Here is a 53,719-nt window from a genome sequence, read left to right on the forward strand (position 1 = left end):
AACATCCTCAACCATCTTGTAGATAAAACCGTAAGCCAGCTCACCGATGGACTGACCACGGCTCGGCACGATTGCGCGGCGACGTGTGCCAACCACCATCAGAGCCACAACAGCGACAACCGCCAGCGCCATCCAGAGGGTTGCGTTGGTGATGGTGAAAAGGCCGATGTGATCGCCACCAAACAAAGGTTTGATGATGAACTGGTCCATCGGGTGGAATACCAGACCGCCTTCTTCCGCGCCGTGTGCTTCGCTTGCCACGTTCAATCCCTCTCGTCTCTCTCGGCAGCCTTAGCTGCCTTATCTAGCTTTGCGGCCTCAGCCGCTTGTTTCTCTTCGATCTCTTTGGCGCTGCGCAGCATCACATTGATGCCAGCGGCCAGACCGAACAATGTAAACAGCACCATGAAGATCGGGAGTGTCCCAAACAGGCTGTCCAGCCCATATCCGATGCCAAAGCCGATCCCAAGACCGGCCACCATTTCAATCACCATGCGCCAGGCCTGATTGGCCGCCGAATAGTGCTCATCAGCGCGGGGTTTTGGGTCCTGGGCCGACTTGGCCGCTGCGATCCGTTCCTCAAGACGCTGCATTTGGTCTTTGTGGTCGGTCTCGCGCACGCGCAATTTACCCCTTGCTAACGATGCGGCATTGCTACGGTGGCGGGGCCCATGAGTCAACAGAATTGGCACAGCCAGTGACATCGGCGCAAACCTCTGTTTTCAAATATTATTTTTTAGTGAGCCACACGCATTGGCAGCCAACATCCGATGCAGTCCACGTGCATTTGCGCCAAATCCTATATTCAACCTTTTGGTTGATTTTGGCTTTTGGCCTGCTCAGCCCTGAGCCCTGCGGAACGGTTCGGTCTCCTTGAGCAGCCACTCCTGAAAAGCGCGCACGGCCGCGCGCCGTATACCACGGCTGCCATGGACGAGAAAAAACGCGCCGTCTCGCAACCCGCGATCATTGCACTTCACCAGCAGACCTCGCGCCACATCAGCAGACGTCACCTCCTCAGAGCACAGAAGAACCCCCAACCCATTGAGCGTCGCCTCGTAGGCCATAGTCTTTTGCAGACGCCAATCTTTGTCCGGAACACCAACCGGCGCCACATCGACTGCTTCAAACCAAGCCCGCCACAGATCATCTCGCCGATCCCTGAAACGCCTCACCGTCAACAAATCCTCGGGCCCTTTAAAGGCGCGCGCCACCTCAGGGGTTGCAAAAGGATAGACCATGGCGTCCGACAACAGATCACAGGGCACGCTCAACGCACCAGAATGCGCAAATCGCACTGCGAGATCCGCCTCATAGCGCTCCACATCCGCTAAGTGGTCAGAAGTCTCCAACCGAAGATCGATTTCAGGATACGCCGCATAGAACCGCGCCAGCCGGGGCACAATAAAGCGCTCAGCAAAGAACGCCTCACAATTCACCACCACTTTTCCAACCGGGGCGTCCGTCAAATCCTCGGTTGCCTCGGCAATCAGATCCAGTGCCAGAACCATCCTCTCCAAATAGCTCTTCCCTTCAGGGGTCAGAGCCACACCACGCGGCAGATCGCGAAACAGCTTCACTCCAAGACGCGCCTCCAAGCCGCGCACGTGACGGCTCACGGCGGAATGCGCCACATTCAACTCGTCTGCGGCCTTGCTAAAGCTTTCGTGCCGCCCAGCCGCTTCAAAAGCGCGCAAGGCATTTAACGGAGGTAAGTTTCTCGACATGACGGCACTTGTGCCTTTTCGGCACATAATATGTCAAGAAACGCCAATTGTACCGCGCATACGTCTCTGAAACAGTCACAACATAGCATTTTTCAGGAGTATTCTGATGTCTTACTCAAAAACCGCGCTTCGGCGCGCATGGTTCTCCTTTGCCCTCGCCTCCCCGACGACTTTGGCGCGCGCGCTGCGAAAAATAAGGGAGCGCCTGAAATACCTTAACCACCCAAAACCGCCGCTGTCTGACCATCTCGCACGCGACATTGGCCTCTCCCCGACGGAACTCGAGCTGGTCAAACTGCACCTGCCGTCGCAGCATACACACCACCCTTATGGCTAAGCCTCTTTCCCAAACGGCGCTGCACCGCTACATACAACTGTATGACACCCTCACTTGATACGGTTTTCTCCGCGCTCGCCGACCCAACACGGCGTACGATCCTGACCATGCTATTAGAAGACGACATGGCAGTGACCGATGTGGCGGAACCATTTGAGATGTCCCTCGCCGCCATTTCCAAACACCTGATGATCCTCACCAAAGCCGGGCTGATCTCACAGGAAAAACGCGGCCGGGTGAAATGGTGCAAGCTGGAGCCAGACGCCCTGCGTGGCGCCTCTGTCTGGATGCAGGGGTTTGGTCAGTTCGAACCGATCCATCTGGATGCTTTTGAACGCTTCCTTGAGGTCGAACTCACAGATCCCCCAGCCAGTAAAGACGCGCCTTAAGTATCCCCTTCCAGCAGCATCAGAAGCGCAATACAGGTCAAACCGATCCCAACGAGCACCAGACCAGTTGGCGCCCCATTGCCCAGAGCAATCTCCCAACAGATCACCCAGCTCGGCACCAAGTAGGTATAGGCCATCACCTTGGCACTCGGCAGGTTGAGCGATGCAAACTGCACCAGCACAAAGGTCACCGCGCTGGCAAACACGGCCAGATACACGATGGCTGCCCAAACCACACGGTCCAATGCAAACCAATCTGTCGGAAGGATGTCACGCGCACCGAACACGGACAGGATCAAAAACCCCGCCACCAGCGTGCCAAAAGTGAACACAATCGGCGCCTCGCCTCGGTTCAACTTGCGCACCATCGGCGTATAGAGCGCATGCAGCATGCAGCCCCAGAAGTAATAGATTTCCCCCTGCCCGATCTCAAACCGCCGAAACGCCGCCCAATCAGCTCGAAAGATCACCCAAAGCGCCCCAACTGCGCCAATCGCCAGCGCCAACAGCATCCGACGTGTTGTGATCTGACCTAGCAATCCCCAGCCAAACACCGCTGACATCACTGGGGTTAACGTAAAAACAGCCGCCGTGCTCACCGGATGCGCTGTCTTCAGCCCCTCAAACATCAGCACAAAGTACCCGGCAAACAAGCCGCCAAGGATCAGATAACGCCACGGCGCACGCCAGGCTGTACGCGGCAGCCCCTTGGTGGCGAGCGCAGCCATACCTATCACCGCCGCCGCGATCAGAAACCGCACCGCATTCAGCGCAGCCGGCTCCACTGCATTTGCACTCAGCGCCCCCAGCGAAAAAGACCCTGCCACCAATGCCGAAAACAACAGCATCGCCAGATGCCCGCGCAAAGGCAGGCCCAGCTTGGGTTTGGCGGATAGCTTTGCGACATCACTCATGTGCCAGACGCCCATGTCGCAGCGCGCGCTTTGAGGAACGTCAGGAAGGTCTGCACCTTCGTTGTGCGATGCAAATCCACATGGGTGATGATCCGCACAGGCGCATCCCACTCACGACGCGCTGGCAGCACCTCAACAACATCATCAAACATATCTGCCACCCAAGTCGGCAAAAAGCCAAGTCCTGCGCCGGACTGCACCGCAGCTTCTAACGCGCGATCAGATGTGGAGCGAAACACCACGTTTTCACGCGGAACATGCGTCTTCATCCAGCGATTGAAAGGCGCCCGACTGTCCGGGTTGTCTGGCCCAACAAAGCGGTGGCTCGCCAAATCCGCCTCATTTTCCGGCACACCGAACCGATCGATATAGGACTGTGCAGCGTAGAGCGCAGAAGGCATTTGCGCGAGGGGCTGCACCACATTGTCCGGCTGCACCTCCCCATCCCCTGCGCGAATTGCTACATGCGCCTCACCATATTCCAACCGAAACACCCGATCACCGGTCAAAAACCGCACCAATAGATCAGGGTGTTCTGCCTGAAAGTCCGACAGAATAGGCGACAGCAAAGGCGCAAATCCCCCAAGAGAAGTGACAACCAGCTCACCCGCCACATCTGCGCCGCGCCCCTTGATGCGCCCCTCTAGCTGACCAAATTGATCATCGGTGGCTTGCGCCACGCGCATCAAATCCTCACCGGCTTCGGTTGCGGTATAGCCGCGCGCATGGCGCTGAAACAACTTCACGCCCAGTTGGCCTTCCAATGCATCAATATGCCTGATCACAGTCGCATGATGCACCCCAAGCGCTTCAGCCGCGCCACTCACAGTGCCCAGCCGCGCCACTTGAAAGGCTGTGCGCACTTCATCCCAGTTCTTCATGCCACTCTCCCTGCGTTGCGCCGCCTAATGTGCATATTCAAACAATTCATGCGCAATATCTGCGATTGCGTGCACAGCCGCAATAACCAAATCTAGCAAACAAGACAGACAGCACGCAAAGAGGAACCCTCAATGACCAATACTGTATTGCACATCGACAGCTCCGCCCGCTTTTCCGACTCCCTCTCCCGGCAGGCTTCAGCAAAACTGGTTGCAAACCAAAACGCCACCAAAGTCATCCGCCGCGATCTGGCACTGACAGATCTGCCATTTCTGGACGAAGCCTTCACCCAAGCCACTTTCACCCCACCAGAAGCACGCACCGAAGCGCAAAACGCCGCGCTCGCCACATCTGATGCGCTGGTCGCAGAACTTCAGGAAGCTGACACGCTGGTGATTGGCGTCGCCATCTACAACTTCTCGATCCCCGCCAAACTCAAAGCCTGGATTGACCAAATCGCCCGCGCCGGTGTCACTTTTGCCTACACGGAAGAAGGCCCCAAAGGCCTGCTTGAGGGCAAAAAAGCCATCATCACCTTCGCCTCCGGCGGCACGGAAATCGGCTCAGATATCGACTTTGCCTCGCACTACCTGCGGTTTGTGCTCGGTTTCGTCGGCATCACCGACGTCACAATCTTGAACAAAGACGGTATCGAAGTGGCCCCAAAGGCCGCGTAAGCCACAAGCAAATGGCGACACCAGACAGGAGTGTCGCCATTCTTGCAGTGGCAAATTTGCAGCGTCAAAGCTCCCCCTACCCCAGCTTCATCACCTCTGGGGTCACTTCAAGACGCTCAAAATATGTCCAAAGGTCTGCCACATCCATCGCCAGCGTACGATCATTGACCAATGGGTGCATGTAGATTCGATCTGCGTTTTTGACGTCTGCATCGATAAAGAACCGAACGCCTTTCGCAGCCCCATTGATCATCGCCAACGGCGTCACCGCGCCGGGCCGGACGCCAAGATTTTCAAGCAACCGATCTGCCGCGCCAAACGACAGGTTCCCAACACCAAGCTTCGCGCCCAACGCCTTCAAATCAATCTCGCGATCCTGCTCCAGTGTCACAAGATAGTTCCGCTTCTTCTTGTCACGCAAATACAGGTTCTTGATGCGAAAAGCGCACTCACCTTCCACCATCATGGCCGCCTCTACCGATTTTGCGTCTTCCACCGTGCGCAGCGGCACATGCGCATGCAATGTGTAAGCCAGCCCCCATTCATCCAGCTTGGCCAAAAGCGCGTCGGAACTCACAGGCAGGCTATCCTGAAACTCTGATGATGCGTCCATGGCTGTCTCCTCTATCCCCGCCAACTTCGTCCGTGCAGGAATGCCGCAGGAACCCAGCCAGTGAAAGCCCAAATACGGCAACGCCTGTTGACTCAACGCCCCCACAGGCGTAAACGCGCAGCAATTCCGGGAGTCCGTCAAACTTCCGGTCCCTAGGCCTATGTGCCGGGATCGCCCCCCGTCAGCGAGTTTCGCCCACGGGGGACATTGGCGTTTGGGCGGTTCGCACATATGTTCGGGCCAGATATGAAACGGTGAAAAGGAGCCGGTAGCGATGTTTGAAAATTTAAGCGAACGCCTCTCTGGTGTCTTTGATCGCCTCACCAAACAAGGTGCGCTTTCCGAGGACGACGTCAAAACCGCCCTACGCGAAGTGCGCGTGGCCCTGCTTGAAGCCGACGTCTCGCTGCCCGTCGCCCGTGACTTTGTCAAAGCAGTCCAGGAAAAAGCCACCGGACAAGCCGTCACCAAGTCCGTGACACCGGGCCAGCAGGTTGTGAAAATCGTTCATGACGAGCTGAAAAACGTGCTCGCAGGCAACGATGGCGAAGATCTCGGCGCCCTGAAAGTGGACAACCCGCCTGCCCCGATCCTAATGGTGGGTCTGCAGGGCTCCGGTAAAACCACCACCACCGGTAAGCTTGCCAAACGCCTGACCGAAAAAGACGGCAAGCGCGTGCTGATGGCCTCGCTCGACATCTACCGCCCCGCCGCGATGCAACAGCTCGCCGTGCTTGGCACACAGATCGGCGTGGACACGCTGCCGATTGTACAGGGCGAAAGCGCTGTTCAGATCGCCAAACGCGCCAAACAGCAGGCGACGCTCGGCGGTTATGACGTTTACATGCTCGACACCGCAGGCCGCTTGCAGATCGACGAGACCCTGATGAAAGAGGTCGAGGATGTGCGCGATGTGGTGAACCCGCGCGAGACCCTCCTCGTTGTTGACGGCCTCACCGGTCAGGTGGCTGTGGAAGTGGCCGAAGAGTTTGACGGCAAAATCGGCATCTCCGGCGTGGTTCTGACCCGTATGGACGGTGACGGCCGTGGCGGTGCAGCACTGTCGATGCGCGCCGTGACCGGCAAACCCATCAAATACGTTGGCCTCGGCGAAAAGATGGACGCGCTGGAAACCTTCGAGCCAGACCGGATCGCAGGCCGCATTCTGGGCATGGGCGACATCGTTGCCCTTGTTGAAAAGGCGCAGGAAACCATTGAGGCCGAACAGGCCGAACGCATGATGAAGCGCTTCCAGAAGGGTCGCTTCAACATGAACGACCTGAAGATGCAGCTCGAGCAGATGCAAAAAATGGGCGGCATGGAAGGCATGATGGGCATGCTTCCCGGCATGGGCAAAATGGCCAAACAGGTGCAGGACGCAGGCTTTGACGACCGCATGATCAAGCGCCAGATCGCCATGATCCAATCCATGACCAAAATGGAACGCGCCAACCCGCAGCTCCTTCAGGCCTCACGCAAAAAGCGGATCGCCAAAGGCTCCGGTATGGAGGTTTCTGACCTCAACAAGCTGCTCAAGATGCAGCGCCAGATGTCTGACATGATGAAAAAAATGGGGAAAATGGGCAAAGGCGGCATGCTCAAGCAAGCCATGAAAGGCATGATGGGCGGTAAAGGCGCACCAGACATGGCTGGCATGGACCCGTCGCAGATGGACCCAAAAGCGCTGGAAGCTGCGGCAAAAGCCATGGGCGGCAAAGGCGGCCTGCCCGGAGGTCTGCCAGGCCTTGGCGGCGGCATGGGTCTGCCCTCCGGCCTGTCCGGCTTTGGCAAAAAGAAATGATGCAAGGATCAAGGACGCTGACCGTGAAGACCTTCCTCCCTCTCGCGCTCTTCGCAGCGCTCGCTGCTTGTGGTGACGTGATCACCGTCGATCTCGACACAGCGCCTGACGGCGCAGTGCGCGGTGACTATCGCACCGTGCTCAACGGGATCCCAACCACCGTGACCGCCCGCGCCCATGAGGCAGAGGTGAACTTCACCGAAACCGGCAACACCATCGGCTTTGGCAAACTCTCCGCACTGGCTGATTCCGAACTGCGCCGCCAGACTGGCTGTCGCGAAGTGCTGCCGCTCGACCACGACATCCAGAAACTCCAATCTGGCGTCAGCACCAGCCTGATCTTCGAACTGAACGAGTGCCCACCGGTATAAGCCCAAATCAACTCACATGACCTTTGCGCCCGCCATATCCACTCAGCGCCTGACGCTGCGCCATCACGTGCTCGATGATTTCGAGCCGATGGCCGCGCATTTCGCAACGGACTGGGCGCAGTATATGGACGGGCCTGTCTCCAAAGACAAACTCTGGGCGTGGCTCGGTGCTGAAATCACAAGCTGGCAATGGCTGGGGTTTGGCAGCTGGGCCGTTGAGCTAACAGAAACCGGCGCCCTGATCGGTCAGGTCGGCATCAACAAGCCGCCACGCTTTCCCGAAACCGAAATTGGCTGGTGTTTCTTCCCGGAAGCCCAGGGCAAAGGCTACGCTTTTGAGGCCGCCACAGCAGCACGTGACTGGGCCTTTGACACCAAAGGCATGACCACGCTGGTAAGCTATATTGATCCGCCAAACGCCCCGTCCATTCGCTTGGCACAACGTCTTGGTGCCAAACGAGATGACGCGGCCCTGCGACCAAGCGAAGGTGATCTGGTCTATCGTCACACACCGGAGGCCCGCCTCTGATGCGTTACGAAGTCCCTCAGCTTGAAACCGAGCGCCTGATCCTGCGCGCCCATCGCGAGAGCGATATTGACGCGGAAAAAGCATTCTTTGCCAGCGACTCCTCGCAATTTGTTGGCGGGCCACTGCCCCCGCACCGCGCATGGCGCACCGTTGCGATGATGATGGGCCATTGGGCGCTGCGCGGCTTTGGGTTCTGGGCGCTTGAGGAAAAAGCCACGGGCGTTTACGTGGGCCGCGCGGGCCTTTGGTTCCCCGACGGCTGGATGGAGCGTGAAATCGGCTGGACGCTGATGAACAACGCCACCGGCAAAGGTTACGCAACAGAGGCCGCGATGGCCGCGCGCAGCTACGCCTATGACGTTCTGGGCTGGGACACAGCGATTTCGCAAATCGACCCGAAAAACGACGCCTCCAAAGCTGTCGCCAAACGCCTTGGCGCGCGCTTTGAAAAGCACTTTGAAGATCCAGAATATGGGCAGATCGAGATCTGGCGCCATCCGGCCCCCGCTGATCTGGTCAACGGTGGTATGGAGGCCTACGCCTGATGTCGATGCAAACCATCCCCGTTCTGGAAACCAAACGTCTGATTCTGCGCGGGCCGGAGCCTGAAGATTACCCGAACTTCAAGGCCACCTTTGCCTCCTACCGCTCCCGCTTCATGGGCGGGCCGCTCAATGCCTATGAAACATGGATGCTCTACGCCGCTGAAATCGGCCACTGGAACATTCGTGGCTATGGCATGTGGATGATCCACGATCGTGCAACCGATGAAACCCTCGGCATGGCCGGCGGCTGGTTCCCGGCCAAATGGCCAGAGCAGGAACTCGCATGGATCATCTGGCCTGAAAAAGCTGGCCATGGCTATGCGCTGGAGGCCACCCATGCCGCGCGGCGCTACTTTTATGATGAGCTCGGCTGGGACGGCGCGGTCAGCTACATCGACCCCAAAAATCTCGACAGCATCAGGCTGGCCGAGCGGCTCGGCGCGGTGAAAGACAAATCTGCGGCCTCCGTGGATGGTCATGATGTGGTCTATCGCCACCCCAGCCCAGACACCCTGCGCTCCTCTCAGATTGCCGACGCGATCGAGATGGAAATCAGCCACTATGCCGATCCGATGTTCAAACCGAAAGGCCACGCCCTTGACTGACACAGTGACCAACACTGCGACTGACGCTGCCGCACGCGCGGCCGAGGTGCTCAAAGAGCATCGCGAAAGCATCGACCGGCTTGATGCGATCCTCGTCTATACGCTGGGCGAGCGGTTCAAACACACACAGGCGGTTGGCAAACTGAAAGCCACCCACGACCTTCCACCGTCCGATCCGGCTCGCGAAGCGAAACAGATCGCACGTCTTGAAGATCTTGCGAAGCGGGCCGATCTGGATCCCGAGTTCGCCAAGAATTTCCTGAATTTCATCATCGCTGAGGTCATTCAGCACCACAAGAAACATCAGGAATAACAAACCGTTGGGCAGGCACTCATCTGTCCTTCGACCCAACCCGCACCAAAACGGTGCACCCAAATATGCACGCAAGTGCAAACGCCATTATAGGAGATACACCCATGGCTATGAAAATTCGTCTCGCCCGCGGCGGTTCCAAAAAGCGCCCTTTCTACCGCGTTGTTGCAGCGGACTCCCGCATGCCACGTGACGGCCGCTTCATCGAGAAGCTCGGCACCTACAATCCACTGCTGCCAAAAGACAGCGAAGAGCGCGTAAAGCTCGACATGGAGCGCGTTCAGTACTGGCTGGACCAGGGCGCACAGCCATCTGACCGTGTGGCACGCTTCCTCGAAGCAGCAGGCACTCTGGCAAAAACAGAGCGCAACAACCCGAAAAAAGCGGAACCAGGCAAGAAAGCCAAAGACCGCGCAGAAGAAAAAGCCGCAAAGGCAGCTGAAGCTGCTGAAGCAGCCGCAGAAGAGTAAGACGGACCAGCCCCGGAATGACCGAATTCACATCAGAGTTCCGGGACGATCTGACACGGCTCATGCAGTGGCGGCGCGATGTGCGCCGCTTCCGCACCGATCCAGTGGACGAGGCACTCCTTCAGGCGTGCCTCGACACGTTTTTACTGGCCCCTTCCGTGGGGCTGTCAGAGCCTTGGCGTGTGCTGCATGTCAAAAGCCCTGAAGCGCGCGCCGCCGCGCTCAAAAATTACCAAGCCGCCAATGCTGAGGCCCTCGCAGGCTACAGCGGTGACCGGGCGGCGCTCTATGCAAGTCTCAAACTCTCCGGCATGAAGGAATCGCCTGTCCAGCTGGCGATCTATTGCGACGACGGCACCGACAAAGGTCAGGGCCTTGGCGCGCAAACCATGCCCGAAATGCGCCGCTATTCCGTTGTGGGTGCAATCACCCAATTCTGGCTGATCGCCCGCACTTATGGGCTGGGCGTTGGCTGGGTGTCTATCCTCGACCCCGAACAACTCAACCGCGATCTTGATGCGCCTTCCGACTGGTCTCTGGTGGCCTATCTCTGCGTCGGCTGGCCCGAAGAGCTGTCTGACACCCCAGAACTCGCGAAAGCCGGCTGGGAAGACCGCGACACGTCTTTGTCGATACAGACACGCTGATTTTGAGATGCCTTACCTTCGATACTCAGGCTACATTTTCATCCTCAGCCAAGAAATCCCTGTTTGATTGCGCTTGCGGCGGATTTCTTTGGCAGGGTCAATCGCTCACCCCGAGGGAATACTCACAAAACTGCGTATATTGTAACGTGACATTCCCAGCAGTTATCTCCAGCACGCCATATTGAGGGGCTTCTTTTGGTGGGGTGAAACTTTCCCAACTCCAAGAAGGGCGCGGTGCAGGCGCTTGAAAGGACAGCGCCCCAAGAGTCGCGAATGAGATCCCTCGCATTGTGCCGCACACTGGCCGATGCACATGGCCCATAAAAAGGTGTTTCACATTTGAATGGCGACCGATGAGCTCCCAAAACCCTTCATCATCCTCCAGCATGATTTCATCCTGACTGGGCAAGCCAAGAGCCATCGGCGGATGATGCATAAATAGATACACCGGCTTGCCAGCCTTGGCTCTAAGAACAGCTTCCAACCAGTTTTGGCGCGCGAGACAAAACTCACCCGCGTGCGACCCGATTTTATGCGTATCCAGACACACGATTGTCCCGTCTTCGGTTTCGAGGGTGAACTGGATGAAATCCGTCGCTACGCTTTCAGGCAAAAAAAGATGCGAGCGGAATCCTTCTCTCGCGTCGTTGTTCCCCATCATCGGATAGATTTGTAAGTCCGACCGAGAGAGGTACTCCGCCAACGCAGCATAGTCCTCTTCAACATCGTCTCCAACCAAGTCTCCTGACAATATGGCAAAATCAGCATCCGCATGGTGGGTGTTTGCATGAGAAATGGCAGCGGCCAGTCGCATGCGGGGATCCAAGCCGTCAATTGTACCCGTACTTTGAAAATGCGGATCAGACATCCAGATGATCTTAGTCAATCTTACTCCTCCGAGATTGGTCAGACGAAAGTTTCTCACTGAGAGCAAGCTAACGAGAAAGCCCCCACGCTGCACGACATTGATGCCGTCCGGTGGCACGGGGCATCTTCCACAACATACAGGCTCACCTTCCAACTGCCCCCTCCCTTGCGTCCCGCGTCACAATCATGGAAAACAAACGCCAAGCAAAGCAAAGGCCACGCCATGAGCGACACCCCTTCTGATCTGATCTGCGTTGGCGCCATTGGCGGCGCTTACGGTGTGCGCGGCGAAGTCCGCCTCAAGAGTTTCACCGCCGAGGCTGAGGCTCTCGAAGACTACGCGCCATTGCTGACAGAGGACGGCGCGTTTGAGTTTACCATCACCATCACCCGCCCGATCAAAAACGGGCTGGCGGCGCGGCTTTCGGGCATTGCCAACAAGGAACAGGCCGACGCCCTCAAAGGCGTGAAACTCTTTGTCCCACGTGACCGGCTGCCGGAAACCGATGAGGATGAATATTACTACACCGATCTGGTTGGCCTTGAGGTGCGCGACACCGGCGGCGCTGTGCTTGGCACCGTGAAAACCGTGGTCAACCACGGTTCCGCCGATCTGCTGGAGATACAGCGCCCGGGCCATTCGGAAACTGTGCTCCTGCCTTTCACGATGGCGGCGGTGCCCACCGTCGATATCGCCTCCGGTCGCATCATCGCCGACCCGCCTGAGGGGCTGATTGACTGATGAATGACAACACCAAGAAGCCAAAGTCCCACGGCCGCCTGTCGATTTCCGCTTCGCTCAAGCCGCGTGAGCTGATCACCCATAATCCCCGCCTCGCAGGGGTCTGGACTGCGCGTATCATCACCCTCTTTCCCGATGCCTTCCCCGGCGTTCTGGGCGAAAGCCTGACTGGAAAGGCCCTCAAAGACGGCAAATGGCAGATTGAAACCACCAATCTGCGCGATTTTGGCCTGACCAAACACCGCAACGTGGATGACACCCCAGCCGGCGGTGGTGCGGGCATGGTGCTGCGCCCCGATGTGCTTGGCAACGCCATTGAACACACAATGCACGGCGCGCGCGGCAACTGGCCGCTGGTCTATCTCTCCCCACGTGGTCGCCGCTTTGATCAACGCATGGCCCGCGCCTGGTCTGAGGCCGATGGCGTCACCATGCTTTGTGGCCGCTTTGAGGGTGTGGATCAGCGGGTGCTCGATCACTACAATATCATGGAAGTCAGCCTTGGCGATTTTGTCCTGACCGGCGGCGAAATCGCCGCGCAGGCGATGATTGACGCCACCGTGCGACTGCTGCCCTCTGTGCTGGGCAATGCCGAAAGCATTGAAGAAGAAAGCCACTCCAACGGCCTTCTCGAACATCCACAATACACCCGCCCTGCCGACTGGAAAGGCCGCACCATCCCGGATGTTCTGATGTCGGGCCACCACGGCAATGTAGAAAAATGGCGCCGCGAGATGGCAGAGCAGATCACCAAGGAGCGCCGCCCGGATATGTGGGCCGCTTTTGAGCAACAAAAGAAGTGAGGGCACAAAACCTGCCGCGTCGTCTGGTGAGGGTAGCAATACCTTGCGCAAATACCCTTCGCCGTGTTTTGCTCCCCGTATAGAAATTTCATACAGGGACCAATGATATGGCCGCCAAATTTGAGCTCTACACCGACAAGTCCGGTGAATTTCGCTTCCGCCTGAAAGCCGGCAACGGCGAAAACATTCTCGCCTCCGAAGGTTATAAACAAAAAGCCAGCTGCGAAAACGGCATTGAAAGCGTCAAGAAAAACGCAGGCGACGATGCGCGTTATGAGCGCAAAGAAACCGCTGCGGGAAAATTCATGTTCAACCTCAAGGCCAGCAACGGTCAGGTGATCGGCACCTCTCAAAGCTACACAAGCGCCTCCGGCCGCGACAACGGCATCGACAGCGTCATGCGCAACGCACCCGATGCTGCAGTTGTAGAAGTCGAGTAAATCGGCCAGAAGCAAACCTTCAAAAGCGCGCAAGGCTTTGCCACGCCAGCCAGAACAGACACCTCCTTGAACAGAGCATGCTTTGTTCAAGGACTACGACGGACTGGCCATGACGTTTCTTCGCGCCCTTTTCCTGAACACTGCCGCCCTTTTCGCCCTAACCAGTACGGGTTGGGCAGAGACCATTTCAATTCCCGGCCCCGATGGCCCTCTTGAAGGCGAGTTGATCACTGTCGACAGTGCCGACAATATCATCGTCGTGATACCGGGATCCGGCCCAATCGACCGCGATGGCAACATGCCTGCGTTCCAATCAAAAACCAATCTTTACAAACAAATCACCGAAGCGCTGGCGGCAGAAGGCATTGCTGCCCTGCGCGTGGACAAGCGTGGCTTCTTTGGCAGCGAAAAGGCCATTGCAGATCCAAACGACGTGACCATCGCAGCCTATGCAGAAGACATGGTCAAATGGGTTGGCCGCGCGCACCAAGAAGCCACCTGCGTCTGGCTGGCGGGCCACTCAGAAGGCGGGCTGGTTGCGCTTTATGCCGCCCAATCCGCACCCGAGGGACTGTGTGGTGTGATCCTCATGGCGGCAGCTGGGCGCCCCATTGGAGAGCTTCTGATAGAGCAGATGGAGCGCAATCCCGCCAATGGCGCCATTCTAGAAGATGCCAAAGCAATCGTTACCGATCTGGAACAGGGTCAATCCAGACCGCTGTCTGACATCCCTCCTGCCTTGCATGGCCTCTTCAACCCGAGCCTTCAAAGATACATGATGGATCTGTTCTCGCATGACCCGCTCGCACTCGCGCACAACTGGTCCGGCCCAGCGCTCGTGCTACAGGGAGACCGCGACATTCAAGTGCAACCGCACGACGCGGACCTGCTGACAGAGGCATTGCCAACGGCAACGCGCGTCGATTTGTCAGGCGGAACCCATATCCTGAAACAAGACGTCGCTGGCAATCCTTTTGCCACCTACACCAATCCGGAACTGCCACTGCATGAAGATCTCGTGCCAACGATTGTCGACTTCCTGAACCCCCAGGACTGAGCGCCTACAATCGGCGCGCAAGGCCTAAGCAAACCAAAAAGCAGCAAAAAGTGTGGCCTGTGCATCCCACAGCACAGACCACACCCTCCCTGGGAGAGAACAGGGAGTTACGCGCCCGGGGTCATCTCGGCCAGTTCCCCAACGATGACCTTGATGACTTTGGCGCGCAGTGGGCCAAGACGGCACTCCGCCTGAATGCCGGTGTCTTGGCAAAACTCCACCACAGCCCACATTGTCCGTGTGTTGAAAATCCCGGTGGTCGGCCCCACCGCATATCCACGCCGCTTCAACTCTTCCTGAAGCACATGCACATAGGCATTTTTGTCGAGCCGAGACACCACATAGACGGCGCGATTGAAATCTGCGCCCGATGTCTGCGCGATGATCTCTTCTGCGGCGCCTCGAAACGCGCGGGGGTCATGTGTCGCATGAGCCAGCAACAGACCTTCCTCCGCCTTGGCGCGCATGCGCAAACTCGGATGTGCAACCAACTCTGTCCGCAATGCGATCGACTGCGCGTCGGTCTGCTCTCGCCAGAGGCGCAAGAGCGCTTCTGCCGCTTTGCCGCCTGACTTGGCCTGATCCTCTCGCGCAAAGGCGAGCATCTGCGCCGTCATGAGGTCGGCATCCACATCAAACGACGCCCCTTTCTGCATCGCCGCCAAAACCACCTGCATAGCGGCCATGTTGCCAGACGTGGCAAAATCTGTCAGTTGCGCTTGACCGAAATCGGCATCAGAGGCGCTGCCGAACTTGCCCTGGTAGTGGTATGTTGCACGCAGCACCTGCGCCTTCTCCAGCCCCGCCTCAGAAGCCTTATCCAACTGCGCAAGCGCCGCGTCTCCAGCGCCCTGCGCAGCGAGCAACTTGGCGTAGCTTGTACGCGCACTGTCGCGCCCCGCGTCAATTGCAGCCTCATACCATACCGCCGCCGCAGCAGGATCCGCATCAACGCCGATACCTTTCAAGTAATAGTATGCCAGTCGTGCCTGCGCCCGGCTGTCGCCGTCTCTTGCCAGATCAGACATCAGCGCAAATGCGCTTGCGCTGTCCTGCGACGCACCTGTGCCAAGCCGCAGGGCCTCCGCCTGCGCATACCGCTCCTTGTTTGAAAGCCCTCCCGTGGCCGAAGCGTAAGCCTCAGATACGGAAAAAGCAGCCAATGCAGAAAAAGAGAGTGCAAACAGTGTTGAACGAACCATCGTCGCCTCCTGAGTTGTGGGATACCCTCAGGAAACCGCGAAACGCTGCCCCGATCAGCTACGCCAAAGTATAGCGCGCCTCACAAACGGTCAGCCGACATCTCAAAGTTGCATGTCACGGCGTCTTCCATCGCACCCAGGCCTCCGGGCTGCCTCGGAACACGTTCAGATCCACTTCGCCTTCAATACCCGGCACGAGCCCCGTGCCGCTGTATTGCCAGAACGTCCAGCGCGCACCGGGGTAGGTCTTCTGCGGATGCGCAGCGACAGAGCGCAACCAGAATTCCGTCCCTGCCAAAGCGCCGATCCCAGTGTCACGGTGAAAATCCACGGTGGTATAGACGATAGGCCGGCGCCCATAATGCGCCTCTAGCATATCCAGAAACTTGCGCGCCTCGCTGCGCACCGTGCGCCCATTGGGCCGCAGCCGGCAGGTCTTGGAATGCGGCGTCCACTCCATATCCAGCACATGCGGCAATGGCGCGCCACGTGGGACATTGCGGATGAACCAACGCGCCTGACTTTCTGCTGAGCGGCAGAAATAATAATAATGGTAGGCCCCCCAGGGCACACCAGCCGCCTGCGCACCGCGCCGGTGCGTGTCAAACATCGGATCCGCGACATCACCACCTTCTGTCGCCTTCAGAAACGCAAAGCTCACGCCCGCACGCTGCGCCGCGCGCCAGTCCACGCTCTGCTGCCATCGCGACACATCAATGCCATGCACCGGATGCCGCTGTGGCGGGCGCCTGTCCCAATCCACGGGATCTGCGTCACCAAACCGGGGGAAAACCCTCAGGCGGGCGGCCTCGACTGACACAGCCGCACCATCTGACGACACACGCGCACGAATGGGGTCAGACGCTTCATAAGGCGCGCGTGCACAGCCCAGCAGAACAGCGGCCAATACCAAAACCCCACACAAACGCATCACTGTCTCACCACTCATGCCTCACCGCATTTATGCAAACACTTAACCCCAGCTTCACCACCGCACACAAGCGCGATGACAAAACGTCCTGATCTATCGGCACACACCCGCAATTGGCCTTTGCAGCAAGGCCACCAGAGACATAAACAGCCACGTTCTCCCCTTGCGCCAAAGCACAATATCCCCTAAGAACCGCCCGTCCACGACTCTTAACTGAGTCGTTTGGGCGTGCTGTGCATTGTGCAACCCTTTGCTTTCTTCGGCTTTGGCAACAAACACGGCGCAAAAGACAAGAAAAGACGACCTGACCCTCTGGCGGGCGCTGTGCGAATGGCGGACCCGGAAGAAGACCAAGAGTTCTGAGGTGCATCAAACCTTTGTGGATATAACCACAAGCATTATAGGAGATGATCCAATGGATCTGATCGCACAGCTCGAAGCGGAGCAGATTGCTGCGCTGGGGAAAGAGATCCCCGATTTCAAAGCCGGTGACACCATCCGTGTTGGCTTTAAAGTGACCGAAGGTTCGCGCACCCGTGTGCAGAACTACGAAGGCGTATGCATCAGCCGCAAAAACGGCTCCGGCATCGCTGGCTCGTTCACTGTTCGCAAGATTTCCTTTGGCGAAGGCGTGGAACGTGTGTTCCCACTGTACTCCACCAACATCGACAGCATCACTGTTGTGCGTCGTGGTCGTGTACGTCGCGCCAAACTGTACTATCTGCGCGCCCGTCGCGGTAAATCCGCACGTATCGCAGAAGACACCAACTACAAGCCCAAAAAAGCGTAAGGAGTGGTCTCATGAAAAAAGATACCCATCCCGATTACCACTTCATCGACGTGAAAATGACCGACGGCACCATCATCAAGATGCGTTCCACCTGGGGCAAAGAAGGCGACACCATGGCGCTGGACGTAGACCCATCCGTGCACCCAGCATGGAACGGTGGCTCCACCCGTCTTATGGATGCCGGTGGCCGCGTGTCCAAATTCAAAAAGAAATACGAAGGTCTGGGCTTCTAAGCTTAGCAACCAACGTTTCAGAAAACGCCGTCTCCCTCGGGGCGGCGTTTTTTGTTGGGCAACAGCCTGCCCCACAAGGCTGTGAACATCGCCCCCTTGCTTTTGCCCGCACGCCGCTCTAAAAGCCGCGCGCACCGGTCGCAGCCTACCCGGTACATCAAAACAAGGGTTACAAAAATGAATACAACTGTTGTCTGCTCTGGCGGACTGGACTCCGTGTCTTTGGCTCACATCGTAGCCGCCGAAGGCAATCTCTCCCGACTCGTGTCTTTTGACTATGGCCAGCGCCACCGCAAAGAGCTCGACTCCGCCGCAGCCTGCGCAGACCGCCTCGGCGTGCCCCATCACATCATCGACTTGCGCGCGGTTGGCGCAGCCCTCACCGGCTCTGCCCTGACCGAAGCGGATGTGGACGTACCAGATGGGCATTATGCCGAAGAAACCATGCGCATCACCGTGGTGCCCAACCGCAACGCCATCATGCTGACCATCGCCTATGGTATCGCTGCGGCCAATGGCGACAGCCGTGTGGCCACCGCTGTGCACGGCGGGGATCACTTCATCTATCCTGACTGCCGCCCGGGCTTCACCGAGGCCTTTGACGCCATGCAACAGGCCGCGCAGGAGGGCTATGCCGACGTGCGCCTGCACACGCCGTTTGTCCACCGCAGCAAAGCGGACATCGTCACCGATGGCGCCGCCGCCAACACGCCTTTCGCGCTGACATGGTCCTGCTACAAAGGCGGCACGCATCACTGCGGCCGCTGCGGCACCTGTGTGGAGCGGCGCGAAGCTTTTGACCTCGCAGGCATCTCCGATCCAACCACCTACGCAGATCCGGATTTCTGGCGCACTGCCGTAGCAGAGCGGGAGGCAAGCTGATGTTTCGCATCTCCAAAGAGTTTCACTTCTCAGCCTCCCACCAGCTCGCCCATCTGCCAGCCGATCACCAATGCGCACGCCTGCATGGCCACAACTACATCGTCGTGGTTGAACTCGCCGGCGCAGACCTGAACTCAGACGGCTTTGTGCGGGATTATCACGAGCTCAAACCGCTCAAATCCTACATCGACGACCACTTCGATCATCGCCACCTCAACGATCTGCTCAACGTCCCCTCCACGGCAGAAAACCTCGCCAAACATTTCTATGACTGGTGCAAATCCCGCTGGGACGAAGTCAGCATGGTGAAAGTCTCTGAAACCCCCAAAACATGGGCCGAGTATCGCCCATGACCCTGCGCGTAGCCGAGATTTTTGGCCCCACCATTCAAGGTGAGGGCGTGCTCATTGGCGCCCCCACGGTCTTTGTGCGCACTGGCGGATGTGACTATCGCTGCAGCTGGTGTGACAGTCTGCATGCCGTGGACAGCGCGCACCGGCACGACTGGCTCCCCATGGACGCAGAAGCCGTAATGACGGAAGTGCGTGCCCTGTCAGGCGACCGCCCGCTCACCGTGTCTTTGTCCGGCGGCAACCCGGCCATTCATGACTTTGCCCCGCTGATCGCACTGGGCAAATCTGAGGGCTACTCCTTCGCCTGCGAAACGCAGGGATCAATCGCCAAACCTTGGTTTGCCGCTCTTGATACGCTGGTCCTCAGCCCAAAGCCGCCCTCCAGCGGCGAAGAGGTGGACTGGTCTGCTTTTGAGCGCTGCCTTGAGGCTGCCGGGAATGGCCCGGAAAGCGTCATGAAGATCGTGATCTTTGATGATGCGGATTTTGCGTGGGCACAGGCCGCCCATGCCCGCTTTCCCGATCTGCCCCTCTATCTGCAACCGGGCAATCTGATGGTGGATCCTGACAAACCTGTCGATCTCACCGAAACCACCGCCCGGCTGGAATGGCTGATCGACAAAGTGGTGGCTGCTGGCTGGTTCGCACCGCGCGTGCTGCCACAGTTGCATGTCATGGTCTGGGGCAACAAACGCGGCGTCTAAAAACGCCCCTCGGGCCCCTGGCCCATAGTTGGAGAACAAAGATGAGCGAAGACATCTACAGCAACCTAAAACAACTCGGTGGCGCAACGGTTATGCCAACAAGCCCCGAAGAGGCGGAACTGGAGCGTGTGGAAAACCCACAGGCCGATGTGGCCTACAACGTGCGCTTCACCGCACCGGAATTCACCTCCCTCTGCCCAATGACCGGCCAGCCGGATTTTGCCCATCTGGTGATCGACTATGTGCCCGGCAAATGGCTGGTGGAAAGCAAATCCCTAAAGCTTTTCCTCGGTTCCTTCCGCAACCACGGTGCGTTTCACGAGGATTGCACCGTCTCCATCGCCCGCCGTCTGGCCGATTTCCTAGAGCCACAATGGCTGCGCATCGGCGGCTACTGGTATCCACGCGGCGGCATCCCAATTGATGTGTTCTGGCAAACTGGCGCCATGCCCGAAGGCGTCTGGATCCCCGATCAGGGCGTGCCCCCCTACCGCGGGCGTGGCTAAGAAAAACGCAGCGCATCGGCCATCTGCATCCTGTGCAGGCCGATGCGCCCATCCTTCGAACCGCGCAAACCGCCGGTCGAAACCGCGCTCGGGTCAGCTTAGATAAGTCCCAAACCACGCCACCGTGCGCTCCCAGGCCAGCTTGGCCTGAGCCTCGTCATATCGGGGTGTGCTGTCGTTGTGAAAGCCGTGGTTTGCACCTTCATAAATATAGGCTTCATAGACCTTGTCATTGGCTTGCAGCGCCTCTTCAAAAGCTGGCCACCCCGCATTGATGCGCTCATCAAGTTCACCCATCTGAACCAGCAGCGGTGCCTGAATTTTCGCCACATCCTCCGCCGCAGGCTGACGCCCGTAAAACGGCACACCCGCCGCCAGTTCCGGATAGGCCACCGCAATCGCGCTCACCACGCCGCCGCCATAGCAAAAGCCCACTGCGCCCACTTTGCCGGTGCTGTCCTCGCGTCCCAGAAGATGCTCAAACCCGGCAAAAAAGTCATTCATCAGCTCGGCCCGGTCCACGGTCCGCTGCAGTTCTCGCCCATCCGCATCATTGCCCGGATAGCCGCCAACCGAGGTCAGCCCATCCGGCGCCAGCGCCATAAAGCCCGCCTTGGCTAGCCGCCGCGCCACATCCTCGATATAGGGGTTCAGCCCCCGGTTCTCATGGATCACCAACACCGCAGGCAGCGGCCCCTCCACGCCGGACGGGCGCACCAGATAGCCGCGCACATCGCCTGTCCCGTTTGGGGAGGGATACATGATATAATCCGCATGGATATCCGGATCATTGAAAGACACCTGCTGCGCAATGGCATAATTCGGGCTGAGCATAGTCAGCAGCGCCGCGGCGGTCACAGTGCCAACCGCAAATTTTCCGGCCCGGTCCAGAAACTCCCGTTTGGTGATTTTGCCGTGGGCATAAAAATCATAAAGATCCAGAAGTTCCTGATCAAAGTCCTTTGCGGTCATGCGTGTCATCGCAACATCCCTCCCAAATACACGTCAAAACAGTACCCAAGTCACCTTACGCGCAAGTGTACCACATGCAGAGATTTCTGCGCAGCAGCGGCAGAGGAAGCCCCCCTGCCGCCCTTGAATTCAGCCGTTCCACAGCTCTGTGTCAGGGTGGAACTGTGACCAGGCAAACCAGAATGCCTGATGGCTGCCCAGATCAGCCCCCTGCGCATCCACCGCCTTGATCCCGCCCGCATCCAGCGCCAGGCGCACGTTTTCCACCGCGACCTCTTTGCCTGCGTTCAGCGCCACAAAGGCTGCGCTGCGCTGGAAGGCCACCGGCGTGCCCGACGCCGTTACAATCCCGATGATGTCCTCATGCACAGGCAGACGTGGATCCACATCCCCAACCGGGAAGATCGGCCCATCGGCATCGCGCCCATTGCGGAAATCAAAATCTCGGCCCAGCGCCAACGCTTCCACCAGCACCGTGGTCTCTGGATGCGCGGCTTTCCACGCGCCCCAGGTTGTTGTCACCACACTCGCTTGCTCCAGTTGAATACCACGTTTGGCCAGCGGGCCGGTGACAGCCTTGCCCAGAAACGTGTCAAACACCGAGCCACTGGTGATGTCATACATCACTTTGTTGGAGCGAATGAGCAGCCCCGATGTCCGCAGCACAGGGCGTTTCACGCCCAGCGGCATCTGATCGGTGAAATACGCCTGTGCCGCACCGCACAGCGTGCAATAAGGTATGCCCAGATCACGCCCGCCCAATGTGTCATTCACCATCTCACGCACCTCCATGATGCGGCGCGGATAGGCCCGGTATTCCCCGTTCACTTCCACCCCAAACACGACAGCATCATCCGCCAGCCAGGTCGCCTCCTCGGCGCTGCTCACCTCAGGATTGTCCGCAGCCGGGATGCAGTTGCAGGGATCATCCGTGGTGTCAAAAGGGCGATCATCAATCAGTACGCCCCCCCAGGACACATGCCGCCAGTCGATATCCCCTTCAACAAAAATGCGGTCCCAGCCGGGAATGATGCCCGTGAAAATCGCGCGCTTCGCTTCCAGATAGTCTGGCGGCTCAGGAATATCCCACGCAATCAGGTGATCCGTCACAATGCCCCAGTGATTGTGGTTTGGCAGCTCCTTGCCCAGCAATGTGCCCGCCGCCCCTCCCAACTCTGAAGTGAACTCTGGCCCCGTGGCAAAGCGCATCAGATCGCTGATGATCCACACCAGCCGCGGGTCTCCAGACGCGGTGATTTCGCCCAACGCAATTGTCTGATCCCGCCCCCAGCCACCTTGGGCCATGCTGTCGACAAAGGCCACTTTGACCGCCTCTTGCACATCTTCAGACAGCGGTCCTTCGGGAATGGCTGGCGGCGTGCCAAACTCCGCGATCACATGGTCTGGCAACGCGTCTGCACCCTGCGCGGCCAACGCGCCCAGCAAGGTTAGCGCCATCGCGCCCTGCGCAACTGCGCCGACCAACCTGTCACGCACACCTCCAAAGATCTCAAACCCCAGCTTCGCCATGAATGATCCTTCCTGCATCGGGCCTTGTTCGCCCCATGCTCTGTGAAACCCCGATGTGCACAGCGCAGCGGTTGTGCGCGCGTGCTCTCACCGTTCACATTCGTCGCAAATCAACGCCACGACCAATCACGTTTGCATCAAGCTGTGGTGATCGAAACAGCCGCTATGCGGCAGTCAGCGCCTCCGGCCCGCGCCGCACCCGAAACAGGATCAGCCCCATGATCGCAATATTAAGCGCATTCCATGCGATGCCGTTCACAAACGCCAGCTCATAGCTGCCGCTCACGTCATAGATCCAGCCAGACATCCAACCGCCCAGCGCCATGCCCATGATCGTGGCCATCATCACAAATCCAACCCGCGTGCCTGCTTCTCGCGCAGGCATGTATTCCCGCACCACCAGCGCATAGGCAGGCACAATGCCCCCTTGTGCCAAGCCAAACGCCGCGCTGATCAGGTAAAGAGAGACAAGCCCATCAAACGGCAGGAACAGAAACAGCGCCGCAGTCTGCAGAACCGATCCGATCAACAGCGTCCAAACCCCGCCAAGCCGGTCCGCCACAAGCCCGCTCACCAAACGCGAAACCACACCGCCAAGCAGCATCAGCGAGAGCATTTCTGCCCCCACCTCCGAGCCATAGCCCAGATCCACGCAGAAGCTCACAATGTGCACCTGCGGCATGCTCATCGCTACACAGCAGCCAATCCCAGCAAGCCCCAGAACCCACATCAAGGGCGCTGGTTTCATCGGTGCCCCCGCTTGCCGCGCCACGGCGGCATTCTCCTGCGCAAGCAACGCGTCCGTCGGCACCCTTGGGCGCAATAACAGCGCCAAGGGCACCACGGCCACCAACGTCAGTGCTGCCAGCACCAGAAAAACCGCACGCCAGCCATGATCGCTCAGCACGCCTGACAGCAACACAGGCCAAAGTGCACCCGACAGGTAATTCCCACTCGCCGCGACCGCCACAGCGATCCCGCGCCGCCGCTGAAACCACAGCGACACATCCGCAATCAGCGGGCCAAAGCCCACCGCCGTGCCAAACCCAAGAAAGAAATGCACAAGCGACAGCATCCAGACAGAGCCACTCATCGCCGCCAGCCCATAGCTCACCGCGCTGAGAATGGCCGCCCCAATCAGCGCGCGCGTCACCCCCCAACGATCCACCGCCTTACCAATCGCAAAATTGCCAATCGCAAAGCCCACCATCGTCAGCACATAGGGCATCGACGCATCCGCCCGGTCGACACCGAACTCCGCCTGCACAGAAGGCATCACCACGATCACGGCCCACATGCCAACATTTGCGAAAACGCCAATCAACAGGGTGATGGCAAGGCGTATCCAGCTATAGCGGCTGTCAAGAATGGGATGGTCCGTCATGGCGCCACGCTAGTTGCACATCTGCGCGCTGTATAGTGCCAGATCGCAGAAACTGAACCTTCATTCAGATCGATCACGCAACCTGCTGATGCACCTCAATCACATTGCCTTCAGGATCGAGGAAAAACACCTGATGCCACTGCTTGGCAAAAGCCGTGCCATAGTCTGAATACGGCACGTCGTTGTCTTCCAAAATCTTCAGAAAGGCCTCGATATCATCGGTGCGAAAGGCAATGTGGCCGCGATCCACGGGGTTGATCACCTGCCCATTCACAAAGGCCACATCCAACCGCCGCTCCGCGAGGTGCATCTGCATGTCGCCATCTGTGGCAAACCGGATTTTGCCATCATAGCCGGTGTTCTCATCCGCCTCCGTGCGCGGAAACTCCTCTTGCGGAATATCCGCAAGGCCCAAGACGCGTGTGTAAAAATCATGGAGCCGATCCACATCATGAGAGACAAAATTGATGTGGTGGAATTCGAGTTTCATTCTGCGGCGCTCCCAAGGCTATGGTCTGCCCCCATAGAGCCGCCATCAGGGAGCGGAATCAACCCATAGCGGATACACCGCCTTCACTCGCGGGATTTCTCCAGAAACTCTTTGAAGCGCTGCTGCACATAAGGCGGTTCACCAAAACTGCAAAATTCGCCACCGGAGCCGTGATACGCCCAGCGCGCCACCAGAAGCTGATGTTCAACGCAATATAGATTTTGTTCGTCATCAATCACCCGCGTGCGCCAGCTGCCTTGCACACGTGTTGGCACGCGCACGCTTTTGCGTTTCGGGGGCGGGCTGCCTTTGACAACACTGTAGTTGGCTTCTTCCCACTTGCGTTTCATCAGCGTGACCAGCTCTGCGGCCTGATGTTTGCGCCGCCCGGCGAAGATCACATCGACCTCGACACCGTTCTCCATCAACCCCTTGATAATCACATCGTGACGGGTGTTTTTGCCAAACTTCGGAATCAGATTGATCACCAGCTCGGTACTGGGTTTCTTAAACAACCCCTGATCTTCATAGGCCGGGGTGATGTCATCCGGGTTGCTGATGCGTTTCTTCAAGATTCTGTTCCGCTGCTGTCCGGGGACTCAACCCAGGAGGTTCCGCGCCCACAGTCATTGTGACATATTAAGAAACCGTTTCCTGAACGGCAGCTACGCATAGAAGTCGTGACCAAAACTTAAATCACTTGCGCAAATAAAAAGGGGCGCAGCCGCGCCCCCAAACGTCACCCCGCTACCGCGCGTTTCTCATTGCGACCTCACTGACCCAACGCTTGCCCCAGATCCGCAATCAGATCCTCGGCACTTTCAATACCGACGGAAATGCGCAGCAAAGTTTCCGGAATCCCGGTGTGGGATTCAATCGTGTGTCGATGCTCCACGAGGCTTTCCACCCCGCCCAGCGAAGTGGCGCGATGAAACAGCTTCAGCTTGCCCGCCACCTGCAACGCCGTCGCTTTGTCCCCTTTCACAAGGAAGGACATCAGAAAGCCAGCGCCACCCGGCATCTGCGTCTGCGCCAGCGCATAATGCGCATGGCTTTCCAGCCCCGGAAACAACACCGCATCCACCTTCGGATGATCTTCCAGAAAGCGCGCCACCTTCAGCGCATTCTCGGCCATGCGTTCAACCCGCACAGAAAGCGTGCGCATGCCGCGCAGCAAAAGCCAGGCTTCAAACGGCCCCATCACCGCCCCCGCGCTGGCCCGATCATTGGCAATCTCCTCCCAGACCGGGGTGACATCCTTCGTCACAAGCACCCCGCCCAAAACATCGGAATGGCCGTTGATCACTTTGGTGGTGGAATGCATCACAACATCTGCGCCAAATTCCAAAGGTTTTGACAAAAGCGGCGACGCCGCCGTGCTGTCCACCGCCAAGAGCGCGCCACAGCTGGCCGCCCCCGCCTTTGCCGCCGCAATATCCACAACTTTCAGCCAAGGGTTAGAAGGTGTCTCCACCCAAACCAAATGCGCAGGTCCCGCCGCGCAGGCCGCCTGCAACGCAGCGGCGTCACTGGCATCTACCTCAGCAATCTCTATCTGGCGGCGGGCACAGAACTCACGGATCCACTTGGTTGCGCCCCAGTAAATGCCCGATTGCACCACAACCCGCCCCCCGGTTGGCACCGTGCGAAACAGCGCCGCAATCGCAGCCATGCCCGATGGGAACAGCAACGCTTCGGACCCACCCTCAAGCTGCGCCAGAACCCCCTCGGCCTGACGCACCACATCATTGTGCGGACGACTGTACAGGTTGTTTTCATTGAGCAGCTTATAGTCTTCATCGCGCGCATAGGTCGTCGCGGGCTGAATGGGTGGCACCACGCCACCGCTCTGCATATCAATCGCCCCACCGGCCTGCGCGAGCACCGTCTCTGGCTGTATATCTTTGAAATCCATGATCTTTCCCCTCGCACTGCGGCCTTTCATCTTGCGGCGCACAAAACCGCAGGCCAAGCGAACTTGCAACCCCAAGCACCGCCCGTGTAGGAGAGGTCATGACCCGCGTGATCTTATTCAACAAACCCTACGATGTGCTCTCCCAATTCACCGACAAGGGAACCGAGGGCAGCCCCCGGCGCACACTCTCTGATTTCATTGACGTGCCCAAAGTCTATGCCGCCGGACGGCTGGATCGTGACAGCGAGTGGCTGATGGTGCTGACCGATGACGGCAAGCTGCAGGCAAAGATCAGCAACCCACGCCATAAAATCGCGAAAACCTATTGGGTCCAGGTGGAGGGCGAGCCAGATGAAGCCGCGCTCCAAGCGCTGCGCAAAGGGGTGGAGCTGAAAGACGGCCTCACCCGCCCGGCACAGGCGCAACGCATTGATGCGCCCGCCAATCTCTGGCCCCGCACGCCTCCGGTGCGCTTTCGCAAATCCGTGCCCGATTGCTGGATCGCGCTGACAATCCGCGAAGGGCGTAACCGTCAGGTCCGCCGCATGACCGCCTCTGTCGGCCACCCCACCCTGCGCCTGATCCGCGCACAGATCGGCGCGTGGTCACTCAATGGGCTGGAAACAGGAAAATGGCGCGATGCATAACAATGCTACGCACTTTTCCTGTGGAAAATCACAACATATAGTAGACACTAACAAGGCCGCACCGTAAGAGCCGCGGCACTGAAACTTCGAGCAGGGACAAGCGGAATGGCACATATCATCGTTGTCGGAAACGAAAAGGGCGGCGCGGGCAAATCCACCTTGTCGATGCACATCGCAACCGCGCTGGCGCGTATGGGTCACCGTGTGGGCGCGCTTGATCTCGACCTGCGCCAGAAAAGCTTTGGCAGCTACGCCGCCAATCGCCAGCGCTACTGCGAAAAAGCAGGGCTCACGCTTCCGGGCCCAACCTACCACGAGCTGCCCGAGATTGATCCAGAGACGCTTCAGGAAGGCGAAAACATCTATGATCAGCGTCTCTCCGCAGCGGTTTCGATGCTGGAGGCAGACAACGACTTTATCCTGATCGACTGCCCCGGCTCTCACACCCGCCTCAGTCAGGTGGCGCACTCCCTCGCGGACACGCTTGTCACACCGCTCAACGACAGTTTTGTCGACTTTGATCTGCTGGCGAAAGTGAACGAAGACGCAGAGAAAATTCTCGGCCCTTCCGTCTATTCCGAAATGGTCTGGAACGCGCGGCAACTGCGCGCACAGGCCGGGCTGAAACCCATCGACTGGATCGTCATGCGCAACCGCATGGGGGCCCAGCAGATGGTGAACAAAGAAAAGATGGGCAAGGCGCTGGATCGTCTGGCCAAACGCATCGGCTTCCGCGTCGCGCCCGGATTTAACGAACGTGTGGTCTTCCGCGAGCTGTTCCCGCGCGGTCTGACACTGCTGGATCTGCGCGACATCGGGGTGAAACAACTCAACATCTCAAATGTCGCCGCCCGCCAGGAGCTGCGCGACCTGATCAAGGCGCTCAACCTGCCTGGCGTCTCCATAGACTTCTAAATACGCATGACTGGCCCGGATCTCGCATCGTCCCCCGGGCCATCACGCCCAGCCCGCCTCACAGCAATGATTGCTCTGGCTGTGGCAGAGCTGCTGCTGGTCATCATCGCCTATCAGGTCATGGCCTCCATCGAGTGCCGCCTGACCGAAGTGGAAGCCGCTTGCCGCGCCGTCCGCTCCATGACCGCGCGCGGTCTGTCCATCCTCACAGTGATGGCCATTTACTTCTGGCTGCGCCCTGACGCCTATCGGTCGCTCACCAAGACAACAGGCGACACGCCGGGCAACGCACCTTGGATCTGGGTGCATTTTGCGGGTCTTGCCCTGATTTTTGCGCCGCTCGCGCTCTTTGGCGTCGATGAAATCAACAGATCTTTCCTGCCAACCTTGCTATTTATGGGGCTGGGCAGCCTGTTCACCATCCTGGGTGGGCTTTTCTGGGTGACGCCCTTGCAAAGCTGGCGCAGCTGGATGCGCAGCGACAGCTACCTGCTGCCCTTTGCCCTGCTGTTGGGTTTCTTGGTGCCTGATCTCGCCAATCTGATCCGTCCCGTTTGGGAATGGTCGACCCTCAGCAGCCTCACCTTCTTTCTGGTGTTTCTCACGCTTGTCCTGTTTGGCTTTCAGGTCAGCGTCGATCCACCTACCTATGTGATCGGCATCGAAGACTTCTTCGTCCAAATCGCCAGCCAGTGCTCCGGCGTCGAAGGCATCGCCCTGATCACGATTTTCATGGGGTTCTATGCCCTGCTGATGCGCCCGGATCTGCGCCAAAAACGCTTCTGGCTGATCCTATATCCTCTGGCCGTATTCACCAGCTGGCTGTTCAACATTTTGCGCATCTCAGTGTTGATCATCATTGGCGCGCGCATCTCTCCTGAACATGCTCTCAATGGATTTCACTCCTATGCGGGCTGGCTCATGTTCACCGCCCTCGCCCTTGGTGTGGTGGTGGTCGCACATCAGGCCCGCTGGCTACATCGCACGGCACGCCCGCGCAAACCAAGCACCGCCCTGCGCGCCGATCCGCTTTCGGCACAAATCATCCCCTTCATTGTGATGATGCTCTCTGGCGTGATTGTCTCAGCCTTCTGGCCCACCCCAGCAGAGGGCTACCCGCTGCGCACCGCCCTCATGGCTGCCGCCTTGCTGTATTTTCTGCCTGCGCTGCGCGGCTGGTGTGCGCTGCCCTCCAAAACCGCGATTGCGACAGGCTGTGCCATCGGCGTTCTGTGGATTGTCACAGCTCCAGTTGCGTCTGCCACCTCCAACACACCCGCGCCGGACGCTCTTTGGATCGCCCTGCGCCTCATCGGCACAATTCTCCTAGTGCCTCTGATCGAAGAGCTGTTTTTCCGGGGCTATATATTGCGTCGCCTCAATCGCGATGGCTTGATTTGGACGGTGATCGCCGTCACCGTCTCAAGCATCCTCTTTGGCCTGCTGCATGACCGCATTCTCGCAGGCACTTTGGCCGGCATTGCATTCGGCTGTCTTTATCTGCAACGCAAACGACTGGCAGATCCAATCGCAGCGCATATGATCGCCAATGCGCTGATTGCCATCATGGCGCTGCTCACAGAAAAATGGGCGCTCATTTGAACGCCCACCTACAAAAGATTTAAAAACCAAATAGGTTTAGCCGTCTGTCCGGCTGCGCCGCCGCAGCTCCCACGCTAAGGCCAAAGTCGCCAAAACGGCCGCCACTGCCAGCAAGCCAGCACCCGCATCAATTTCAGGCACCGCGTTGGAGGCCCCACCGCCCCCAGAATTTCCCAAGCTGGCCTGATAGTTGTTCCAGAACTGCTGCCACCAGCTCCAGTCCCATCGCCAACCAGAATGACTTTGTGCAAAAGCAGAGGACGCGCTTACAGCGAAAGCAGCCGCTGCGAGACCTACAGTCTTCATTTTTCCAAAGAGTACCATCGCAATCCCAACCACTTAAAATTCTCACCATGAAATTGACACATTCCACCGCGTCAGCTCAAGAAATTTGGCTCAAATTGACTTTAAATCGATGCAGGCGGGGGGCTGATTGTGCCCATCGAAAAAACAATCAGCACAGATGTGGGTGACTGTCCGCAAACCTTCGCCATCACAGACGCCCCAAGGTGCGAATCACCCCAGTCTTTTATGCCCCACTACCAGCGCTCACCAGCTTAGGGAGGATACGCTTTAGGGCAGCAACCTCTTCAGAAGACAGCTTGCGCTGAAGCTCTGCCTCGTATCGCGCGGCCACGCTTCGCAGATCTTCATAGGCTTTCTGGCCAGCCGGGGACAGTTCGAGCCACTCCACGCGGCGGTCCTCTTCGCTGCGCGCACGCCGCACAAAGCGCCGCTCCGAAAGCCGCTGCACCGCGCGGCTCACCTTGGTTTTATGCAGCTTGGCGCGCGCGCCGATCTCTGTCGCGGTCATCTGTCCAAACATGCCAAGGTGAAACAGCACCCGCCACTCGCTGCGCAACATGCCATAGCGATCTTTGTAGACCTTCTGAAAGCCAAGGCTGCTTTCCTCCGCCGCCTGATTGAGCAGATAGGGCAGAAAACTCTGCAAATCGAAGGGGTGTTTTTCTGGCATATTGCGCGCTCCTTTGGCTTGTTAGTTACAAAACCAACTTTTACTTTTGCAACAAATATTGTCACAGGAGCGTTGAGATGACCAAACACACGGTCCCGACCCGCATGCAAAAAGCCCCCTCTCTGACCGGCCCGCACGAAGGCTACATGCCGGGCTTTGGCAACGACTTTGAAACCGAGGCCCTGCCCAGCGCCTTGCCGCAAGGCATGAACAGCCCACAGAAATGCAACTATGGCCTTTATGGCGAGCAACTCTCCGGCACGGCCTTCACCGCTGAAACGGTTGAGCGCACGTGGTGCTACCGCATCCGGCCATCTGTGAAACACAGCCACCGCTACACGAAGATTGATGTGCCCTATTGGCAATCTGCACCCAATGTGGACCCTGATGTCACCTCACTGGGCCAGTACCGCTGGGATCCGGTGCCCCACACCGACGCGCCGCTGACATGGATCACCGGCATGCGCACCATGACCACCGCCGGGGATGTGAACACCCAAGTCGGCATGGCCAGCCACATCTATCTGGTCAACACCTCAATGGAGGACGACTATTTCTTCTCCGCGGATTCAGAACTGCTGGTGGTGCCACAAGAAGGCGTGCTGCGCTTTTCCACGGAACTTGGCATCATTGATCTGGAACCCAAAGAGATCGCCATCCTGCCCCGTGGCCTGCTCTATCGGGTGGAGGTGCTCGAAGGCCCGGCGCGCGGCTTTGTCTGCGAAAACTACGGCCAGAAATTCGAACTTCCCGGCCGTGGCCCGATCGGCGCAAACTGCATGGCCAACCCGCGTGACTTCAAAGCCCCTGTGGCCGCTTTTGAAGACCGCGACGCCCCCTCCACCGTGACCATCAAATGGTGTGGCCAGTTTCACCGCACAGAGATCGGCCACAGCCCGCTGGATGTGGTCGCCTGGCACGGCAACTACGCACCGATGAAATATGATCTGCGCACCTATTGCCCCGTCGGCGCGATCCTGTTTGACCACCCCGATCCATCCATCTTCACCGTGCTGACCGCCCCTTCCGGCGTGCCGGGCACCGCCAATATCGACTTTGTGCTTTTCCGCGAGCGTTGGATGGTGGCCGAGGACACCTTCCGCCCGCCCTGGTATCACAAGAACATCATGTCCGAGCTGATGGGCAATATTTACGGCCAATATGACGCCAAACCCAAAGGCTTCATTCCCGGCGGCATGAGCCTGCACAATATGATGATCCCCCACGGCCCGGACAAAAATGCCTTTGAAGGCGCATCCAACGCCGACCTGAAGGCCGAAAAACTCGACAACACCATGTCCTTCATGTTTGAGACCCGCTTCCCCCAGCACCTCACCGCCTTTGCCGGAAAAGAGGCCCCGCTGCAGGACGATTACATCGATTGCTGGTCCGACATCGAAAAGAAGTTTGACGGCACCCCCGGTAAGAAATGAGGGCCCGATCATAAACGAAGGTATGAGGGCCAGCCCCCTCGCTTGTCAAAGGCAAGCGCACCCCCGGGATATTTTTGGCAAGAGGAAGAGGGCCGCGACCCTCAGACATAAGGATGAGCAATGCCACTGCTAAAATCATGGATTGAAAGCGCCAACACGTCGGACGGCCCGTTTCCGCTGAACAACCTGCCTTACGGGGTGTTTTCCGTTGACGACGGCGATCTGCGCTGTGGCACCGCCATCGGCGATCGGATCATCGACCTCACCGGGCTGGAGGCCGCAGGCACCCTGCGCGCAGACCCGGATGCCGATGTGCTGGACGCGCCTTACTGGAACGACTTTATGGAGCTCGGCGCAGAGGTCTGGGCCCACTATCGCGACGCACTTCAGGCGCTGCTCGCAGAGAGCGCGGATGAGGCCACGCAGGATGCTCTGACTTTCTATTCTGTGCCGCTCTCTGCCGCGAGTTTGCACATGCCTTTCAAAGTGTCTGAATACACCGATTTCTACGCCGGCAGGCACCACGCGCAAAACGTCGGCACCATGTTCCGTGGCCCGGAGAATGCCCTGCCGCCCAACTGGCTGCACATCCCAATTGGCTACAACGGGCGCGCCTCTTCGGTTGTGGTCTCCGGCACCGACATCCGCCGCCCCTGGGGCCAGCTCAAATCGCCAGAGCATGACACCCCCGCCTTCTTGCCCTCTCGCCGGTTTGACATCGAGCTTGAGATGGGCGCCATCGTCGGCCATCCCTCCAAACGGCCTGTGACCGTGCAGGAAGCGGATGACATGATCTTTGGCTATGTGCTGCTCAACGACTGGTCCGCGCGCGACATTCAGGCCTGGGAATACCAGCCCCTCGGCCCGTTTCAGGCCAAAGCCACCGCGACCTCGATCTCTCCTTGGATCGTGACCAAAGCTGCGCTGGAGCCGTTCCGAACCGACACGCCAGCGCGTGATTTTGAGCTGCTTGATCACCTCAAAGACGCAGGACCGATGCTCTATGACATCGACCTCACGATCAGCATGGCCCCCGCAGGCCAGACACCAAGCACCATTGCGCGCACCAACTATGACCAGATGTATTACTCCGCCGCCCAGCAGCTGGCCCACCACACCACCTCCGGCTGCCCGATGAATGTGGGCGATCTGCTTGGCTCCGGCACCATTTCCGGCCCCACGAAGCCTGAGCGTGGCAGCCTTCTGGAACTCAGCTGGGGCGGCAAAGAGACACTGACGCTCGAGACAGGTGAAACCCGTACCTTTATCGAGGATGGCGACACGCTGACCCTGCATGGTGCCGCGCAGGGCGAGGGCTACACCATCGGCTTTGGCACCTGCACAGGCACCGTTCTGCCCGCATTGGACGATCCTTTTGGCGGAGAGAGATCATGAGCCAACCCCGCTATCTCGGCTATATCGCCATGAGCCTTGACGGTTTCATCGCAACGCCGGATGGCGGCGTTGACTGGCTCACCCCCTTTAACAACGCGCGCGCGAAAGATGGCGGCTATAGCGATTTCATTGCCCCCATTGATGCCCTTCTGATGGGGCGCAGCACCTACCAACAAGTGATGGGCTGGGGCTGGCCATATGAGGCGCGCGCGGGCTACGTGCTCACACGGCAGCACGGCTTCACAGGAGACCATGTCACTGCCGCAGGTGACATAGACACCCTGCGCGCTGCCATCGTTGCCAACGGCCACAAAACCATCTGGGTCATGGGCGGTGGTAAAACCCAACGCACCGCGCTCGATGCGGGCCTGTTTGACGCAATCACCCTGTTTGTCATGCCCACCCTTCTGGGCGCGGGCCTGCCCTGTTTTGCACCCGGCGCCCAGCGCGATCTGGACCTGAGCCAGATCACCCAGAAACCGGGGGGCATTGTGCAACTCGACTACACCTTCAAGGAGCCCTCCTGATGAGCAAATCCTTCGCCTCCCAGAGCGACACGCAGGAAAAAACCATCTCCTTCACCGAAGTTGGCGATGGACTTTATGCCTTCACGGCAGAGGGGGATCCCAACTCCGGTGTGATCATTGGCGATGACAGCGTGATGATTGTCGAGGCGCAGGCCACGCCGCGGCTGGCGCAAAAGGTGATTGATTGCGTGCGCACGGTGACCGACAAGCCGATCTCCCATCTGGTGCTGACCCATTACCACGCCGTGCGCGTGCTGGGCGCCTCAGCCTATGGCGCCGATCAGATCATCATGAGCGATGCCGCCCGCGCCATGGTAGTGGAACGCGGACAGGAGGACTGGGACAGCGAATTTCAACGTTTCCCGCGCCTGTTTGAAGGCCATGCGAGCATCCCCGGCCTGACCTACCCCACCACCACTTTCCGCGAGAAGATGACAGTCTACCTCGGCAACCGGCGTGTTGACCTCATGCATCTGGGCCGCGCGCATACGGCGGGCGACATCGTCGTGCATGTGCCCGACCAAAACGTCATGTTCACCGGCGACATCGTTGAATACCACTCAGCTTGCTACTGCGGCGACGGGCATTTTGGCGACTGGGGCACCACTCTGGATGCGATCAAAGCCTTTGATCTGGATGCCATTGCCCCAGGTCGCGGCGATGCGCTCATTGGCAAAGACATGGTCAACGCCGCCATCGCAAGCACCCGCGACTTTGTGCAAAGCACCTACCGACCAGCAGCGCAGGTGGCCGCACGCGGTGGCACACTGAAAGACGCATGGGAGGCCGTGCGCGCCGCCTGTGATCCGAAATTTGCCGACTATGCAATTTACGAGCACTGCCTGCCCTTCAACGTCGCCCGCGCCTATGACGAAGCCCGCGGCATTGACACCCCACGCATCTGGACCGCCCAGCGCGATCTGGAGATGTGGGAGGCGTTGCAATCCTAACACCCAAGGGCCGCCACCCCGCCGGTTTGACCGAAATCATGGCGAGGACTGACAGGATTTGGCAGCCTTCTGCACGGAAGGCGCGCAAATAAGGAGGAGCACTATGACCAAAATCTTTGAAACTCCCCTCTACGCCTACCAACGCAGCCCCGATCAGGACGCCGCTGTGCCAGTCCGCCATCCGGTTCTGATCATCGGCGCAGGCCCTGTGGGGCTCACCACCGCGATTGATCTCGCCCAACTGGGCATCCCGGTGGTGGTGCTTGATGACAATGACCGCGTTGTGACCGGCTCCCGCGCGATCTGCTTTGCCAAACGCCCGCTGGAAATTCTCGATCGTCTGGGCTGCGGCCAGCAAATGGTCGATCACGGCATCGGCTGGTCCAGGGGCAAGGTCTTTTCGGGCGACCGCGCAATTTATGATTTCAACCTCACCGACGCCCCCGGCCACAAACGCCCTGCCTTCATCAACCTGCAGCAATACACCTTTGAGCGCCTGCTCGTGGAAAAGATCCGCGCCATGCAGGCCAAGGGCGCGCCCATCGAAATTCGTGGCTGCAACAAGGTTGAGGCCATTGGCCAGCACTATGATCACGTCGCCATTGAGATCGACACCCCTGAGGGCAGCTACACGCTGGAGGCCGACTGGCTGATCGCCTGTGACGGAGCCAGATCCCCCACCCGCCGCATGCTGGGCATCGCATTTGACGGTGAAGTGTTTGAAGATAATTTCCTCATTGCTGATGTGGTGATGCAGGCCAACTTCCCGACCGAGCGCTGGTTCTGGTTTGATCCCCCTTTCAACCCAGGCCACTCAGCCCTGCTGCACAAACAGCCCGAAAACGTCTGGCGCATTGATCTGCAACTGGGCCCTGACATCGACAAAGAGCGCGAAAAACGTCCCGAAAATGTGATCCCCCGCCTCAAGGCCATGCTGGGGGAACATGTGGATTTCAAGCTTGAATGGGTGTCTATCTACAGCTTCCAATGCTGTCGCATGGATCGGTTTGTGCACGGGCGCACCATCTTTGCCGGGGACGCCGCCCATCAGGTTTCGCCTTTTGGCGCACGCGGGGCCAACTCCGGTCTGCAGGATGCTGACAATCTCGCATGGAAACTGCATTTGGTTCTGACCGGCAAAGCTCCCAACAGCCTGATGGAAAGCTACCATACAGAACGCGCCGAAGCAGCTGATGAGAATATTCTCAACTCCACCCGCGCCACGGAATTCATCACCCCAACGTCGGACATGAGCCGCCTGCTGCGTGACGCAGTGCTTGATCTCGCGACACATCAGGAATTTGCGCGCCCGCTGGTGAATTCTGGCCGCTTGTCCACCCCCTGCACCTACCGCAACAGCCCCCTGATCAGCGCCGATGCCCTCGCCGGCCCCGCGCTCACCTGTCCCGGCAGCCCCTGCCCGGATGCCCCTCTGGGCGAGGGCCATCTGCTCGACAAACTTGGCAACCGCTTCATTTTGCTCACAATTGATGCAGAGGCGCCCGATCACTTTGAAGAGTGCGGCGTCCACGCAGAGCGCCTGGCGCTTTCGGTGCGCGATGACCCGAGCCTGACGCTCAAGCGGCAATACCTCGGCGACTGCCCCGCAGGGGTCTACCTGATCCGCCCAGATCAATACATCGCAGCGCGCCGCGACAGTTACGATGACCGCCACTTCCGCGCCGCCCTGCGCCGCGCCACAGGAAAGGAGTGATCCATGTCAGACCCCCTGTCGAAAACCCTCTCAGAGACACTGACCCTAACCCCGAATTTTGAAGACGCCGATGCTTTCTTTGCTGCGCTGACACAGGCCCACACCGGGCTCACCCGCGCGGAAAGCGATGCGCTCAATGCGCGGCTGATCTTTGTTCTGGCCAATCACATAGGAGGCAGCGCGGCACTGAACACCGCCATTGCCACCGCCAAAGCCGCGCACGCCACCGCATGAGCACCGTGCTTTATGACTACTGGCGGTCCTCCGCCAGCTACCGCGTGCGCATAGCGCTGCATCTCGCAGAAATCCCTTTTGAGCGCGTCACCGTCGATCTGCTCAAAGGGGCGCATAAGGCACCAGACCACCTCGCACGTCACGCACTAGGGTTGGTGCCCGCGCTCACCATCGACGGGCAGACTTTCACGCAATCACTGGCGATCTTGGAATATCTCAACGCCACCAGAGACATGCAGCTGGTGCCTCAGGATCCCGCCCAAGCTGCCAAGGTACGCGCCCTCGCACAGACGCTGGCGGTTGATGTGCATCCGGTGTGCAATCTGTCCGTGGTGCGTTTCGCCACCCAAGACATGGACAATCCTATGCAGGCCAGCACAGCTTGGATGCACCATTTCATCCGCCCCGGCCTAACCGCCTTTGAGGCACAGCTCGCCGCCTTTGACCAAACACCCTATGCCTGTGGGGACAGCGTATCGCTCGCCGACATCTGTCTGATCCCGCAGCTCTACAATGCCACGCGTTGGGGGATTGACGTGTCTGATCTTCCCCGCACTGCTGCCGTAAAATCTGCCTGTGATGCGCTGCCCGCCTTTGCGGCAGCACATCCAGATGCCCTCTCGCCAACCTGATTGGGAATTACAGATCTATCTCGTTCAGCTGGTTGAGCAGATCCAGCAACTGATCATAGCGTGCCCCACCCATATGATCCTTTAATTGCTGGGCATATTGACGTGCGCTTGGGATGTTGTCGTCGATCAACTTGAACCCCAGATCCGTCGCTTTGATGACCTGCCTTCGACCATCTTTTTCGTCCCGCTCTCGGGTGATGTAACCCTTCTCTTCCAGCTTATGCAAAATACGCGTCAAACTGGGAAGCAACAGAACCGCCCGCTCCGCAATGGAGGTCGGATCCATCGGCCCGTCTTCCACCAAAACACGCACCACGCGCCATTGCTGTTCGGTCACCCCTACATCCACCAGCATTTTGCGTGCCGGTTTCATAACCTTCTCTCTCGCGCGCAAAAGCACCATGGGAAGAGACTGAGAAGTACTAAGAATTTGAGTATTGCCTGTCATGTAACATTCATGCACCGGAACAGCTTGAAAGGCAATTTTTTTAGCCTGAATTGTCATGGTGCGGCCCATCTGCAGCGGCGCTGCAACAGCTGTGAAACCACAGCAGCAAATCGGGCGCACCGCACGCGCAGCACACCTACGTAATTTCCCCGAATTGACCCTTTTCAAGCCCACAACCTACCATGACGCCAATCACCTCAGCCAATCGCGTCAGCGGGGCCTTGCGGGTGACGTTAGGGAGGAAAACGCATGAACAAGTGGCTCATTTCGAGCGCGGTTTCGGCTGTGCTTATGGCAACCACCGCGCAGGCTGACATCAAGATCGCCCACGTCTATGGCAAAACCGGCCCCTTTGAGGCCTACGCCAAGCAAAGCCATGACGGCCTGATGCTCGGGTTGGAATATGCCACAGGTGGCACGATGGAAATCGACGGTGAGAAAATCGTCGTGATCGAGAAAGACACCCAACTCAAGCCCGACAATGGCAAAGCCCTGCTGGAAGAGGCTTATGGTGATGACGAGGTCGATCTCGCCATTGGCCCAGTCAGCTCAGGTGTGGCCCTCGCCATGCTGCCTGTCGCCGAAGAGTATGAAAAGCTCCTGATTGTCGAGCCGGCCGTCGCCGACAGCATCACCGGCGCCAACTGGAACCGCTATATCTTCCGCACCGGGCGCAACAGCTCCCAAGACGCCATTGCCAATGCCATTGCGCTGGCGGGCGAAGACGTGCAGATCGCCACGCTGGCGCAGGACTACGCCTTTGGCCGCGACGGCATCGCCGCCTTCCGCGAAGCGCTTGAGGGGCAGGGACAGGCGATCGTCCACGAAGAATACGTGCCCACCGACACCACCGATTTCACCGCCGCCGCAGAGCGGATCTTCACCGCAATGAAAGATCTGGAGGGCAACAAACGCCTGTTCATCATCTGGGCAGGCGGCGGCAATCCCATGGGCAAGATTCAAGCCATGGATCCCTCCCGCTTTGGCGTGGAAATTGCCACCGGTGGCAACATTCTGGCCGCAATGAAAGCCTACAAGGAGTTTCCGGGGCTTGAGGGCGCGACCTACTATTATCACGACATCCCGCAAAATGAGGTCAACGACTGGCTCGTGAAAACCCATGAGGAGCGCTTTGGCACACCCCCTGATTTCTTCACCGCGGGCGGCATGACCGCCGGGATCGCCGCTGTTGAAGCGATCAAAAAGGCAGGCGGCACCGACACCGAAGATCTGATTGCGGCCATGGAAGGCATGGAGTGGATGACGCCAAAAGGCAAAATGATGTTCCGCGCTGAGGACCATCAGGCGCTCCAGCCGATGTATCACTTCAAGATCCGCGTGGATGACAGCGTGGAATGGGCCATCCCCGAACTGGTGCGCGAAATCGCCATCGACGAGCTGCCCATCCCGGTGCGCAACTGATCTGACGGTTTAAAATCCCCATGGCTCCCGGCCTTCGGGCTGGGGGCACCTTTTATATACGCGACTTGAAACATGTCCCATCCCCTCTTGGAAACCGCCGATCTGACCGTGCGCTTTGGCGGCCACGTTGCGGTGGATCAAATCTCATGCCGTTTTGCCCCCGGTGAACTGACCGCAATTGTCGGTCCCAACGGCGCGGGCAAAACCACCTATTTCAACCTGATCTCTGGCCAAATCCCCGCCTCAGAAGGCCGCGTGCGCCTCAATGGCCGCGACATCACCCGCATGTCTGTCGCCCAGCGCACTCATCTGGGTATTGGCCGTGCCTTTCAGCTCACCAACCTCTTTCCAAATCTCTCGGTGCTGGAAAACATCCGGCTGGTGATCCAGTCCAAGGCGGGGCGCGGCTTCAACCTGTTGTCCATGGCGGATCGCCATGCCGACCTCACCGCCCCCGCGCAGGAAATTCTGGCCCGCGTGCGCATGACGGATCAGGCTGATCAAGTGGTGTCAGAGCTGTCACATGGCGACCAGCGCAAGCTGGAGGTCGCCCTGCTGATCGCGCTTGATCCTTTGGTCTACATGTTTGACGAACCCACAGCGGGCATGAGCGTCGATGAAGCTCCCGTCGTGCTTGATCTCATCGCCGCGCTGAAAAACCGCAAAGACCGCGCCATCCTGCTGGTGGAACACAAGATGGATGTGATCCGCACGCTCGCGGATCGCATCATCGTTCTGCACAACGGTGCCTTGGCGGCCGATGGCGATCCGGCAACAGTCATGACCTCTGATGTGGTGCAAGAGGCCTATATGGGCCGCGATCTGGAAGAGGCGCTGGCCCATGTCTGACCCCATTCTCAAATTGGAAGGCGTGTTCACCAACATCGCGCAGTATCACATCCTGCAAGGGGTCGACCTCACCGTGCCGCGCGGCGAAGTCACCATGCTTCTGGGCCGCAATGGCGTGGGCAAAACCACCACATTGCGCTCCATCATTGGCCACTGGCGCGCCCATCAGGGCCGCGTGCTGCTGGACGGCACCGACATCACAGGCTTGCCCACGCCTCAGATCGCCCGCGCAGGGATCGGCTTTGTGCCCGAGGACATGGGCATCTTTGCCGACCTCACCGTGGAAGAAAACATGGTCCTCGCCGCCGTGTCAGGCCCGATCGATCAGACCCGGCTGCAATGGCTCTTCACGGTGTTCCCAGCGCTCGAAACCTTCTGGAAGAAAGACGCAGGCACGCTTTCTGGCGGTCAGAAACAGATGCTGTCCATCGCCCGCGCCATGATTGAAGAGCGCGCGCTCTATCTGATTGACGAACCCACCAAAGGGCTCGCGCCCGCCATCATCACCACCATGGCGCGCGCCATCAAAGAGCTGAAAGCGCAAGGTGCCTCCATCCTACTGGTCGAGCAAAACTTCGCCGTCGCCAAGGCGCTGGGAGACAGCGCCAATGTGATGGATGACGGGCGCATGATCTGGTCCGGGCGCATGTCCGAACTGACCGAGGACGCCGCTCTGCAAGAGCGTCTGATGGGCCTCAGCATGGAGGCCCACTGATGCGCATTGCGAAAAAACCGCCCTTGGCAAAACCCGCCAGATCAAATCAGGAGGCCGCAGTATGAGTGCCGCACCAGAGCACGCCCCCACCATGGCCCGCCTGTCTGTGGGGCAACGACTTGGGCCATATGCGCCGGTTCTACTTCTTGCCGCGATCATGGCGACCGGTCATCTGGCCATTCCTGCCACCTCAAGCTGGCTGACACTCACGCTTTCCGGCCTCGCCATGGGCATGATGATCTTCATCATGGCCTCCGGCCTCACATTGGTCTTTGGCCTGATGGATGTGATCAACTTCGGCCATGGTGCCTTTGTCTCGGTCGGGGCCTTTGTCGGCGTGTCCTTCCTGCTGCTGCTCGAACATATGAGCGGCGCCTCCAGTCTGACCCTCAATCTCACCGCGCTGATGGTGGCCATTTTGGGAGCCATGGCCGCCACCGGCCTGATGGGCTGGGCCTTTGAGCGGGTCATCGTGAAACCGGTCTACGGCCACCACCTCAAACAGATCCTTGTCACCATGGGCGGGCTGATTGTGGTGGAACAGCTCATCATCGTATTTTGGGGCCCAGAAGAGATTTACATCACCCGCCCCGAAAGCCTGAAAGGCGCGATCACCTTTGCAGGCGCCGCACTTGAAAAATACCGTCTGGTGGCGGTGGGCATTGGCATTGTGGTGTTTCTCGCCATGCGCTGGACCCTGCGGCGCACCAAAGTCGGCCTGATCGTGCGCGCCGGTGTAGAGAATGGCGAGATGGTCATGGCGCTTGGATACAACCTACGCCTCGTGTTCATCGGCGTCTTTGTCGCCGGATCCGCTCTGGCCGGACTGGGCGGCGTGCTCTGGGGCCTCTATCAAGAGGTCGTGACCGCCCATATGGGCAACCAGACCATGATCCTGGTGTTTATCGTCGTCATCATCGGCGGGCTTGGCTCGGTCGAGGGCTGCTTCATTGGCGCGCTCATGGTCGGGCTTTTGCAAAATTACGTGGCCTTTCTGGAACCCAAAGCCGCGCTGATCTCCAACATCGCCCTGATGGTGGCGATCCTCATGTGGCGCCCGATGGGCATGATCCCCGTGGTAAAGGCGAAATAGTGATGCTGAAGACCCTGCTTTCTGGCGACATGCCCCGCGCACCCATCCTCTCTGCCCTGCTCGTGGTGATCCTGATCTGCCTCGCGCTGGCCCCCTTCCTGTTTCCGGGCGTGCGCTCTGTGGATACGGCGGCGCGCATCTGTATCTTCATTGTGCTGGTGGCCTCCTATGATCTGCTGCTGGGGTATGGCGGCATTGTCAGCTTTGCCCACACCATGTTCTTTGGGCTGGGGGCCTATGGCGTTGCACTCGCCTCCACCCATCTGGGGCGCGGCTTTGACAGCCTGCTGATCGGCACGCTCGGGGGCGTGGCCGTCGCCGCCACGCTGGCACTGGTCATCGGGCTGTTCTCCTTGCGTGTCCGCGCCATCTTCTTTGCCATGATCACCCTCGCCGTGGCCTCTGCCGTGGCGGTTCTGGTCAGCCAGCTCTCCGGCCTCACCGGCGGCGAAGACGGGCTCTCCTTCAAAATCCCCCGCGCCCTTGGCCCCGCCTTCAAATTCGCAGACGGCGAGATCTTCGGCGTCAAAGCCAATGGCAAATTGCTCAAATATTATCTGATCTTCACCGCCTGCCTGATCCTCTTCCTGCTCATGCTGCGCATTGTGAATTCGCCCTTTGGCCGCGTGCTGCAATCGATCCGCGAAAATGATTTCCGCGCCGAGGCCATCGGCTACCGCGTGGTACATTACCGAGTCGCCGCCACCTGCCTCTCTGCCGCCATCGCCGCCTGCGCAGGCGCACTCTATGCGATCTGGCTGCGCTACGTGGGCCCAGACACAACCCTGTCTATGGAGATCATGATCGACATTCTGCTGATGGTGGTGATTGGCGGCATGGGCACCATGTATGGCGCAGTCATCGGCGCAACCCTGTTTGTGCTGGCCCAGAACTATCTGCAAAACCTGCTGTCCCTCGCCGGAGACAGCGTCGCCACCCTGCCCCTGCTGCCTGATCTGCTCAATGCCGATCGCTGGCTGCTCTGGCTGGGTGTGCTGTTCATTCTGTCGGTCTACTTCTTCCCGACAGGTATCGTGGGCCGCCTGCGCAACACATAATTTCAGGCGGCCCGCATCCGCAAATCACGCATCGCCAGCGCATAGCCGCCAGCCGCCCCATCCACAAAATGCATATGGGTTCGCTCCACCGGGGCGGGCACAATACAAGTCATCATCGCCGCATCCTGCACATGCATCCCATAGTGGATCAGCCCGCGCGCCTGCGCCTTCTGCAAAATGGCCTCAATCTGCGCCCGCATCTCAGCGTCGCAATCCAGCGTCATCTTCAGCCCGTCATCAAATTTCTGATAATCCGCGTTCCGCGCCACATCCGCTGTGTAAAGCACAGGATCAAACTGCCCCAACCGCCGCCCACTGCGCAGCAGGCCCCACAAGAACGCACTGACCAGTGTGGCCTTGGCCTTGCGCCACCACAATGGCCCAACCGGGCGGATATGCGCCTCAAGCGCCAGCCCCGGCGGCGGGAACACCGCTTTGGGCCCGTCTGCTGGCACCGGATGTGCCCCGCGTGTCTCTGCCTGTGTCGCCGCTATCACCGCCTGCGCCACCTCCGCAAAGGCGGTCTCAGAAGTGCTCTCTTGCGGCTCCATCACCAATGACAGAATGGCACCGCGCGCCGCCTCCATATTGGCCCACTGACAGCTGAGCCCGCTCAGATCCGGCACATCAGAGGCGTCTCTCTGCACAACAGCAAAACGCCCCGCCTTCATTTCACCTTCCAGCCAAGTGAGACCTCCGCCCGCAAAGCTCGCATAATCCACGCCCTCTGCTGGGGCATAGCGCGCCACGCGCACATCCTGCCCCGCCGCGCGAATTTCGCCCACCGTGGCCATCGCCACCCGCAAGCGCAGCCCATATTCCTGCCACGCCCAGTGCCGCACCGCATCCAAAGCAGCCTCCGCCGCCGCACGCTGGCCCGGCCACACGGCAAACTGCGCGCCATCGCCCCCAAAGACATAAGGCAGCTTGGCACGCTTTGCCGCGTTCAACTGCGCAGAGATCACCGCCGCCCCCACAAGGTTCACGGCTTTGTAGCGCCCTTTCGCGATCTCTTCTGTTGAGCCAACAATATCAGCCGCGCCCACCACCCAGTCCTCTGGCAAAGGCGCATAGCCCGAAGGCTCCGCCATCCGGTCAAACTCCTGAAAGCGCGGCAACGCTTCATAAAAACGCTCTGGCCCGTGGCCTGGGTGCGGCTCACTTGGCGGAATGGGAATGTTTTGCGTGCTCATGCGCCAGCCCTGTTGGTTTGCACGCTCCAATCTACGCATTGCCACCGCGCAGAGTTCATCTTGTTTCAGCAGTGTCACAGCCTTGTGCGCCCGCGTGCGCATCGCGTGAAATCGCACCGGACCTCTTGCCATTCAGACAGACATACTGTCCTGTCTGCGCCGAGGGAGGAATTTTCATGCGCGCAGATCTGATCTTGCTGTGCTTGGCCTATGTGCTGAGCCAGTTTTTCCGGGCCTTTCTGGCGGTGCTGACGCAGGTGCTGGAGGTCGACCTCGGTGCCACCGCAGCGGATCTGGCCTTTGCCTCGGGCCTCTGGTTCCTGATCTTTGCGGGCATGCAAATCCCCGTGGGCGCCGCGCTGGATCGCTTTGGGCCGCGCCGCACCACCGCTATTCTGCTGCTTCTGGGCGGCGGTGGCGGGGCCGCGCTCTTTGCCGTGGCCACGGCCCCGATCCATATCTCAATCGCCATGGCACTGATCGGCATTGGATGTTCGCCGGTGCTGATGGCCAGCTATTTCATCTTTGCCCGCAGCTACCCGCCCGCGCGCTTTGCTACCCTGGCAGCGCTGACACTGGGTGTCGGCTCTGTGGGCAACCTGATCGCCGCCTACCCCACCGCATGGGCCGCAGAAACCATCGGCTGGCGCGCCACGCTCTGGGTGCTCGCCGCTGTCAGCAGCCTGCTCGCAATCGCCGCATGGCGCATGGTGCAAGATCCCCCCGCCGCACAAAGTGACGCGCGCGGCTCTGTGCTTGATCTGCTCAAACTGCCCGCCGTTTGGCTGCTGATCCCGCTGATGTTTTTTAACTACATGCCCTCCGCCGGCATTCGCGGTCTCTGGATCGGGCCCTATCTGTCGGATGTCTTTGCCCTCACCACTGGTGAAGTGGGGCAGGCGACACTGGCCATGGGGCTGTCTATGATCCTTGGCACCTTCGTCTATGGCCCTGCGGATCGCCTGCTCGGCACGCGCAAATGGATCATCATTGGCGGTGCGTCCGTCTCTGCCGCTGCCCTGATCGCCCTGACACTCTTTGCCAACCACAGCGCCCTCACCGCCGTGGTCCTGATGTCCATTGTCGGCTTCGCCGGTGCGGCATTCCCTGTGATGATCGCCCATTCGCGCAGCTTCTTTCCCGAACACCTGACCGGGCGGGGCGTCACTCTGATGAACCTCTTTGGCATCGGCGGCGTGGGTGTGATGCAATTTGGCTCAGGCAAACTGCACAGCGCCGTTGCGCCCGACAATCCGCTGCTGGCCTATCAGATGATTTTCGCTGGCCTCGCCGCCGTGCTCATCATCGGCGCGCTCATCTATTGTTTCTCCGAAGACCGCCTCGACTGAGCGGTTTCAATGCTACAAATTCACCCACTTGTGAGCCATCATCGCAAAGCAGAATACCCCTCATAAGCAATTTCCGTCGTCCGCCCTCTTTTTTCTTGGGCAAAACAGGGCTAAGAGGGCGCGTCGTTAGAAATGGAGACCAAAGATGGGCTATCGCATCGTCGTCGCAGGCGCCACGGGCAACGTGGGTCGCGAAATGCTGAACATTCTGGAGGAACGTCAGTTCCCCGTGGATGAGCTTGCCGTTCTGGCCAGCCGCCGTAGCCAGGGTACCGAGGTCACCTTCGCCGACAAAACACTGAAAATTCAAGACATTGAACAGTTCGACTTCTCGGGCTGGGACATGGCACTTTTCGCGATCGGCTCTGACGCCACCAAGAAATTCGCGCCCATCGCTGCGGCCGCAGGCTGTGTCGTGATCGACAACAGCTCGCTTTACCGCTACGACCCAGACGTGCCGCTGATCGTGCCTGAGTGTAATGCCGATGCGATTCACGGCTATTCCAAGAAAAACATCATCGCCAACCCCAACTGCTCCACCGCGCAGATGGTTGTGGCGCTGAAGCCCCTGCACGACCGCGCAAAAATCAAACGCGTCGTGGTGTCGACCTACCAGTCCGTGTCCGGCTCCGGCAAAGACGCGATGGACGAGCTCTGGGATCAGACCAAAGCGGTCTACAACCCAACCTCTGACGTGCCGCCAAAGGTCTACACCAAAGAAATCGCCTTCAACGTGATCCCGCACATCGACGTCTTCATGGAAGACGGCTCCACCAAAGAAGAGTGGAAGATGGTCGCCGAGACCAAGAAAATCGTCGACACAAACATCAAAGTCACCGCCACCTGCGTGCGCGTGCCTGTGTTTGTGGGCCACTCTGAATCGATCAACATCGAATTCGAAGACTTCCTGGACGAAGACGAAGCCCGCGACATCCTGCGCCAAAGCCCCGGCATCATGGTCATCGACAAGCGCGAAGACGGCGGCTACGTCACCCCGAAAGAATGCGTGGGCGACTTCGCCACCTTTATCTCCCGCATCCGTCAGGACAGCACCGTCGAAAACGGCCTGAACCTGTGGTGCGTGTCTGACAACCTGCGCAAAGGCGCGGCGCTGAACGCGGTACAGATCGCCGAAACTCTGGGCCGCGAAGTGCTCAAAAAGGGCTAAGCCCTGCGCTGACAGGTTTTAGAAAGGCGTCCCTTGGGGCGCCTTTTTTGTGTCGGAATACAGAGTGCGCCCGTGTCTGTGGCAATCCCCCGCCCAAGCGCCTGCCCACAGGCATGCCAGCCTTGCAACTGCGCCCGCCCCGTGTTGCTCTCCTCTTGAACGCAACACATAGGTGCTTGATGAAACACGCTCTTTTGGCCGCAACCCTGCTGCCCTTCGCCTCACCACTCTCTGCGGACATTATCCCAATCAATGCCCCTGTCACCGCGGCGACCCTGTATTCCGAAGGGGCAACCGTCACCCGAACCGTGCCCTTCACCGCCCCCGAAGGCGCGCATGAGCTGCTCATCACCAATCTGCCCGAAAACTTAGACCCAACCTCCGTGCGGGTCGCCCTTGATGGCGCAACGCTTGGCGCCATCACAGTGCGCAACAATCGCACCTTCCCACTCGATCTGCCAGACAGTCCTGCGCTGACCGTCGCCAAAGCCGCCCGTGACGTGGCCCGCGACGCCCTGCGCGCAGTCGAAGACAGCAAAGCAGACGCGCTGCTCACCGCCAATGCCGCCAAAGCCCGCCTTGCCTTTCTCGCCACGCTCAAAGCCCCAACCGAAACCGCCGCCTCAGCGGAAACCCTTTTGGCCACGCTCACCTTGATCAACGAGCAAACCCTTGCAATCCAAAAAGAAATCGCCACGATTGAGCGCGACACCCGACGTTTTGAGCAAACGTTGAAAGGCCGCCAGCAAGACCTGCAAGACGCCCAGAAACTGGTGGATGCCCTCACGCCGACGCTCAATGAAAACGCCATGCTTTCGATCTCCATCACCACACAGGAGGCCACCACAGGCGCGCTCACCCTGACCCATCTGACCGACGATGCCGGTTGGGAGCCAGTCTACGATCTGCACCTGACCACAGGGGACACGCCGACGCTTACCCTTAAGCGTGGGGCTTTCATTGGCCAATACACCGGCGAAGACTGGCGCGATGTCGCCGTGACGCTTTCCACCAGCCGCCCTGATGCGCAGACCCAGCCGCAAACCCTCTGGCCAAATCTGCGTCGTATCCTGCCCCAACAAGAGCAACTGGCCTACGCCACCGACAGCCGCGCCCTCAAAAGCGCGCCTGCCCCCATGGCGGAGATGGCGATAATGGCAGACACCGCCGCGGTGGATTTCGGCGATGGCGTCAATGCCACCTACAACTACAACACGCCTGTTGATCTCACCTCAGATGCCGATGTGCTTCGCATCGCGCTGGACACACTGGCCCTCACGCCCACGGTCTACGCCCACGCCAACCCGCTCTACGACGAAACCGCCTTCCTCATGGCCGACGTCACCAACGCGTCTGAAGAAATCATTCTGCCAAGCGAAAACAGCAGCTTCTATCTCAATGGCACCTTCATTGGCGCGAGCCAGATGCCCCTTCTGGCCCAGGGCGACAAAACCGATCTCTCCTTTGGCCCGATTAACGGCCTCCGCCTGACCGAGACTCTTGTTCAGCGCAACACCGGCGACAGCGGCGTGATCACCACCCGTAATGACCAGACCGAAGAGCGCATATTGACCGCCGAAAATCTCACCGGTCAGACATGGGATCTGCGCCTCTTTGGCCGCGTCCCCTATTCCGAGCAGGAAGACCTGCAAATCACATGGCAGGCGGCCCCCGCCCCGACCTCTGAAGATGTGCACGGAGCCCGCGGCATCCTGATGTGGGAGCGCCCACTGGCTGCGAAGGAAACCTTCACCGTGACACTTTCCCATGAACTCAAATGGCCCACAGACATGATCCTGCGCTGACCCCGCGCCTCTGAATCATCACGCAATTTTCCAAAATGGCGCCACACTCGGCGCCATTTTTGCCTCAAACTTAAATTAAATTATACGTACAGGGGCAGGCAAGCAGAGGAACAACATATGTTCGCACGCATCGCACAGCGCCTCTCTGGCGCCCGACCTAAGGAAGGTCCACTGACCGCCAAGGCCCGCCAGCGCCGTCTCATCGCGCTCAAAATGCACGGCATTGCCCAGAAATCGCTGCTCGCTTAAGCGCCTCACACGTACACAACACTGGCATTTTATGCATGTGATGATAGCGTCCTCTCAAACAGGGAGAGACGCCAATGAGTTTTGAAATCTGGACAGTTTATGTTGTCACCGTGCTTGCCCTGATGAGCACACCTGGCCCCAGCCAATTGCTGATGTTGTCAAACAGCGGCGCACATGGCTTTAGCCGTGCGCTCTCCACCGCCGCCGGAGACCTCAGCGCAAATGCCCTGCAAATGCTGGCGGCGGGTTTGGGGCTTGCGGCGATCATTGCCGCCTCCGCCACAGCCCTCACGGTGATCAAATGGGCCGGTGTGGCCTATCTCATCTGGCTTGGCCTGCGCATGATCCGCCGCGCAAAACCCGATGACCCTGATCTGGCGCAAACCAGCAGAGCCTCCCTTGGAAGCCTCTGGATGCAGGGTTTCATCACCTCTGCCGCCAACCCCAAAGCCGTGGTATTTTTTGCTGCGCTGTTCCCGCAATTCTTGTCACCGGACAGCGCTTTCTGGCCACAGTTTTTGGTTCTGTCTGTCACCTACATCGTGATGGATGGCCTCTTTCTCTCCACCTATGGCCTCAGCGCCAGTTGGATCGCCAAACGCTTCAAAGGCACAGCCCGCGTCTGGATTGAACGCATCGGCGGCAGCTTCATGATTGGGGCTGCCCTCCTGCTCGGAGCCAAATCCATCGGAGACAGGTAACCCCTACCTTCCGTTTTCTGCGCCGCGCTTTCTCTTGCCAAAGATATCCCGGAGTGAGCCGCGTCTAAAAAACTGTCGCTGGACTGTCTTAGCGGCGAAGGGACTGGCCCCTCAAACAAAAAGCCCGCGAGACTTGCGGGCTTTCAGCTTAGATCAAAGTGGTCTCTCAGACCTGCACAAACCCTTTGCTTGCGCTTTCGTAGGCCTCAAGCCCACCTTCCGCAATGTTATGCCAAAGCCCGTGCAGCGTCAGCGTACCTGCCTCTACGCGCTCTTTCACAAACGGGAAGGTCATCAGATTGTCGAGTGACACCAGAACCGAGCGTTTTTCCAGCGCACGTGCCTGCTCTGTGGCGTCCTTGATGTCCGCCACATCTTCATAGCCGGGGCGCAATACGTCCATCCAGCGACCAACAAAGCTGTCTTTCGCCTCAAGCGCGGGCGCATGGCCTTTGCACATATCAATGCAGCCCTGCACGCCACCGCACTGACTGTGGCCGAGAACCACAACATGCGCGACTTTCAATGCGGTCACCGCATATTCAATCGCAGCACTGGTGCCGTGCTGGTTGCCATCCGGCTGAAACGGCGGCACGAGGTTGGCGATATTACGGTGAATGAAGAATTCACCCTGATCTGCGCCAAAGATCGATGTCACATGGACACGGCTGTCGCAGCAGCTGATGATCATGGCACGGGGATGCTGCCCCTCTGTGCCCAGATGGCGATACCAGCTCTGATTTTCTTCATATGTTGTGGCTTTCCAACCCTGGTAGCGTTGCACCAAATAGGACGGGAGCGGCTTTATGTGGTCCATATGTTTCCTCACGCGTTTTAGGAGGGATAGGTGAAATTTAGCTGTAATTCGAGGGAAAAGAACGGCGCAAGAAACTTTTTGAGAAGGTTTGCGTGTTCATTATGTCCCAACCGTTGGGGGTAACGGAATAACTTGGGGTGAACTATGAACCAAATTGCGACGCTCAAAATGTCCGAGCAAGCTGTCGTGGATCAAGACGAACTGACTCGTGTGCTGATCCGGCTGGATCAAAACGACGTGGAAGAAACGTTTATGTCTCTGATCAAATCGCTGACAGATCATCTGGCCATGGCAGAGCAGCATTACAATGCGGATGATCTCACAGAACTTGCCGAAACGATGACCTTGGTGGAACTCATCGCGGGCCGTCTGTGCATGACAGCGCTCTCCCGTGTGGCTGTGGATGTGATTGCCTGCTGCGAGCGGCATGATTCCGTCGCACTTGCGGCAACCTATGCCCGTCTGATCCGCATCGGCGAATGCGCTCTGCGGGAAATCTGGGATCTGAAGCGCAGCTACATCTGATCAAGACGCATCTGTCAAAGACGCTAAGACCGCTGTAGCACCGTTGTGCGCCGCCGACCTTAGGGAACGCGGCGAACAAGCGATTCAATTCATGCGCAAACTGCACTAGGTTGGCATCAAAACATCTCCAATTCGGTGTGAAAGGTGCGCGATGTCTCTCAAATTTGCTTCTTCTGACAGCTCCAATGTCATTCCTCTGCATGTCATCGACAGCGACGGATTTGACGCATGGTGTGATCGCCAGTCTGACCCAACCCGCGCCTTTGTTGCCGCCACGGGCTTTACGCCAGCGCTTGGCAAAAGCCTGCTGGTGCCCGATGCCAGTGGCAAACCGCTTTTGGCGATCGCGGGTTTTGGCACCGCAGCCACGCGCGCGCGCGGCCGGTTTGCGCTGGCTGCCGCGGCAGCCACCCTACCAGAAGGCACCTATGCGCTCGCGGCCCCTTTGCCCGCATCAGATCTGGAAACCGAATGCCTCGGCTGGCTGCTCGCCACCTATGCTTTTGACCGCTACAAAGATCGCTCTGGCGCAAAAGCCGCGCTGATCTGCCCGAATGGCGTGGACGCTGAAAAAATCGAATCCATCGCCGCAGGCGAAGCCCTCACCCGCGATCTGATCAACACGCCAGCCTCAGACATGGGCCCGCAAGAGTTAGAGGATGCCGCCAAAAGCCTCGCTCAAGCCCATGGCGCACGCTGCACTGTGACCACAGGCGACGCGCTGCTGACAGACAACTTCCCGATGATCCACACCGTCGGCCGTGCGGCCGCCCCCCACCGTGCGCCCCGCCTGATTGACATGTCCTGGGGCCAAAGCGGCCCCAAACTCACGCTGGTGGGCAAAGGCGTCTGTTTTGACACCGGCGGGCTGAACCTGAAGCCCGGCGGCTCCATAGGGTTGATGAAAAAGGATATGGGCGGTGCAGCCACCGTGCTTGGTCTGGCCCATATGATCATGGCCCTGAACCTGCCGCTGCAGCTGCGCGTGCTGATCCCCGCCGTGGAAAACGCGGTTTCCGGCGACAGCTTCCGCCCCGGCGACATTCTGACCTCGCGCAAAGGGCTGACGGTCGAGATCAACAACACCGACGCCGAAGGCCGCCTCGTGCTGGCCGACGCCCTCGCCCTTGGGTCTGAAGACAGCCCGGATCTGATGATCTCCATGGCCACGCTCACCGGCGCGGCCCGCGTGGCGGTTGGCCCGGATCTGTCGCCGTATTACACCGATGACGCCGCCTTTGCCGCCGCGCTTGACCACAGCGCAAGCGCCGTCTCAGACCCGGTCTGGCGCATGCCCTTCTGGGAACCTTACGAAAAAATGATCGAACCGGGCATCGCAGACCTCGACAACGCGCCCTCTGGCGGCTTTGCTGGCTCCATCACCGCCGCGCTGTTTTTGCGCCGCTTTGCAACAGGTCAACGTTATGCCCATTTTGACATCTACGGCTGGAACCCCTCTGCGGCCCCGGCCCGCCCCAAAGGCGGTGTTGGCATGGGCGCACGTGCCATTCTCGCAGCCCTGCCCCAGATGTTAGACCTCTGATGACAGCCCCCATGGACAGACGCCTCACCCCCAGCACCGGCACAGTCGCCGCCGAGCATCTGCGCGGCAGTGTCGAGGCCCAGACCTATGTCACACCCGTTGCCTACCGTGTGGCCAAGGTGGTGACTGATCTGCTCTCAGCGCCCGATGGCACACGCGAGCGGCAGCTGCTGCGTGGTGAGGTCTTCCATGTGGTTCACAAAGAGATGGGCATGGCCTTTGGCTATGCAGACAAAGACGGCTACGTCGGCTGGGTCGACATTGGCGATGTTCTGAGCCACCCAAAGCAAACCCCGACGCACCGCATCGCCGCCGCCCGCAGCTACGCAAAATCCACGCCGGGGCTGAAAGCCATGGGGCTTGTCACCCCACTGCCTTTTGGCACCCGCCTCGTGGTGCTCTCTGAGGAGGACGGCTGGTCACGCATCGCTTGGGATGGCGGGCAAGTCACCCGTGATCTCTATGTGCCCTCCGGCCACCTGATGGCCATTGATGCCATCGAACCGGACGCCACCGCCGTCGCCGAACGCCTGATTGGCACGCCGTACCTCTGGGGCGGCAACTCAAGCTTTGGGCTGGATTGTTCCGGCCTTGTGCAGGCGGCGCTGCACGCGGTGGGGCTGTCCTGTCCCGGCGACAGCGATCTGCAGGAAGCCGCCTTTGAGGATGCCACAGGTCCCTATCAGCGCGGCGACCTGTTGTTCTGGAAAGGCCATGTCGCCATGGTCACAGACGCAAATACGCTGATCCACGCCAATGCGCATCACATGGCCGTGGCTTATGAGACGATTGCCGAGGCCATCGCCCGCATCGCCACCCAGGGCGACGGCCCTGCCACCTCCCACAAACGCCCGAGTTACGGAGCGCGCACATGAGCGACGACTTCTTCAAACCCGTGTCCGGTATGGACCTGCCGCGTTTTGCCGGGGTGCCCTCTTTCATGCGTCTGCCAATCATGGATCTGGACGATGCGCGCCTGCGCGACGTGGATATCGGCCTCATCGGCGTGCCCTGGGACAGCGGCACCACCAACCGGCCCGGCCCGCGCCATGGCCCCCGCCAGCTGCGCGACGCCTCCACCATGATCCGCGCCCAGAACGGCGCCACCGGCGTGCGCCCCTTTGATCTCATCAACTGC

At 59.1% G+C, this 53,719-nt stretch carries 65 protein-coding genes (2 of these 65 cut by a window edge); 45 read left to right on the forward strand and 20 right to left on the reverse strand.

The genetic code is table 11. The features are described from left to right. From PJL69_RS10775 to PJL69_RS10785, 3 genes are all read right to left on the reverse strand, one after another. A protein-coding gene (locus PJL69_RS10775; protein ID WP_209064159.1) for a F0F1 ATP synthase subunit A crosses the window boundary here: on the reverse strand, positions 1–261 show its 5' end (the start). 498 nt of this gene lie to the left of the window's left edge; 261 of the gene's 759 nt are visible here — the first part of the coding sequence; the start codon lies at positions 259–261; the stop codon falls past the left edge of the window. Between the two features lie 2 nt (positions 262–263). Further along, a complete protein-coding gene (locus tag PJL69_RS10780) occupies positions 264–620 on the reverse strand; it encodes an AtpZ/AtpI family protein (protein WP_271309649.1) in 357 nt (118 codons plus the stop codon). A gap of 219 nt (positions 621–839) precedes the next feature. Then, the gene (locus PJL69_RS10785; RefSeq protein WP_271309650.1) at positions 840–1,727 is read right to left on the reverse strand and encodes a LysR family transcriptional regulator; all 888 of its coding nucleotides are present in this window, start codon (positions 1,725–1,727) and stop codon (positions 840–842) included. A gap of 106 nt (positions 1,728–1,833) precedes the next feature. On the opposite strand from PJL69_RS10785, the gene PJL69_RS10790 reads away from it, so the two are divergent. Both PJL69_RS10790 and PJL69_RS10795 read left to right on the forward strand, forming a co-directional pair. After that, positions 1,834–2,064, forward strand: a complete 231-nt coding sequence (locus tag PJL69_RS10790; RefSeq protein WP_271309651.1) for a hypothetical protein — start codon at positions 1,834–1,836, stop codon at positions 2,062–2,064. 41 nt (positions 2,065–2,105) lie between these two features. Beyond that, the gene (locus PJL69_RS10795; protein ID WP_209098984.1) at positions 2,106–2,453 is read left to right on the forward strand and encodes an ArsR/SmtB family transcription factor; all 348 of its coding nucleotides are present in this window, start codon (positions 2,106–2,108) and stop codon (positions 2,451–2,453) included. On the opposite strand, the gene PJL69_RS10800 is transcribed toward PJL69_RS10795, so the two are convergent. Both PJL69_RS10800 and PJL69_RS10805 read right to left on the reverse strand, forming a co-directional pair. Next, complete coding sequence (locus PJL69_RS10800) at positions 2,450–3,367, reverse strand: DMT family transporter (RefSeq protein ID WP_271309652.1); 918 nt, start codon at positions 3,365–3,367, stop codon at positions 2,450–2,452. The genes PJL69_RS10795 and PJL69_RS10800 overlap by 4 nt on opposite strands. Beyond that, the gene (locus PJL69_RS10805; protein ID WP_271309653.1) at positions 3,364–4,248 is read right to left on the reverse strand and encodes a LysR family transcriptional regulator; all 885 of its coding nucleotides are present in this window, start codon (positions 4,246–4,248) and stop codon (positions 3,364–3,366) included. Before PJL69_RS10805 ends, PJL69_RS10800 begins: the two co-directional genes overlap by 4 nt. Positions 4,249–4,380: 132 nt before the next feature. Between PJL69_RS10805 and PJL69_RS10810 the strand changes: the two genes are divergently transcribed. After that, positions 4,381–4,926 carry an FMN-dependent NADH-azoreductase gene (locus PJL69_RS10810; protein WP_271309654.1) on the forward strand — a complete coding sequence of 182 codons (546 nt, stop codon included), beginning with the start codon at positions 4,381–4,383 and terminating at the stop codon, positions 4,924–4,926. A gap of 76 nt (positions 4,927–5,002) precedes the next feature. Here the strand turns inward: PJL69_RS10810 and PJL69_RS10815 are convergent, their stop codons facing one another. Beyond that, positions 5,003–5,539 (reverse strand): prolyl-tRNA synthetase associated domain-containing protein, encoded by a 537-nt coding sequence (locus PJL69_RS10815; protein WP_271309655.1) that lies wholly within the window; start codon positions 5,537–5,539, stop codon positions 5,003–5,005. A gap of 274 nt (positions 5,540–5,813) precedes the next feature. Here PJL69_RS10815 and ffh point away from each other — a divergent pair, with 274 nt between their 5' ends. The 8 genes from ffh (at position 5,814) to bluB (ending at position 10,820) form a co-directional block, all read left to right on the forward strand. Next, positions 5,814–7,340 (forward strand): signal recognition particle protein, encoded by a 1,527-nt coding sequence (gene ffh / locus PJL69_RS10820; RefSeq protein WP_271309656.1) that lies wholly within the window; start codon positions 5,814–5,816, stop codon positions 7,338–7,340. Between the two features lie 23 nt (positions 7,341–7,363). Next, the gene (locus PJL69_RS10825; protein WP_271309657.1) at positions 7,364–7,711 is read left to right on the forward strand and encodes a hypothetical protein; all 348 of its coding nucleotides are present in this window, start codon (positions 7,364–7,366) and stop codon (positions 7,709–7,711) included. A gap of 16 nt (positions 7,712–7,727) precedes the next feature. Further along, positions 7,728–8,240 (forward strand): GNAT family N-acetyltransferase, encoded by a 513-nt coding sequence (locus PJL69_RS10830; RefSeq protein ID WP_271309658.1) that lies wholly within the window; start codon positions 7,728–7,730, stop codon positions 8,238–8,240. Further along, positions 8,240–8,785 (forward strand): GNAT family N-acetyltransferase, encoded by a 546-nt coding sequence (locus tag PJL69_RS10835; protein ID WP_271309659.1) that lies wholly within the window; start codon positions 8,240–8,242, stop codon positions 8,783–8,785. The genes PJL69_RS10830 and PJL69_RS10835 overlap by 1 nt, the downstream gene beginning before the upstream one ends. Next, positions 8,785–9,390, forward strand: a complete 606-nt coding sequence (locus tag PJL69_RS10840; protein WP_271309660.1) for a GNAT family N-acetyltransferase — start codon at positions 8,785–8,787, stop codon at positions 9,388–9,390. The genes PJL69_RS10835 and PJL69_RS10840 overlap by 1 nt, the downstream gene beginning before the upstream one ends. A gap of 4 nt (positions 9,391–9,394) precedes the next feature. After that, positions 9,395–9,703, forward strand: coding sequence for a chorismate mutase (locus tag PJL69_RS10845; RefSeq protein ID WP_209099159.1), 309 nt, complete (start codon positions 9,395–9,397; stop codon positions 9,701–9,703). A 104-nt stretch (positions 9,704–9,807) separates the two neighbouring features. Beyond that, on the forward strand, positions 9,808–10,173 hold the full coding sequence (rpsP, locus tag PJL69_RS10850; RefSeq protein WP_271309661.1) for a 30S ribosomal protein S16: 366 nt from the start codon (positions 9,808–9,810) through the stop codon (positions 10,171–10,173). Positions 10,174–10,190: 17 nt separating this feature from the next. Continuing rightward, positions 10,191–10,820, forward strand: coding sequence for a 5,6-dimethylbenzimidazole synthase (gene bluB, locus PJL69_RS10855; RefSeq protein ID WP_271309662.1), 630 nt, complete (start codon positions 10,191–10,193; stop codon positions 10,818–10,820). A gap of 97 nt (positions 10,821–10,917) precedes the next feature. On the opposite strand, the gene PJL69_RS10860 is transcribed toward bluB, so the two are convergent. Next, on the reverse strand, positions 10,918–11,706 hold the full coding sequence (locus tag PJL69_RS10860; protein ID WP_271309663.1) for a metallophosphoesterase: 789 nt from the start codon (positions 11,704–11,706) through the stop codon (positions 10,918–10,920). A 204-nt stretch (positions 11,707–11,910) separates the two neighbouring features. Here PJL69_RS10860 and rimM point away from each other — a divergent pair, with 204 nt between their 5' ends. The 4 genes from rimM (at position 11,911) to PJL69_RS10880 (ending at position 14,729) form a co-directional block, all read left to right on the forward strand. After that, positions 11,911–12,429 (forward strand): ribosome maturation factor RimM, encoded by a 519-nt coding sequence (gene rimM / locus PJL69_RS10865; protein WP_271309664.1) that lies wholly within the window; start codon positions 11,911–11,913, stop codon positions 12,427–12,429. Beyond that, positions 12,429–13,232 (forward strand): tRNA (guanosine(37)-N1)-methyltransferase TrmD, encoded by an 804-nt coding sequence (trmD, locus tag PJL69_RS10870; protein WP_271309665.1) that lies wholly within the window; start codon positions 12,429–12,431, stop codon positions 13,230–13,232. The genes rimM and trmD overlap by 1 nt, the downstream gene beginning before the upstream one ends. Before the next feature lie 107 nt (positions 13,233–13,339). Further along, positions 13,340–13,672: a YegP family protein gene (locus PJL69_RS10875; protein WP_209099013.1), complete on the forward strand. Its 333-nt coding sequence runs from the start codon at positions 13,340–13,342 to the stop codon at positions 13,670–13,672. A 109-nt stretch (positions 13,673–13,781) separates the two neighbouring features. Then, complete coding sequence (locus tag PJL69_RS10880) at positions 13,782–14,729, forward strand: alpha/beta hydrolase (protein ID WP_271309666.1); 948 nt, start codon at positions 13,782–13,784, stop codon at positions 14,727–14,729. A gap of 107 nt (positions 14,730–14,836) precedes the next feature. Here PJL69_RS10880 and PJL69_RS10885 read toward each other — a convergent pair whose 3' ends face one another. Together PJL69_RS10885 and PJL69_RS10890 are read right to left on the reverse strand one after the other, a co-directional pair. Next, on the reverse strand, positions 14,837–15,931 hold the full coding sequence (locus PJL69_RS10885; RefSeq protein WP_271309667.1) for a peptidoglycan-binding domain-containing protein: 1,095 nt from the start codon (positions 15,929–15,931) through the stop codon (positions 14,837–14,839). Between the two features lie 115 nt (positions 15,932–16,046). After that, complete coding sequence (locus tag PJL69_RS10890; protein WP_441347476.1) at positions 16,047–16,880, reverse strand: glycoside hydrolase family 25 protein; 834 nt, start codon at positions 16,878–16,880, stop codon at positions 16,047–16,049. Positions 16,881–17,277: 397 nt separating this feature from the next. Between PJL69_RS10890 and rplS the strand changes: the two genes are divergently transcribed. The 6 genes from rplS to queF all read left to right on the forward strand — a co-directional run bounded on the left by rplS (position 17,278) and on the right by queF (position 20,330). Beyond that, entirely contained in the window at positions 17,278–17,652 is a 375-nt protein-coding gene (gene rplS / locus PJL69_RS10895) for a 50S ribosomal protein L19 (protein ID WP_209064113.1), read from the forward strand. 11 nt (positions 17,653–17,663) lie between these two features. After that, on the forward strand, positions 17,664–17,885 hold the full coding sequence (rpmE, locus tag PJL69_RS10900; RefSeq protein WP_058239645.1) for a 50S ribosomal protein L31: 222 nt from the start codon (positions 17,664–17,666) through the stop codon (positions 17,883–17,885). Between the two features lie 177 nt (positions 17,886–18,062). Next, entirely contained in the window at positions 18,063–18,767 is a 705-nt protein-coding gene (queC, locus tag PJL69_RS10905; protein WP_271309668.1) for a 7-cyano-7-deazaguanine synthase QueC, read from the forward strand. Further along, positions 18,767–19,120 (forward strand): 6-carboxytetrahydropterin synthase QueD, encoded by a 354-nt coding sequence (gene queD, locus PJL69_RS10910; protein WP_271309669.1) that lies wholly within the window; start codon positions 18,767–18,769, stop codon positions 19,118–19,120. Before queC ends, queD begins: the two co-directional genes overlap by 1 nt. Next, positions 19,117–19,824 (forward strand): 7-carboxy-7-deazaguanine synthase QueE, encoded by a 708-nt coding sequence (gene queE, locus PJL69_RS10915; protein ID WP_271309670.1) that lies wholly within the window; start codon positions 19,117–19,119, stop codon positions 19,822–19,824. The genes queD and queE overlap by 4 nt, the downstream gene beginning before the upstream one ends. Positions 19,825–19,865: 41 nt before the next feature. Continuing rightward, positions 19,866–20,330 carry a preQ(1) synthase gene (gene queF / locus PJL69_RS10920; protein WP_209064104.1) on the forward strand — a complete coding sequence of 155 codons (465 nt, stop codon included), beginning with the start codon at positions 19,866–19,868 and terminating at the stop codon, positions 20,328–20,330. Between the two features lie 93 nt (positions 20,331–20,423). Here the strand turns inward: queF and yghX are convergent, their stop codons facing one another. From yghX to PJL69_RS10950, 6 genes are all read right to left on the reverse strand, one after another. Beyond that, entirely contained in the window at positions 20,424–21,311 is an 888-nt protein-coding gene (gene yghX, locus PJL69_RS10925) for a YghX family hydrolase (RefSeq protein ID WP_271309671.1), read from the reverse strand. A gap of 120 nt (positions 21,312–21,431) precedes the next feature. Further along, positions 21,432–22,832 carry a DUF3179 domain-containing (seleno)protein gene (locus PJL69_RS10930; protein WP_271309672.1) on the reverse strand — a complete coding sequence of 467 codons (1,401 nt, stop codon included), beginning with the start codon at positions 22,830–22,832 and terminating at the stop codon, positions 21,432–21,434. Between the two features lie 163 nt (positions 22,833–22,995). Continuing rightward, positions 22,996–24,216 carry an MFS transporter gene (locus tag PJL69_RS10935; RefSeq protein ID WP_271309673.1) on the reverse strand — a complete coding sequence of 407 codons (1,221 nt, stop codon included), beginning with the start codon at positions 24,214–24,216 and terminating at the stop codon, positions 22,996–22,998. Positions 24,217–24,289: 73 nt separating this feature from the next. Continuing rightward, complete coding sequence (locus PJL69_RS10940) at positions 24,290–24,706, reverse strand: VOC family protein (RefSeq protein ID WP_271309674.1); 417 nt, start codon at positions 24,704–24,706, stop codon at positions 24,290–24,292. 83 nt (positions 24,707–24,789) lie between these two features. Continuing rightward, entirely contained in the window at positions 24,790–25,278 is a 489-nt protein-coding gene (locus PJL69_RS10945) for a hypothetical protein (RefSeq protein WP_271309675.1), read from the reverse strand. Between the two features lie 200 nt (positions 25,279–25,478). Beyond that, entirely contained in the window at positions 25,479–26,621 is a 1,143-nt protein-coding gene (locus PJL69_RS10950) for a trans-sulfuration enzyme family protein (protein ID WP_271309676.1), read from the reverse strand. 98 nt (positions 26,622–26,719) lie between these two features. Between PJL69_RS10950 and PJL69_RS10955 the strand changes: the two genes are divergently transcribed. The 3 genes from PJL69_RS10955 to xrtE all read left to right on the forward strand — a co-directional run bounded on the left by PJL69_RS10955 (position 26,720) and on the right by xrtE (position 29,785). After that, a complete protein-coding gene (locus PJL69_RS10955; protein WP_271309677.1) occupies positions 26,720–27,268 on the forward strand; it encodes a pseudouridine synthase in 549 nt (182 codons plus the stop codon). 105 nt (positions 27,269–27,373) lie between these two features. Then, on the forward strand, positions 27,374–28,183 hold the full coding sequence (locus PJL69_RS10960) for a division plane positioning ATPase MipZ (RefSeq protein WP_271309678.1): 810 nt from the start codon (positions 27,374–27,376) through the stop codon (positions 28,181–28,183). Between the two features lie 6 nt (positions 28,184–28,189). Further along, a complete protein-coding gene (xrtE, locus tag PJL69_RS10965) occupies positions 28,190–29,785 on the forward strand; it encodes an exosortase E/protease, VPEID-CTERM system (protein WP_271309679.1) in 1,596 nt (531 codons plus the stop codon). A gap of 36 nt (positions 29,786–29,821) precedes the next feature. Here xrtE and PJL69_RS10970 read toward each other — a convergent pair whose 3' ends face one another. After that, the gene (locus PJL69_RS10970; protein ID WP_247743516.1) at positions 29,822–30,091 is read right to left on the reverse strand and encodes a VPEID-CTERM sorting domain-containing protein; all 270 of its coding nucleotides are present in this window, start codon (positions 30,089–30,091) and stop codon (positions 29,822–29,824) included. A gap of 223 nt (positions 30,092–30,314) precedes the next feature. Then, positions 30,315–30,761 (reverse strand): MarR family winged helix-turn-helix transcriptional regulator, encoded by a 447-nt coding sequence (locus PJL69_RS10975; protein ID WP_271309680.1) that lies wholly within the window; start codon positions 30,759–30,761, stop codon positions 30,315–30,317. 77 nt (positions 30,762–30,838) lie between these two features. Here PJL69_RS10975 and hmgA point away from each other — a divergent pair, with 77 nt between their 5' ends. The 7 genes from hmgA to maiA all read left to right on the forward strand — a co-directional run bounded on the left by hmgA (position 30,839) and on the right by maiA (position 37,646). Then, positions 30,839–32,194 carry a homogentisate 1,2-dioxygenase gene (hmgA, locus tag PJL69_RS10980; protein ID WP_441347477.1) on the forward strand — a complete coding sequence of 452 codons (1,356 nt, stop codon included), beginning with the start codon at positions 30,839–30,841 and terminating at the stop codon, positions 32,192–32,194. A gap of 120 nt (positions 32,195–32,314) precedes the next feature. Further along, positions 32,315–33,589 (forward strand): fumarylacetoacetase, encoded by a 1,275-nt coding sequence (fahA, locus tag PJL69_RS10985; RefSeq protein ID WP_271309681.1) that lies wholly within the window; start codon positions 32,315–32,317, stop codon positions 33,587–33,589. Further along, a complete protein-coding gene (locus tag PJL69_RS10990) occupies positions 33,586–34,116 on the forward strand; it encodes a dihydrofolate reductase family protein (protein ID WP_271309682.1) in 531 nt (176 codons plus the stop codon). Before fahA ends, PJL69_RS10990 begins: the two co-directional genes overlap by 4 nt. Next, the gene (locus tag PJL69_RS10995; protein ID WP_271309683.1) at positions 34,116–35,066 is read left to right on the forward strand and encodes an MBL fold metallo-hydrolase; all 951 of its coding nucleotides are present in this window, start codon (positions 34,116–34,118) and stop codon (positions 35,064–35,066) included. Before PJL69_RS10990 ends, PJL69_RS10995 begins: the two co-directional genes overlap by 1 nt. A gap of 103 nt (positions 35,067–35,169) precedes the next feature. Then, a complete protein-coding gene (locus tag PJL69_RS11000) occupies positions 35,170–36,780 on the forward strand; it encodes an FAD-dependent oxidoreductase (RefSeq protein ID WP_271309684.1) in 1,611 nt (536 codons plus the stop codon). Positions 36,781–36,783: 3 nt separating this feature from the next. Then, complete coding sequence (locus PJL69_RS11005) at positions 36,784–37,014, forward strand: DUF2783 domain-containing protein (protein WP_271309685.1); 231 nt, start codon at positions 36,784–36,786, stop codon at positions 37,012–37,014. Beyond that, positions 37,011–37,646, forward strand: a complete 636-nt coding sequence (maiA, locus tag PJL69_RS11010; RefSeq protein ID WP_271309686.1) for a maleylacetoacetate isomerase — start codon at positions 37,011–37,013, stop codon at positions 37,644–37,646. Before PJL69_RS11005 ends, maiA begins: the two co-directional genes overlap by 4 nt. A 7-nt stretch (positions 37,647–37,653) precedes the next feature. On the opposite strand, the gene hpaR is transcribed toward maiA, so the two are convergent. Beyond that, complete coding sequence (gene hpaR, locus PJL69_RS11015; protein ID WP_333781874.1) at positions 37,654–38,151, reverse strand: homoprotocatechuate degradation operon regulator HpaR; 498 nt, start codon at positions 38,149–38,151, stop codon at positions 37,654–37,656. 192 nt (positions 38,152–38,343) lie between these two features. On the opposite strand from hpaR, the gene PJL69_RS11020 reads away from it, so the two are divergent. The 5 genes from PJL69_RS11020 (at position 38,344) to PJL69_RS11040 (ending at position 43,231) form a co-directional block, all read left to right on the forward strand. Beyond that, positions 38,344–39,516: a substrate-binding domain-containing protein gene (locus PJL69_RS11020; RefSeq protein WP_209099059.1), complete on the forward strand. Its 1,173-nt coding sequence runs from the start codon at positions 38,344–38,346 to the stop codon at positions 39,514–39,516. 72 nt (positions 39,517–39,588) lie between these two features. Beyond that, entirely contained in the window at positions 39,589–40,365 is a 777-nt protein-coding gene (locus PJL69_RS11025) for an ABC transporter ATP-binding protein (RefSeq protein WP_271309687.1), read from the forward strand. Continuing rightward, entirely contained in the window at positions 40,358–41,080 is a 723-nt protein-coding gene (locus tag PJL69_RS11030) for an ABC transporter ATP-binding protein (RefSeq protein ID WP_271309688.1), read from the forward strand. Before PJL69_RS11025 ends, PJL69_RS11030 begins: the two co-directional genes overlap by 8 nt. Before the next feature lie 61 nt (positions 41,081–41,141). Continuing rightward, positions 41,142–42,173 (forward strand): branched-chain amino acid ABC transporter permease, encoded by a 1,032-nt coding sequence (locus PJL69_RS11035; protein ID WP_271309689.1) that lies wholly within the window; start codon positions 41,142–41,144, stop codon positions 42,171–42,173. A 2-nt stretch (positions 42,174–42,175) separates the two neighbouring features. Beyond that, complete coding sequence (locus PJL69_RS11040) at positions 42,176–43,231, forward strand: branched-chain amino acid ABC transporter permease (protein ID WP_271309690.1); 1,056 nt, start codon at positions 42,176–42,178, stop codon at positions 43,229–43,231. Between the two features lie 2 nt (positions 43,232–43,233). Here the strand turns inward: PJL69_RS11040 and PJL69_RS11045 are convergent, their stop codons facing one another. Then, complete coding sequence (locus tag PJL69_RS11045; RefSeq protein ID WP_271309691.1) at positions 43,234–44,424, reverse strand: DUF3095 domain-containing protein; 1,191 nt, start codon at positions 44,422–44,424, stop codon at positions 43,234–43,236. A 176-nt stretch (positions 44,425–44,600) separates the two neighbouring features. Between PJL69_RS11045 and PJL69_RS11050 the strand changes: the two genes are divergently transcribed. The 5 genes from PJL69_RS11050 (at position 44,601) to PJL69_RS11070 (ending at position 49,696) form a co-directional block, all read left to right on the forward strand. Continuing rightward, positions 44,601–45,773, forward strand: a complete 1,173-nt coding sequence (locus PJL69_RS11050; protein WP_271309692.1) for an MFS transporter — start codon at positions 44,601–44,603, stop codon at positions 45,771–45,773. 145 nt (positions 45,774–45,918) lie between these two features. Then, a complete protein-coding gene (locus PJL69_RS11055) occupies positions 45,919–46,941 on the forward strand; it encodes an aspartate-semialdehyde dehydrogenase (RefSeq protein WP_209099073.1) in 1,023 nt (340 codons plus the stop codon). Positions 46,942–47,120: 179 nt separating this feature from the next. After that, on the forward strand, positions 47,121–48,746 hold the full coding sequence (locus tag PJL69_RS11060) for a DUF4139 domain-containing protein (protein WP_271309693.1): 1,626 nt from the start codon (positions 47,121–47,123) through the stop codon (positions 48,744–48,746). Positions 48,747–48,863: 117 nt separating this feature from the next. Next, a complete protein-coding gene (locus PJL69_RS11065) occupies positions 48,864–48,995 on the forward strand; it encodes a hypothetical protein (protein WP_271309694.1) in 132 nt (43 codons plus the stop codon). 74 nt (positions 48,996–49,069) lie between these two features. Further along, positions 49,070–49,696 carry a LysE family translocator gene (locus tag PJL69_RS11070; RefSeq protein ID WP_271309695.1) on the forward strand — a complete coding sequence of 209 codons (627 nt, stop codon included), beginning with the start codon at positions 49,070–49,072 and terminating at the stop codon, positions 49,694–49,696. 166 nt (positions 49,697–49,862) lie between these two features. Here PJL69_RS11070 and PJL69_RS11075 read toward each other — a convergent pair whose 3' ends face one another. Beyond that, positions 49,863–50,513, reverse strand: a complete 651-nt coding sequence (locus tag PJL69_RS11075) for a carbonic anhydrase (RefSeq protein ID WP_209099078.1) — start codon at positions 50,511–50,513, stop codon at positions 49,863–49,865. A gap of 144 nt (positions 50,514–50,657) precedes the next feature. Between PJL69_RS11075 and PJL69_RS11080 the strand changes: the two genes are divergently transcribed. The 4 genes from PJL69_RS11080 to speB all read left to right on the forward strand — a co-directional run. Then, positions 50,658–51,038: a hypothetical protein gene (locus tag PJL69_RS11080; RefSeq protein ID WP_271309696.1), complete on the forward strand. Its 381-nt coding sequence runs from the start codon at positions 50,658–50,660 to the stop codon at positions 51,036–51,038. A gap of 151 nt (positions 51,039–51,189) precedes the next feature. Then, a complete protein-coding gene (locus tag PJL69_RS11085) occupies positions 51,190–52,581 on the forward strand; it encodes a leucyl aminopeptidase family protein (RefSeq protein WP_271309697.1) in 1,392 nt (463 codons plus the stop codon). An 11-nt stretch (positions 52,582–52,592) separates the two neighbouring features. Beyond that, positions 52,593–53,456, forward strand: coding sequence for a C40 family peptidase (locus tag PJL69_RS11090; protein ID WP_271309698.1), 864 nt, complete (start codon positions 52,593–52,595; stop codon positions 53,454–53,456). Then, positions 53,453–53,719: the start of an agmatinase gene (gene speB, locus PJL69_RS11095; protein WP_271309699.1), read on the forward strand. The gene runs 711 nt beyond the window's last position; the window shows 267 of its 978 coding nt (coding positions 1–267); the start codon lies at positions 53,453–53,455; the stop codon falls past the right edge of the window. The genes PJL69_RS11090 and speB overlap by 4 nt, the downstream gene beginning before the upstream one ends.

Source organism: Shimia sp. MMG029, assembly GCF_027947445.1.
Classification (GTDB): Bacteria; Pseudomonadota; Alphaproteobacteria; order Rhodobacterales; family Rhodobacteraceae; genus Shimia.

Excerpts from the sequence above, each read along its gene's own strand:
- PJL69_RS10785 (WP_271309650.1), bottom strand. The coding sequence starts at position 1,727 with ATGTCGAGAAACTTACCTCCGTTAAATGCCTTGCGCGCTTTTGAAGCG.
- PJL69_RS10790 (WP_271309651.1), top strand. The coding sequence starts at position 1,834 with ATGTCTTACTCAAAAACCGCGCTTCGGCGCGCATGGTTCTCCTTTGCC.
- PJL69_RS10795 (WP_209098984.1), top strand. The coding sequence starts at position 2,106 with ATGACACCCTCACTTGATACGGTTTTCTCCGCGCTCGCCGACCCAACA.
- PJL69_RS10800 (WP_271309652.1), bottom strand. The coding sequence starts at position 3,367 with ATGAGTGATGTCGCAAAGCTATCCGCCAAACCCAAGCTGGGCCTGCCT.
- PJL69_RS10805 (WP_271309653.1), bottom strand. The coding sequence starts at position 4,248 with ATGAAGAACTGGGATGAAGTGCGCACAGCCTTTCAAGTGGCGCGGCTG.
- PJL69_RS10810 (WP_271309654.1), top strand. The coding sequence starts at position 4,381 with ATGACCAATACTGTATTGCACATCGACAGCTCCGCCCGCTTTTCCGAC.
- PJL69_RS10815 (WP_271309655.1), bottom strand. The coding sequence starts at position 5,539 with ATGGACGCATCATCAGAGTTTCAGGATAGCCTGCCTGTGAGTTCCGAC.
- ffh (WP_271309656.1), top strand. The coding sequence starts at position 5,814 with ATGTTTGAAAATTTAAGCGAACGCCTCTCTGGTGTCTTTGATCGCCTC.
- PJL69_RS10830 (WP_271309658.1), top strand. The coding sequence starts at position 7,728 with ATGACCTTTGCGCCCGCCATATCCACTCAGCGCCTGACGCTGCGCCAT.
- PJL69_RS10835 (WP_271309659.1), top strand. The coding sequence starts at position 8,240 with ATGCGTTACGAAGTCCCTCAGCTTGAAACCGAGCGCCTGATCCTGCGC.
- PJL69_RS10840 (WP_271309660.1), top strand. The coding sequence starts at position 8,785 with ATGTCGATGCAAACCATCCCCGTTCTGGAAACCAAACGTCTGATTCTG.
- rpsP (WP_271309661.1), top strand. The coding sequence starts at position 9,808 with ATGGCTATGAAAATTCGTCTCGCCCGCGGCGGTTCCAAAAAGCGCCCT.
- bluB (WP_271309662.1), top strand. The coding sequence starts at position 10,191 with ATGACCGAATTCACATCAGAGTTCCGGGACGATCTGACACGGCTCATG.
- rimM (WP_271309664.1), top strand. The coding sequence starts at position 11,911 with ATGAGCGACACCCCTTCTGATCTGATCTGCGTTGGCGCCATTGGCGGC.
- trmD (WP_271309665.1), top strand. The coding sequence starts at position 12,429 with ATGAATGACAACACCAAGAAGCCAAAGTCCCACGGCCGCCTGTCGATT.
- PJL69_RS10875 (WP_209099013.1), top strand. The coding sequence starts at position 13,340 with ATGGCCGCCAAATTTGAGCTCTACACCGACAAGTCCGGTGAATTTCGC.
- PJL69_RS10880 (WP_271309666.1), top strand. The coding sequence starts at position 13,782 with ATGACGTTTCTTCGCGCCCTTTTCCTGAACACTGCCGCCCTTTTCGCC.
- PJL69_RS10885 (WP_271309667.1), bottom strand. The coding sequence starts at position 15,931 with ATGGTTCGTTCAACACTGTTTGCACTCTCTTTTTCTGCATTGGCTGCT.
- PJL69_RS10890 (WP_441347476.1), bottom strand. The coding sequence starts at position 16,880 with ATGAGTGGTGAGACAGTGATGCGTTTGTGTGGGGTTTTGGTATTGGCC.
- rplS (WP_209064113.1), top strand. The coding sequence starts at position 17,278 with ATGGATCTGATCGCACAGCTCGAAGCGGAGCAGATTGCTGCGCTGGGG.
- rpmE (WP_058239645.1), top strand. The coding sequence starts at position 17,664 with ATGAAAAAAGATACCCATCCCGATTACCACTTCATCGACGTGAAAATG.
- queC (WP_271309668.1), top strand. The coding sequence starts at position 18,063 with ATGAATACAACTGTTGTCTGCTCTGGCGGACTGGACTCCGTGTCTTTG.
- queD (WP_271309669.1), top strand. The coding sequence starts at position 18,767 with ATGTTTCGCATCTCCAAAGAGTTTCACTTCTCAGCCTCCCACCAGCTC.
- queE (WP_271309670.1), top strand. The coding sequence starts at position 19,117 with ATGACCCTGCGCGTAGCCGAGATTTTTGGCCCCACCATTCAAGGTGAG.
- queF (WP_209064104.1), top strand. The coding sequence starts at position 19,866 with ATGAGCGAAGACATCTACAGCAACCTAAAACAACTCGGTGGCGCAACG.
- yghX (WP_271309671.1), bottom strand. The coding sequence starts at position 21,311 with ATGACACGCATGACCGCAAAGGACTTTGATCAGGAACTTCTGGATCTT.
- PJL69_RS10930 (WP_271309672.1), bottom strand. The coding sequence starts at position 22,832 with ATGGCGAAGCTGGGGTTTGAGATCTTTGGAGGTGTGCGTGACAGGTTG.
- PJL69_RS10935 (WP_271309673.1), bottom strand. The coding sequence starts at position 24,216 with ATGACGGACCATCCCATTCTTGACAGCCGCTATAGCTGGATACGCCTT.
- PJL69_RS10940 (WP_271309674.1), bottom strand. The coding sequence starts at position 24,706 with ATGAAACTCGAATTCCACCACATCAATTTTGTCTCTCATGATGTGGAT.
- PJL69_RS10950 (WP_271309676.1), bottom strand. The coding sequence starts at position 26,621 with ATGGATTTCAAAGATATACAGCCAGAGACGGTGCTCGCGCAGGCCGGT.
- PJL69_RS10955 (WP_271309677.1), top strand. The coding sequence starts at position 26,720 with ATGACCCGCGTGATCTTATTCAACAAACCCTACGATGTGCTCTCCCAA.
- PJL69_RS10960 (WP_271309678.1), top strand. The coding sequence starts at position 27,374 with ATGGCACATATCATCGTTGTCGGAAACGAAAAGGGCGGCGCGGGCAAA.
- xrtE (WP_271309679.1), top strand. The coding sequence starts at position 28,190 with ATGACTGGCCCGGATCTCGCATCGTCCCCCGGGCCATCACGCCCAGCC.
- PJL69_RS10970 (WP_247743516.1), bottom strand. The coding sequence starts at position 30,091 with ATGAAGACTGTAGGTCTCGCAGCGGCTGCTTTCGCTGTAAGCGCGTCC.
- PJL69_RS10975 (WP_271309680.1), bottom strand. The coding sequence starts at position 30,761 with ATGCCAGAAAAACACCCCTTCGATTTGCAGAGTTTTCTGCCCTATCTG.
- hmgA (WP_441347477.1), top strand. The coding sequence starts at position 30,839 with ATGACCAAACACACGGTCCCGACCCGCATGCAAAAAGCCCCCTCTCTG.
- fahA (WP_271309681.1), top strand. The coding sequence starts at position 32,315 with ATGCCACTGCTAAAATCATGGATTGAAAGCGCCAACACGTCGGACGGC.
- PJL69_RS10990 (WP_271309682.1), top strand. The coding sequence starts at position 33,586 with ATGAGCCAACCCCGCTATCTCGGCTATATCGCCATGAGCCTTGACGGT.
- PJL69_RS10995 (WP_271309683.1), top strand. The coding sequence starts at position 34,116 with ATGAGCAAATCCTTCGCCTCCCAGAGCGACACGCAGGAAAAAACCATC.
- PJL69_RS11000 (WP_271309684.1), top strand. The coding sequence starts at position 35,170 with ATGACCAAAATCTTTGAAACTCCCCTCTACGCCTACCAACGCAGCCCC.
- PJL69_RS11005 (WP_271309685.1), top strand. The coding sequence starts at position 36,784 with ATGTCAGACCCCCTGTCGAAAACCCTCTCAGAGACACTGACCCTAACC.
- maiA (WP_271309686.1), top strand. The coding sequence starts at position 37,011 with ATGAGCACCGTGCTTTATGACTACTGGCGGTCCTCCGCCAGCTACCGC.
- hpaR (WP_333781874.1), bottom strand. The coding sequence starts at position 38,151 with ATGACAATTCAGGCTAAAAAAATTGCCTTTCAAGCTGTTCCGGTGCAT.
- PJL69_RS11020 (WP_209099059.1), top strand. The coding sequence starts at position 38,344 with ATGAACAAGTGGCTCATTTCGAGCGCGGTTTCGGCTGTGCTTATGGCA.
- PJL69_RS11025 (WP_271309687.1), top strand. The coding sequence starts at position 39,589 with ATGTCCCATCCCCTCTTGGAAACCGCCGATCTGACCGTGCGCTTTGGC.
- PJL69_RS11030 (WP_271309688.1), top strand. The coding sequence starts at position 40,358 with ATGTCTGACCCCATTCTCAAATTGGAAGGCGTGTTCACCAACATCGCG.
- PJL69_RS11035 (WP_271309689.1), top strand. The coding sequence starts at position 41,142 with ATGAGTGCCGCACCAGAGCACGCCCCCACCATGGCCCGCCTGTCTGTG.
- PJL69_RS11040 (WP_271309690.1), top strand. The coding sequence starts at position 42,176 with ATGCTGAAGACCCTGCTTTCTGGCGACATGCCCCGCGCACCCATCCTC.
- PJL69_RS11045 (WP_271309691.1), bottom strand. The coding sequence starts at position 44,424 with ATGAGCACGCAAAACATTCCCATTCCGCCAAGTGAGCCGCACCCAGGC.
- PJL69_RS11050 (WP_271309692.1), top strand. The coding sequence starts at position 44,601 with ATGCGCGCAGATCTGATCTTGCTGTGCTTGGCCTATGTGCTGAGCCAG.
- PJL69_RS11055 (WP_209099073.1), top strand. The coding sequence starts at position 45,919 with ATGGGCTATCGCATCGTCGTCGCAGGCGCCACGGGCAACGTGGGTCGC.
- PJL69_RS11060 (WP_271309693.1), top strand. The coding sequence starts at position 47,121 with ATGAAACACGCTCTTTTGGCCGCAACCCTGCTGCCCTTCGCCTCACCA.
- PJL69_RS11065 (WP_271309694.1), top strand. The coding sequence starts at position 48,864 with ATGTTCGCACGCATCGCACAGCGCCTCTCTGGCGCCCGACCTAAGGAA.
- PJL69_RS11070 (WP_271309695.1), top strand. The coding sequence starts at position 49,070 with ATGAGTTTTGAAATCTGGACAGTTTATGTTGTCACCGTGCTTGCCCTG.
- PJL69_RS11075 (WP_209099078.1), bottom strand. The coding sequence starts at position 50,513 with ATGGACCACATAAAGCCGCTCCCGTCCTATTTGGTGCAACGCTACCAG.
- PJL69_RS11080 (WP_271309696.1), top strand. The coding sequence starts at position 50,658 with ATGAACCAAATTGCGACGCTCAAAATGTCCGAGCAAGCTGTCGTGGAT.
- PJL69_RS11085 (WP_271309697.1), top strand. The coding sequence starts at position 51,190 with ATGTCTCTCAAATTTGCTTCTTCTGACAGCTCCAATGTCATTCCTCTG.
- PJL69_RS11090 (WP_271309698.1), top strand. The coding sequence starts at position 52,593 with ATGGACAGACGCCTCACCCCCAGCACCGGCACAGTCGCCGCCGAGCAT.